This is a genomic window from Roseateles chitinivorans (assembly GCF_002761755.1).
Lineage (GTDB): Bacteria > Pseudomonadota > Gammaproteobacteria > Burkholderiales > Burkholderiaceae_C > Roseateles > Roseateles chitinivorans.
Window position 1 is genome coordinate 1 of the sequence record NZ_PEOG01000022.1, and the last position, 57,671, is coordinate 57,671.

Consider the following 57,671-nt stretch of genomic DNA (forward strand, 5'->3'; position numbering starts at 1 on the left):
GCGGGGTTGGCCCCCGGGTCGGGCGCCGGAGCCGGAGCCGGTGCGGGCGCCGGAGCAGGCGCGGGTGCCGGAGCAGGCGCAGGTGCCGGCGCGCCTGAGCCGGCCGTCGGGCTCGGCGTCGTGGTGGCGCCACTGTCGCCGCCTCCTCCTCCGCAGCCCGACGCGAGGGCCGCCGTGACGAGGGACAGGGCAACAAGTCGTTGTCTCTTCATTGATGTGTTCATGAGCTGAGAGAGAAAAGGTTCGAGGGAGCCCGACGCGATGTTTGATATAACGCTATATCTCACGCATGTTAGTTCGCCCAGCGCATTAACTATCGCCGGAAGGTAACAAATCGAACCCTCCGCGCTTCGTGATAACTCGGCGCGCCAGCCCGCCTATGCTCGCGCCCCCAACCGCTCGAGGAATGCGCATGTCCAGCACCACCCCTCCCTTCAACGACAGCGATGTGCCGGTGAATGCCATGCGCCGGCGGCTGTCGGCGGGACTGTTCGGGCTGCCGATGCTGCCGCTCTTGCCCGCCTGCGGCGGCGTCAACGGCGAGGCCGCCGACCCGAGCAAGGCCGTCGGTGAAGCGTCGGGGGTCGAGGGGTCGGCCGGCACGCAGACGGGACGCATCCCGGCCTCCCAGAGCGGCGTCTTCCGCCACCCGGGTTTGCTGGTGACCGAGGACGACTTCACCCGCATCCGCGCGCACATCAAGGCGGGCCAGGAGCCGTGGACGGGCTGGTGGAACAAGCTGTGCGCCGAGCGCTTCGCCAGCCTGGACGCCCGCCCGTTTCCGTTGCCTGCGGTCTACCGGGCCGACGGCAGCAAGAACAACCTGTACGTCGACATCTGGCGCGCCTGGACGCTCACCTTGCGCTGGAAGCTGTCCGACCCGCAGGACAACCGCTATGCCGACAAGGCCGTGGAGTTCCTGGACGCCTGGGCCAACACCCTGAAGGAGGTCGGGACGGTCCCGCCCGGATCGACCGCCCATGACGACCACACCTTCATCCTGATGGCCGGCATGCAGGGCCACCAGCTGGCGCAGATCGGCGAGATCCTGCGCACCTACCCGGGCTGGGCGCCGGAAAGCCTGAAGCGCTTCCAGGACATGCTGCTCAAGGTCTTCGGCTCGATCTCGTCCTGGTTCCTCAGCGACGGGCGCATCGGCTCCCATGCGAACTGGGACATGGCCTCCATGGTCGGCGCCATGGCCATCGGCATCTTCTGCGACCAGCCCGACCTGTACCGGCTGGCCTGCGACTGCTACGCCGGCAACAACCGCGGCAAGCTCAGGACTTTCGGCAACGGCTCGATCGTGCATGGCGTGTACTTCATGCATCCGGGCCACTTCGGGCAGTGGGAGGAGAGCGGCCGCGACCAGGGCCATTCGACGCTGGGCATGTCGCTGGGAGGCGACGTGCTGGAGATGGCCTGGAATCAGGGCGACGATCTCTACGGGCTGTACAACAACCGCTTCCTGGCGGCGGCGGAGTACGTGGCGCGCTCGAACCTGCTCGACGAGAACGGCAAGACCTACCCGATGCCGTTCGCCCGCGAACACAATCCGACGCAGCCTCACACGTCGCTGTGGACCGAGGTGAACCAGTCGTTCCAGCACGGCCGCAACGCCTGGGAGCCCATCTACAACCATTACGTGAACCGCATGGGGCTGGCGGCGCCGAACGTGGCACGCATGGTGAAGCTGTGCGAGCCGAAGTACGGCGGCAGCAGCGACGACATCTGGTGGCCGACGCTGATCCATCGCCGTCCGGACTACGCCGCCCCGATGAAGCCGGCCTCGGGCCTCACGGCCCATGTGCGCGGCGACCGCGTGGTGCTGTCGTGGTGGGGCAGCGTCGGCGCCACCTCCTACGCCGTCAAGCGGAGCAGCCGGGCCGGCGGGCCTTTCACGCCGCTGGGCACGGTATCGGCCAGCGAGGTGCTGACCTACAGCGATGCGCCGCCCAGGGGCGTCTGGTTCTACCAGGTCACGGCCCAGGGCAACGGCGCGACCGGCAGTTCCACGGCGGTGCGGGTCGCGGCGCCCGGCGAGGACCGCTGCTCGCTGCCGCTGAACGGCAGGAACGACACGGCGACTTTCGGCACCCTGCTCGGCCCGGACGGGACCTGGGGCGTCGTCGAGGGCAAGCTGTTGGACGGCGCGGCCTGGGGCGACGGCCGCGTGAACGACAAGGCGATCGTGTTCGACGGCAACAAGGCGGGCCTGCAGCTGCCCGCGGGGATCTTCAGCGGCCTGGAGGACTTCACCGTGTCGCTGTGGGCCTATGCGAATTCACTGCGCTGGGACACCTGCCTGTTCTTCGCCGGGAACGACGCCTTCTCCTACATGTGCATCGCGCCCCAGAGTGGCCGGGGCGGCTTGCGATTCGCCATCGCCGGCGCGACCCACAACGACTCGCAAGGCATGGAGGCCCCGAGCCCCCTGCCCACCCGGCGCTGGGTCCATGTGGCGGTCACGCTTCAGGCGGGCACCGGACGGCTCTATCTCGATGGCGTGGAGGTGGCGAAGGCCGACGACATCCTGCTGGCGCCGCGTCAGGTCGGCGATCAGGTCACCTTCCTCGGGCGCAACTGGGCGCACCCGTCGTTCAACGGCCGCATCCAGGGCTTCCGCGTCCACGCGGGCGCATTGAGCGCAGCGGAGATCGCGGCACTGGCGAAGTGACGTGCGCTTCGCCTTGAAAGGCTCCAGGGAACGACTGCCCAAGGAAGCGCAGGACTTGCGCACTAGTGCGCATTGGCATTCGCGCCGATAACGAGTTCTTGACGTTCGACCGGCTCGAAGCAGAAACAATTCGGAACAAACATCAGCTGCCGGCGCGGGTCCGTCGCAGTCATGAAGCGTCCGAGGGAATTCCTGCCATGCTGTCTGCCGATCTGGCACAGGGTGACGCGGCCGAAGGCCGCCCGCCTGTCTCCGCTGCGTCCGTTCCGCGTGTGTCCATCGTGGTGCCGGCCTACAACGCTGCGGGCGTCATCGCTGCAACCATCCAGAGCGTCCTGGCCAGCACCTTCACCGACTTCGAACTGATCGTGCTCGACGACGGTTCCACCGACGGCACGGCGGAGGTCGTCCGGTCCTTCAACGACCCTCGCATCCGCCTGACGCGCCACGCCAATCGCGGCATGTCCGCCACCCGCAATGCGGGCTTGCGGATGAGCCGTTCCGAGTTTGTCGCCCTGCTGGACGCCGACGATGTGTGGCATCCGGAGAAGCTCGCCCTTCAGGTCGCGCTGCTGGAGCAGCATCCCGAGGTCGATCTCTGCTTCACCGAATTCCAGGCCTGGCATGGCGAGCCGGCAGAGGCGTTCTTCGCTCGTCGCGGCGATCTGCGGACGGAGGACCGCCTCACCGGCTGGATCTATCCGCTCATGGTGCTGACCAACTTCACGCTGCCGTCGTCGGTGCTGTACCGCCGGCGTCTCGCGGATCGATTGGGCCCCTTCCGCTGCGAGGACCACCAGACCGACGATTGGGAGTACTTCACCCGGGCGTCACGGCTCACGCGAGTCGCCAAGCTGTCGACGCCGCTCGTCCTCTATCGCCAGAGCGCCAGTTCCCTGTCGAAGCGCGTGCCGCGCCGTAACGCCACGGAAGACATGCGCTCGCAGTTGCTGGCACGCTTCGGCTGGCAGTGCCCGCACGGGGGCGCGGTGAATCGGGCGGAGCTCCGGCGTCGGCAGCACCTGGGAAGGCTCCGTCATGCTGACGTCCATGTGGCACGCGGCAGCCTGGGCCTGGGGCTTCTGGACTTCGCCCGGCTGATCGCTCGGGGACCGCGCCGGCATGCGGCAGCGATGACGCTTGCCAAGTCACTGCGGCGCCGCGCGCTGGGCCTCCTGCCCCGCTCCGCAAGCGCCATTGCCTGAAGCCTTGCCCGCGCAACACACGCTGCCCGTAGCGCGGCCCACGAAGGTGGCAGCCTGTTCAGTGGCTGTCATCGCGTCGCCGGCGTTGCCATAGCCAGTACGCCACTCCGGCCAGCGCCGCGACGGTCACCACCTTGCGGACCGCGCCGGCGGGGTTGTGTCGCAGCTCGGCCCGGCCGCCCATCTCCGCGTACACGCGCGGCACATGGCCCCGGGCCACATCGCCGGCCAGACCCTCCACCACATCGACGCGATCGGCGAGCAGCAGGATCAGCCAGCGCCGCAGATCGTTCTCGCTGTAGCGAAAGCCCGCCCGGCGCAGCATGCCGCTGATGCCGCGCGGCGGCACCGTCGTGCCGTACACGGGCGTGAGGCCGGCGCGCTCGGTGGAGTGCAGCACCTCCACGTCCGAGACCTGCTGCGGTGGCCGTTCCCAATGAATGCCGTCCAGCCGTGGCGGCGTGCGTTCCATCGGCACGGCGGGACGGTCGTGCTTGTCGAGGTCTGCGCCCCAACCTGGGATGTGCGCGTACTGCGTGCGATCAACGGCCGGGCGGTGAACATGGCCCGACGCCCGGTCGCGCTCCGGCCCATCCTGCGCTTGTCCATGGGAGTCGTAGGCGTCGTGCGTCATGCGGGGCTCCTTGCCGACCAGGCCGGCGCGTCGGCGCCCGGCGGGATCAGCACCGCCTTGATGCAACCGTCGAGCTTGCTGGAGAAGAGGTGGTACGCGTCCGCCACGTCCTCGAGCGGCATGCGGTGCGTGATGATGTCGCGCGGTCGCAGGTGGCCCGCTCGGATGTGCTCGATGAGTCGCGGCAGATGGCGCTTGACGCTGGCCTGGTTCATCCGGAGCGTCAGGCCCTTGTTGAGGGCATTGCCGATGGGAAAGGCGTTGAACGTCGGCCCGTACACGCCGACGATCGACAGCCGCCCGCCCTTGCGCACCGAATTCACCGCCCAATGCAGCACCGTGGCGGCACCCGCCTGCAGCTTGAGCCGCACGCCGGTCAGGCGTTGCAGGAAGCTGCCATCGGCCTCCGCGCCAACGCAGTCGACGCACACGTCGGCGCCCAGGCCGTCGGTCATGCGCTTGATGTGCTCGGCCATGTCGTTGACTTCGAGGAAATTGATCGTCTCGCACTGCGCGAAGCGGCTCGCGAACTCGAGCCGATAGGGCACGTGGTCTACGACGAGCACCCGCCCTGCGCCCATCAGCCAGGCGCTCTTCGCCGCGAACAGGCCGATGGGGCCGGCGCCGAAGATGACCACCGTGTCGCCCTCCCGGATGTCGCCCATCTCCGCTGCCTGGTAGCCGGTGGGCAGCGCATCGGTGAGCAGCACCGCGTCCTCGAGATGCAGGTCGTCGGGAATCCTGGTCGGCCCCACATCGGCCATCGGTACCCGCACGAATTCCGCCTGGCCGCCGTCGTAGCCGCCGGTCGTGTGCGAGTAGCCGTAGATGCCGCCGACCGCCGTTGCCTCGGGATTGGTCGCGTGGCAATTGCTGAACAGCTCGCGCTGGCAGAAGAAGCAAGTGCCGCAAAAGATGTTGAACGGCACCAGCACCCGATCGCCGACCTGGAGCGAGCGCACCTCGCTGCCGACATCGACGACTTCACCGATGAACTCGTGGCCGAAGGTGGAGCCGACACGGGTGTCGGGCACCAGCCCGTGGTACAGGTGCAAGTCGGAGCCGCAGATGCAGCTGCGCAGCACCCGGACGATCGCATCGTGCGGATGCTCGATCGCCGGCGTCGGCTTGTCGACCGTCCGGATGCGGTAGGGACCGCGGTATTCCATCGCCAGCATGAGCGTCTCCTAAGAAGGGTTGTGGCCGCGGCCGAGAACCCTGTGCGGCAACGCCCATTCCAGAGCAGCGAAAAGGGAAAAGGGGCTTGCCTCGAGGCACCGGAACAGGCTTTGCCCTCACACCACACGTCTTGACGGAGGTTCCATGCGCACGAAGTTCGCCATCGTTCTGCTCGCGGTCGTGGTCTTGGTCTGCGTCCTGAGCCTCCCGCCCTGGTAGGGCGTTTCAAGGAAGTCTGTATATGCTTGGCAGATCCCGCCTCACCGTCTCGTGGAGTCGATCAAGTGCTCCATCGAGCCCATCAACCCCACCCGGCTCGCCGCGATTGAGCAAGGCTGCCTGGGTCGCGGCCGCGCTGATCGCGGTGCTGCCGTGCGCGCCGGCCCTGGCGCAGGAATCGGGAAAGTCCTCGGACGCGGCGCGCGACGTCGGCCGCGCGGCGCCCGGCGAAGACAACTCGTACTTCAACGTCCATGCGCGGATCCGCATCCCCGCGCGACTTCTGAAGCAGTTGCGCGACGGTCGTTGCGCGGTCTGGTATCCGCAGCGCGGAGCCGACGGGTACACGGCGGGGCTGCCTTGCCGGCCCCGGCCGGCCGTTCTGCCTGGCGGGATCCTCCTCGCGCCCTCCAAGGATCCGGTGATCCTGGAGGCGGCGGTCTTCCACGCGACGACGCCTGCCCTGGTCGTGGCGCGGGGGGCCTTCGATGCCCGCACCGGCTTGCTGCTGCGCTCCATTGATCCGGATCGGCCGATGGACATCGATGCGCAGCCCTCCGGCGCAGGCGCATCCGGGAACCGGCGGTGAATGGGACGGGGCGCGCGGCGTCCTGCTCGACGGGGCTGATCGAAGGCCCGCCTTTCTGCCGCGTGCCTGGATCAAGAAACCGCCGCACGCCCCTGCAACTCTGCGGGACGTCCTCACTGCATCACCTGCGACCATTGCCTGTCATGCGCTGAAGCCGACCACGTCGTCGCAATGTCGATGCGGCGCAGCTATTGACTATCCGATGCTGCGTCCTTGGCGAAGTCGACAAAAGCGCGCATGGCCGCCGAGAGGAATCGCTGACGTGGGTAGTAGAGGTAGGGGGGGCCAATACCAGGCGACCAGGCTTGAAGCACCCGCACCAGGTCTCCGGCAGCCAACTCACGCTCGACGTACTTCTCGTGCACGTAGGCCAGGCCACCGCCGGCGACGGCTGCGTTTACTGCGATCTGCGCATCATTGACGATGAGCCGCGCATTGGGCAGGTCAGGCGTGCTGTTGCGGCGCTGGAACGCCCATTCCTGCAAGCCTCCGCCAGGAAATCGACGGCGGATGCAGTCGTGCCCCACAAGGTCCCGCGGCGTCTGAGGGATGGGTCGGCGCGCGAAATAGGCAGGCGACCCGACCACCGCGTAGCGCTGCGGCGGGCCTATACGCACAGCGATCATGTCCTGCCGCAGATCTTTGGCAATGCGTACGCCCGCGTCGTAGCCCTGTCGCACGATGTCGGCCATGGCTGCGTCCGCGGTGATCTCCAGCGACACGCCGGGATGCAGCGCAGTGAAGCGAGCAGCCAAGTCGGCGAGCAGAAACTGAGCAATGGGTGCCGGGGCGTTGATCTTCAGCGTGCCGAGCGGCGACTCGCGGTGCTGGTTCAGGCGCTCGAGCGCCCGCTGAATCGTCGCCAGGCTGGGTTCCAGCTGCGCCAGCAACTCGTTGCCAGCCGCCGTGGGCTTCACGCTGCGGGTCGTTCGCGTCAGTAGCGTCACGCCCAGTTCCTCCTCGAGTCGACGAATCGTCTTGCTCACGAGGGACACCGATATCTGCCGCTCGGTCGCCGCGGCCCGGAAGCTTTGATGGCGTGCAACCGCTGCAAACACATCAAGGTCAGGCAAAACTGATCGATCCATTGTTGAACCTGGGTTAACAGCCCATGCTCGATTATGTATCTAGCGAACTGTGGCTCGAACTTCTAGCATGACCTCTGTTCAGAAGTTCAGGAGCCGTCCCATGCTGTCGTACCCATTGTTTTCTCGCTTGCGGAGCGCGCTTGAACGGCATGATGGGCTGGCCTATCTGCTTCTGCGGGTGGCGTTCGGATTGATGCTGATCACCCACGGCTTGCCGAAGATCCTTGGCACCAGCCACGGCAGCATGGCGAACCCGATGGCGGGCTCCGTCAACCTGATTGCAAATGTCCTGCATCTGCCCGCAGCGCCTCTGATCGGCTGGTTCATCGCGTTGCTGGAGGGCCTGGGTGGCCTGATGCTCGCCATGGGGCTGCTGACGCGCCCGCTGGCCGCAATGGTCACCGTTCAGATGCTGGTGATCTGCTGGCTGCTGGGGCCGACCTTTCCTTGGATCGACCGGGGATTCGAGTACCCCTTGATCCTGGCTTTCGTGTCCTTCTACCTGCTCACGCACGGCGCCGGACCGATGTCGCTCGATGCTCGCATCCGGCGGAAGTCCTGAGTCGTTGCGGTCTTGTTCTTTAATGCAGGAAGCGGCCAAGGAAGGATTTGCTGAGCGTTGCTGAGTTATGCAGCGCTCATCCACATCTTCGCCACCCACCCCAGGCGCGCAGCCGTCCGCATTGAGGTAGGTACGCGATGCGATGCGATGCGATGTTTGCCGGTGCCTACGTTTATCGTCGGGTTCAGACTTAGGCGACGAGACTTCCGGCTTGGCTGAGACTCGACAACTGTCGACAGCCACCCTTGAAAGCGCGGAGCCGGTCCATATAATCTCCCTGCTAGCACTCGCGTAGGTCGAGTGCTAACAAGCCCCCCGACCCCCATCGCGGGGCTTACTTCTTGTGGGGGCTGGCCAGTGCGAAAGCCGCACGGCGGGCCCTTGAAGCAAGTCCGCACAGTCAAGGAGATCTGATGAAACTGCGTCCTCTGCACGATCGCGTGATCGTTAAGCGCCTGGAAAACGAAACCAAGACGGCCTCCGGCATCGTCATCCCCGACAACGCCGCCGAGAAGCCCGACCAGGGCGAGGTGCTGGCCGTCGGTCCGGGCAAGCGCAACGACAAGGGTGAATTCATCGCCCTGAACGTCGCCGTCGGCGACCGCGTGCTGTTCGGCAAGTACAGCGGCCAGACCGTCAAGGTCGACGGCGAAGAGCTGCTGGTCATGCGCGAAGAGGATCTGTTTGCGGTGATCGCCAAGTAATCGGCGCCCCTCACAGACCCCATTCATCCAGATAGAGATTCGGAGAGATACACATGGCAGCAAAAGACGTGGTCTTCGGCGGAGAAGCCCGTGCCCGCATGGTCGAAGGCGTGAACATCCTGGCCAACGCGGTCAAGGTCACGCTGGGCCCCAAGGGCCGCAACGTGGTGCTGGAGCGCTCCTTCGGCGCCCCCACCGTCACCAAGGACGGTGTCTCGGTCGCCAAGGAGATCGAGCTCAAGGACAAGCTGCAGAACATGGGCGCCCAGATGGTCAAGGAAGTCGCTTCCAAGACCTCGGACAACGCCGGTGACGGCACCACCACCGCCACCGTGCTGGCCCAGGCCATCGTGCGCGAAGGCATGAAGTACGTGGCCGCCGGCATGAACCCGATGGACCTGAAGCGCGGCATCGACAAGGCCGTCGCCGCCCTGGTCGAGCAGCTGAAGAAGGCCTCCAAGGCCACCACCACTTCCAAGGAAATCGCCCAGGTCGGCACGATCTCGGCCAACTCGGACGACTCGATCGGCAAGATCATCGCCGACGCGATGGACAAGGTCGGCAAGGAAGGCGTGATCACCGTCGAGGACGGCAAGTCGCTGGCCAATGAGCTGGACGTCGTCGAAGGCATGCAGTTCGACCGCGGCTACCTGTCGCCCTACTTCATCAACAACCCGGAGAAGCAGTCGGCGATCCTGGACAACCCGTTTGTCCTGCTCTACGACAAGAAGATCTCCAACATCCGCGACCTGCTGCCGACGCTGGAAGCCGTCGCCAAGGCCGGCCGCCCGCTGCTGATCATTGCCGAAGAAGTCGACGGCGAAGCGCTGGCGACCCTGGTGGTCAACACCATCCGCGGCATCCTGAAGGTCGTCGCCGTCAAGGCCCCGGGCTTCGGCGACCGCCGCAAGGCCATGCTGGAAGACATCGCCATCCTGACCGGCGGCAAGGTCATCGCCGAGGAAGTCGGCCTGTCGCTGGAGAAGGTCACGCTGGCTGACCTGGGCCAGGCCAAGCGCGTCGAAGTGGGCAAGGAAAACACCACCATCATCGACGGCAACGGCGCCGGCGGCGACATCGAGGCGCGCGTCAAGCAGATCCGCGTCCAGATCGAGGAAGCCACCAGCGACTACGACCGCGAGAAGCTGCAGGAACGCGTGGCCAAGCTGGCCGGCGGCGTGGCCGTCATCAAGGTCGGTGCCGCCACCGAAGTCGAGATGAAGGAGAAGAAGGCCCGTGTCGAAGACGCGCTGCACGCCACCCGTGCCGCCGTCGAGGAAGGCATCGTGGCCGGTGGCGGTGTCGCGCTGCTGCGTGCCCGTCAGGCCGCTGGCGAGATCAAGGGCGACAACCCCGACCAGGACGCCGGCATCAAGCTGATCCTGAAGGCCATCGAAGCGCCGCTGCGCGAGATCGTCTACAACGCCGGCGAAGAAAGCTCGGTCGTCGTCAACAACGTGCTGGCCGGTTCGGGCAACCACGGCTACAACGCCGCCAACGGCACCTATGGCGACATGATCGAGATGGGCATCCTGGACCCGACCAAGGTGACCCGCACCGCGCTGCAGAACGCCGCCTCCGTCGCCTCGCTGATGCTGACGACCGAGTGCATGGTCGCCGAAGCGCCGAAGGACGAGTCCGCTGCTCCCGCCATGCCCGGTGGCATGGGCGGCATGGGCATGGACATGTAATCGTCCGGCCGAGCCCGCGACGATCGACGCCCGCCGTCGATCGTCGACGCTCAGCAAGAGGGGTCGCTTCGGCGACCCCTTTTTTCATGGCGCGAGCGCAGGCACGATGGGAACGATCGCCCCGCGGGTTCGATCTGTTTCCGTTGGATACGCTTCGGGCGGCGCGCTTGCTGGTCACCGCGATCGCCATGCGCCCAGAATCCCCTGGCCCGCCGATCGCCGCCGCGCGCTGACACCGGGGCTTTCCCCAGGTCGCACGGCCCCACGGGCCCGGGGGATGTCACATGAATCAGGGGCGACCATAATGCGCTGACAACTTGTCACAAATGATGGCCCAAGCGTCTTCGCCTTCCCTTCAAAGCCTGGTCGACGAGACCCTCGCCCATGTGCCCGCGCTGTCGTACGCGGTCTACAACGGCTTGCAGGACGAGCTCAAGAGTCGGCTGGAGCATCACCAGCTGCTGGCCGGATGGTCCAAGCGGCGCGCGCACTTCCAGTCCGACCTCGAGGGCTCGTTGAGCCGCCTGCTGGGCCTCGCGCGCGAGGGCGGCGACCCGCTGCAACGCGAGCGGCAACTGCCGGGCCGCGGGGAGTTGTCGTTGAGCCTGGTCGATGAAGGCCAGGCGCTGAAGGACGTCGCGATCGCGCATGTGATCACGGCCATCGAGGACCAGTCGCGCGCCGAGCTCCACCAGCTCGGCAACTTCTTCGCCGCGCTGCGCGGCATCGCCCGGCCGCTCAAGAACGACAACCCGCTGCGGGCCGCGCTGTTCGCGCAGGCCCTGTCCCGCGCGATCGAAGGCGTGGACCTGGATGCCGAGGGCCGCTACGCGCTGATGCGCCTGGCCGCTCAGCCGCTGGCGCTGAAGCTGCAGCCGATCTATGCGTCGCTGTGCCAGGGCCTGCGGCAGGCGCACCTGAGCGGCCTGCTCACCAGCCACGGGGCGGCGCTGAAGGAATCGGACCTGCGACTGCGCCAGTTCAAGAGCATCACCGAGACGCAGACGCAGAACGCGACGCTGGACCAGGTCGCGCTGAAGCTGGACCTGATGAACACCCGCGCCGCCGAGCTGGCGCCGGCGATGGCGAACCCGGGCCCCGGTGGCGCCGTGCCGGCCACCCCGCCGCCCAGGCTCGGCCCGGGCATCGGCACCGGCGCGCCCGGCACCGACCTGCTCTCGCGCCTGTACGACCAGATCCTGGCCGACGACAGCCTGCAACCACCGCTGAAGGTGCTGATGGGCCGGCTACAGGTCGCGATCGTGCGCTTGTCCCGCGCGGACGCGACGCTGCTGCGGCGCCAGGACCATCCCACCTGGCAGCTGCTGAACCGCATCGCCGCGCACGGCGCCGGCTTCCAGCGGCCGGACGATGTCGGCCTGAAGGCCTTCCTGCAGTTCCTGGAGCGCGTGATCCAGCCGCTGCTGGACAGCGCCCATCCGTCGGCGCTGCAGTTCCAGCAGGCGCTGACCGAGGTCGACAGCCACATCCGCGCCCAGGCCGAGGCCCGCGGCCAGCGCAGCGCCGTCGCGCTGGAGCGGCTGGATCGCGAGCAGCGCCGGCAGGAGTGGCAGCGGATGCTGCGCGACCAGCTGGAGCACCAGCTCGACGATGCGCAGGCCGGCAAGCTGATGCGGCGCTTCCTGCTCGGGCCCTGGGTCGAGGTGATCGCGCACGCGATGGTCCAGCACGGCCGGGACGCGGTCGAGGCGCAGACCTCGATCGAGCTGGTCGACGCGCTGCTGCACAGCGTCTCGCCGCAGCCGGACGAGCCGGCCCGGCAGCGGCTGCGCAGCCAGCTGCCGGACCTGGTCCGGGCGCTGGAACGCGGCATGGACTCGATCGCGCTGCCGCCGATGCAACGCCAGGCCTTCCTCGACGAATTGATGCGCCAGCACGGTCGCGTCCTGCGCGGTCTGCCGGCGGTCGAAGAGGCCGCACCGGCCGCGCCGGCGCCCCGCCGCCCGGCCCGGACGCCGGAGGAACTGCTGCAGCAGCTGCTGGACGAGCGCGAATCCCAATTGCCCTCGCGCTGGGCCTACGAGCGGGTCGACCGCGGCCAGCTGCCGACGGTGCCGGTGGCGCTCTACAGCGAGGAGCGCTCGCCGCATGCGCGAGCCGCGCTGCAGGACTGGATCGCCGGCGTGCACATCGGCGGCTGGTACCACCTGTTCCATCAGAGCGAATGGGTCACCGCGCAGATCGCCTGGATCAGCGACAGCCGCCAGATGTTCCTGTTCGTCGGCCAGGCGCCGGAGGAGCGCCACTCGGTGACGCGCGGTGCGCTCGAGCAGTTGGTGGCCGCCGGCCTGATCACGCAGCTGGAGGATGCGCCGCTGCTGCAGCGGGCGATCGGCACGCTGATGCTCGACCTGGACCGCGCCCCCGCCCAAGGCGACGATCGCTGACGGACACACGCGATGCCGGCCGCTGGCGCCGGTTCGAGTCACAATGCGCGCGCCTCGCGTCCTTGCCGCGAGGCATTCCGTCAGCCGCCCGCCGTCGATGTCCGCCGTGTTCCGCGATTCCCGAGCCGTTTTCCGCCTCGCCGGTGTCCCCGGCCTGTCCGCCCTGATGCTGGCCGCCACGCTGGTCGCGCCGGCCGTGCTGGCGCAGACCGTGCCCCCCAATCCGCCTCCGGGGCCGGTGCCGACACCCGCCGCCGACCAGGCGCAGCGTCCGAAGCTGGCCCTGGTGCTGTCGGGCGGCGGCGCGCGCGGGCTGGCGCATGTCGGCGTGCTGAAGGTGCTCGAGCGCGAGCGCATCCCCGTCGACATCGTCACCGGCACCTCGATGGGCGCCATCATCGGCGGGCTCTACGCCAGCGGCATGTCCGCCGAGGACCTGGATCGCGAGCTGTCGAAGATCGCCTGGGACCGGCTCTTCGCCAGCCGCGTCGACCGCCAGGACCTGTCGCAGCGCCGCAAGGAGGAGGACTTCGAGTTCTCCGCGACCATCGAATTCGGCCTGCGCGACGGCGAGGTCCGGGTGCCCACCGGCACCCTGTCCAGCCGCGGCCTGGAGGCGCTGCTGCGCCGGCTGACGCTGCCGGTGCGCAATGTGCGTCAGTTTGACCGCCTGCCGACGCCCTTCCGCGCCGTCGCCACCGACATGGAGAACGGTCAGGAGCGCATCCTGGCCGAGGGCGACCTGGCGCTGGCGCTGCGCTCCAGCATGAGCGTGCCCGGCGTGTTCGCGCCGGTCGAGTGGGAAGACCGCATCCTCGGCGACGGCGGCCTGGTCAACAACCTGCCGGTGGACGTGGCGCGCGAGATGGGCGCGACGCGGCTGATCGCGGTCAACGTGGGCACGCCGGTGGGCGGGCGCGAGACCTTGAACTCGCTGATCGGCCTGACGGCGCAGATGATCAACATCCTGACCGAGCAGAACGTGCAGCGCTCGATCGCCGGCATGTCGGCTGGCGAGGACCTGTTGATCACGCCGCAGCTCGGCAAGCTGACCTCGGGCGACTTCGACAAGGTGCGCGACTTCATCCGCGCCGGCGAGGAGGCGGCCGAGGCGCTGCTGCCGCGGCTGCGCGCCTATGCCGTCGACGACAAGACCTACGCCGACTGGCAGTTCGCGCGCATCGGGCTGAAGCCGCCGGCCGTCGTGCTCGCGGCGGTCAGGCTGGAGGGCTCGGACAACACCAATCCGGAGCGCTTCCGCAGCCAGCTCGAATCGAAGCCCGGCCAGGTCTTCAACAACGAGACGGCCGAGCGCGACATGCGCTTCCTGTCCTCCAGTGGCGACTACGACCGCGTCGACTATCACGTCGAGCAACGCGCCGACGGCGAGACGCTGGTCTTCAACATGGAAGACAAGCCCTGGGGCCCCAACTACTTCCGCGTCGGCATGGACCTGTCCACCGACTCGGGCGGCGACAGCTTCTTCAACCTGAGGCTGAGCCACAACCGCCACTGGCTGACCAGCAAGGGCACCGAGTGGCGCAACCAGATCACGATCGGCGAGACGCCGCGCCTCTACACCGAGCTCTACCACCCGCTCGGACTCAAGCTCGGCATCTCCGACGACTGGTTCGTCAGCGCCTGGGCCGAGGCCAACCAGCGCAAGCAGATCGTCTATGACGACAACGACCCCGACAACGCCAGCCTCGGCCAGGCACGGCTGGTGCGGCGCGACGGCACGCTGGGCCTGGATGTCGGCCAGCCCTGGGGCCGCTGGGGCGAAGTGCGGCTGGGCGTGATCAGCCAGGTCCGTCATGCCAAGCCCGACCTGATCACCGTCGCGACGCCCGCGATGGGCAAGCTGCGCTGGACCAGCTACGAGCGCGGCTTGCGCCTGCGCACCGTCGTCGACCAGCTGGACTACGCCAACTTCCCGCAGCACGGCTACCGTTTCACCGTCGAAGCCCAGGGGGGCCGCCAGGACAACCGCAACCTCAGCAGCGGTCGTTTCCTGCGCCTGAACATGGACGGCAACATGGTGCGCAGCTTCGGCGGCCACACGGTCAGCCTGTACGCGCGCGCGGTCGCGTCGCAGCAGCCCGACGACACCGGCCTGGGCGGCTACACGCTGGGCGGCTTCCATCAGTTGTCGGGCTACAACCCGAACCAGCTCAGCGGCAACTCGCTGCTGTTCACGCGGGCGACCTACTACCGCCGGCTGAACGACCAGCCCTTCCTGTCGCGCGGCTTCTTCGTCGGCGGCACGCTCGAGGCGGGCAACACCTGGCTGTCGCGCCGCGACATCAACATCAAGGACATGCGCTACGCGACCAGCGTGTTCCTCGGCTCGGACACGGGACTGGGCCCGTTGTACGTGGGCATCGGCTACGCGCCGCGGGGCGGCACCGCGCTCTACGTGTTCATCGGCCGGCCCTGAGCGCTCCGGCGCGGCCGGAACGACCGGCCATGCGCCACGGACGGCAGCGCCGGGTCAGGCGCCGCGGTCGGGATCAGGCGTCGGTGTCGGCCCCTCCGCGTCCTCGGCCGACGCGTCATCGCCGTCGAGGTCGTCATCGCCGTCGACATCGCCTGGCGCCGATCGCGCCACCGGTTCACGGTGGGCCCAGTCGTAGAGCACCTCGGCCACGTCTTCCAGGCCCTGCTTGTTGAGCGCCGAGAACAGCGTGATGCCGATGTCCGAGTCCTCGGTCGCCAGCACGCCGATGTCCTTCTCGACCTGCGCGAGCACCGCGGCGCCTTCCTTGCGGTTGAGCTTGTCGGCCTTGGTCAGCACGATCAGCAGGCTGACCTCGCCCGCGGTGACGCGGTCGGAGACGAACTCGAGCAACTGCTTGTCGAGATCGGTCAGCCCGAGTCGCGAATCGACCATCAGCACCACGCCCGACAGCGATTCACGCTCGCTGAGGTAATCGGCCATGACGCGCTGCCAGCGCAGCTTGGCATCGCGGGCGACCGCCGCGTAGCCGTAGCCCGGCAGGTCGGCGAACAGCGCATCGGGCGCGTCGCGCGGGCCCACCGCGAACAGGTTGATGTGCTGGGTGCGGCCCGGCGTCTTGGACGCGAAGGCCAGGCGCTTCTGCTGCGCCAGCGTGTTGACCGCCGTCGACTTGCCGGCATTGGAGCGGCCGACGAAGGCGATCTCGGGCAGCTGGCGCGGGGTCAGGTCGTGCGCAAGCGCCTCGCCCTCGCTCGCCAGGGCGGAGCCGGCATCGCCCTCGGGCGCGCCGACATCGGCGTCGTCCAGGAACTCGTCGAACTCATCGAACGCGTCGTCATCGGCCTCGGCGCGCGCCTGGGCCTGCGCTTGAGCGGGCAACACGCCGTTGACCGGCAGGTGCTTGAGCTGGCTGGCGGTCGTCAGGAAGCGCGCGGTGTGCGTCCATGCCAGCGCGCGCTTGCCCGGCGTCAGCGGCTCCGTGCTGACCGGCTTGAGCGGCAGGGGCAGGCCTTGCGCCTTGAGCTTCTCGTTGGCCTTCGCGCGCGCCTTCGCGGCGGCGCGCTGGCCGGTCTTGCCCGGACCGGGCTTCTTCTTCGGGGCTGCTGCGCGTCCCGTACCACGGCCTGCGGGTTTCCCTGGGGCCGCGGGAGCGGGTTTCTTGTTGGAATCGGTCATCGCGCTGCGGGGCTCAAAAGAGGTGCCATTGTAAGATCCCACGGTTGCGCTCACCCAACCCTCAACAATTCATGAAGACTGCCGCTTTCTTGTTGTCGAGTATGGTTTTGATGTCCGGCGCCGCCAACGCCGCCGAACCGCAAGCAGCCACCAAGCCCGATCTGACCAAGGGCCAGGCCATCAGCTCTCAAGTCTGCGCCGCCTGCCACACGGCGGACGGCTCCCGCGGCAGTCCCGCCAATCCCATCATCGCCGGCCAGCACGCCGACTACCTGGCCAAGCAGCTGCACGAGTTCAAGTCGGGCAAGCGCAAGAACCCGGTGATGTCGGGCATGGCCGCGCCACTGTCGGACGCCGACATCCGCAACGTCTCCGCCTTCTACGCCAGCAAGGGCGCCAAGCCCGGCTTCGCGAAGAACAAGGAACTGATCACCCTGGGCGAGAAGATCTACCGCGGCGGCATCGCCGACAAGCAGGTCCCCGCCTGCGCCGGCTGTCACAGCCCCAATGGCGCCGGCATCCCGGCGCAGTACCCGCGCCTGGGCGGCCAGCACAGCGACTACACCGAGGCCCAGCTGACCGCGTTCCGCGCCGGCGGCCGGCCCAACAGCCCGCAGATGCTGGCCATCGCCGCCAAGATGAGCGACCGCGAGATCAAGGCGGTCTCCGACTACATCGCCGGCCTGCGCTGAGCGGCCGTCCGCGCAACGCCCCTTTCGGGGAAGGTGCCGACGAACGAGGCCGGTGATCCGATCACCGGCCTTCGTTTTTGCCGGCCCTCGCCCGATTCGTCGTGCGGGGCAACGAGAATGCCGGCCATGACCGAGAAGTCCCCCGATCGTCCCCCCCGGCCCACCGCCCAGGCGGCGGCCCGTGTCGCGCTCGACGACGCGATGGAGCTGCTGGCGTCGATGCGTTTCGCGATCGCACTGCTGACCGTGCTGTGCATCGCCTCCGTGATCGGCACCGTGGTGCAGCAGCGCCAGCCGATGACGAACTACGTCAACCAGTTCGGGCCGTTCTGGTCGGAGCTGTTCGGCAAGCTCGACCTCTACACCGTCTACAGCGCCTGGTGGTTCCTGCTGATGCTGGCCTTCCTGGTGGTGTCGACCAGCCTGTGCATCGCGCGTCACACGCCCAAGATCCTGCGCGACCTGAGGACCTTCAAGGAGTCGATGCGCGAGCAGTCGATCCAGGCCTTCAAGCTCAAGGCGCTGGGCTATCTGCACATGAATCCGGAAGCGGCGCTGGGCCAGGTGAACGCCTGGCTGGCCGCCGAGGGCTGGAAGGCCCGCGCGCAGGTGCGCACCGGCGGCGTCATGATCGGCGCGCGCAAGGGCTCGGCGCACAAGATCGGCTACCTCGCGGCGCACTCGGCCATCGTGCTGATCTGCCTGGGCGGCCTGTTCGACGGCGACCTGGTCGTGCGCGCGATCATGAAGGTCCAGGGCAAGGAGATCTACCAGGGCAGCGACCTCACGCGGATCACCGACATCAACCGGCTCTCGCCCGCCAATCCCAGCTTCCGCGGCAACCTCTACGTGCCCGAGGGCAGCCGCTCCTCCACCGCGCTGCTGTCCATGCCCAGCGGCGTGGTGGTGCAGGACCTGCCCTTCGACGTCGAGCTGAAGAAGTTCATCGTCGAGTACTACGCGACCGGCATGCCCAAGCTGTTCGCGAGCGACATCGTCATCCACGACCGCCGCGACGGCTCGTCGACCGCGGCCACCGTCAAGGTCAACGAGCCGGTCACCTACCGCGGCGTCACGCTCTACCAGAGCAGCTTCGAGGATGGTGGCTCGGCCATGAAGATCAAGCTGCGCTCGCTGCAGTCGGCGCACGACACGCCGCTGGACGCCAAGGTCAACGGCACCACGACGCTGACGGTGGATGGCGAGTCCTATGGCCTGGAGTTCACCGGGCTGCGCGTCATCAACGTCGAGAACTTCGCCGACGACGGCAAGGACAAGGCCGGCACCGACGTGCGCAAGGTCGACCTGGTGGGCCGGCTCGAGCAGCACCTGGGCTCCGGCGCGAATGTCAGCGATCGCAAGACGCTGCGCAATGTCGGGCCCTCCTTCAGCTACAAGCTGCGCGACGCCAGCGGCCAGGCGCGCGAGTACAACAACTACATGCTGCCGCTGGAGCTGGAAGGCCACCGGGTCTACCTGCTCGGCGTGCGCGACACGCTGGCGGACAACTTCCGCTACCTGCGCGTGCCGGTGGACAGCAAGGACAGCATGGAAAGCTGGCTGGCGCTGCGCCGCGTGCTGGCCGACCCGGCGCAGCGGCTGCTCGCCGCGAGGCAATACGCACTGGGCGCCAGCCCGCCCGACAAGCCGGCGATGCAGGCGCAGCTCGAGGCCACGGCGCTGCGCACGCTGACCCTGTTCGCCGGTGCCGAGGGTCTCAAGGCCGACGCGCCCGCGCAGGGCGCGGCGCTGGGCGGCCTGCCGGCGCTGTCGCAGTTCATCGAGCGCGAGGTGCCCGAGCCCGAGCGCGCCCGCGTGTCCGAGGTGCTGCTGCGCATCCTCAACGGCAGCCTGTTCGAGTTGCACAAGCAGGCCGAGGAGCAGCTCGGCCGCCCCCGGCCGGAGCCCGGCGACGCGACGCAGGCCTTCATGACGCAGGCGGTGCTGTCGCTGTCGGACGCGATGTTCTATCCCGCGCCGGTCGTGATGCAGCTGGACGATTTCCAGCAGGTCCAGGCCAGCGTGTTCCAGGTGACCCGCGCCCCTGGACAGACCCTGGTCTATCTGGGCGCCGTGTTGCTGATCGTCGGTGTGTTTGCGATGCTCTACGTCAAGGATCGGCGGCTGTGGCTGTGGCTCGAGGCCGCGCCGGGACGCAACGAGCAGACCCGGGTCCGCATGGCCCTGTCCAGCAACCGCGATTCGCCCGACCTGCCCGTCGAATTCCAAGCGCTCAAGCAGCGGCTGCTGCATGAGGAGGCCTGACATGAACAGCACCTACTCCCCCGCCGAGTCGTCGGCCCTGCCCTCGCAGCTGCCGGGCGCCACCGAGGCAGCGCCGCAGCGCTCGCTGGTGATCGGCCAGCGCGGCTACTTCCAGGGTCGCAATGCGTTCGACTGGATCTTCGCGGCGCTGGTGCTGATCGGCGCGGGCTTCGCATTCAGCCGCTATCACGCGTCGATGGATGTCTACGAAAAGGGCATCCTGGCCGGCGCCGCCCCCGCGCTGATCGCGCTGGGCTGGTTCTGGCGGCCGCTGCGGCCGCTGTGCCTGATCGTCGGCGCGGCCAGCCTGTTCGCGATCCAGCTCTACCTGCGCCAGACCGACGACTTCGGCGCCGACCTGGCCGCGGCGGACAAGGTCTTCTTCCTGAAGTACATGCTGTCCAGCCAGAGCGCGATCCTGTGGATGAGCGTGCTGGTCTGGATGAGCACCCTTTTCTACTGGCTCGGCTTCTTCCAGAAGGCCGGGGGCCACAGCGCGGCCGAGGCGATCGGCACGCGATTGGCCTGGGGCGCCGTCGGCATGGCACTGATCGGCACGATGGTGCGCTGGTTCGAGAGCCACCAGATCGCGCCCGACATCGGCCACATCCCGGTGAGCAACCTCTACGAGGTGTTCGTGCTCTTCACCTGGCTGACGACGCTGATGTACCTGTACTACGAGCAGCGCTTCGCGACGCGCGCGCTGGGCGCCTACGTGATGCTGGTGGTCAGCGCGGCGGTCGGTTTCCTGCTCTGGTACACGGTGGCGCGCGAGGCCCACGAGATCCAGCCGTTGGTGCCGGCGCTGCAGAGCTGGTGGATGAAGATCCATGTGCCGGCCAACTTCATCGGCTACGGCAGCTTCGCGATGGCGGCGATGGTGGCACTGGCCACGCTGCTGAAGACCGCCACGCCGCGTGCGCTGGTGATCGGCCTGATCGGGGTGCCGGTGGGGCTGGTGGCGGTGCTGCTGGCCTTCCGCTTCGGCGCCAACGTGTCGCCGGAGCTGGCCGCCGGCCTGAACGGCTGGGCCGGCAAGATGGCCGGCGTGGCGGTGTTCCTGGCGGCGAGCGTCGCGCTGCGCGGCCCGTTGACGGCGCGGCTGCCGGCACTGGCGACGCTGGACGACCTGGCCTACAAGGCGATCGCGCTGGGCTTCGCCTTCTTCACCATCGCGACCATCCTGGGCGCCTTCTGGGCGGCCGAGGCCTGGGGCGGCTACTGGAGCTGGGACCCGAAGGAGACCTGGGCGCTGATCGTCTGGCTGAACTACGCCGCCTGGCTGCACATGCGGCTGATGAAGGGCCTGCGCGGCGTGGTCAGCGCCTGGTGGGCGCTGATCGGCCTGCTGGTCACGACCTTCGCCTTCCTGGGGGTCAACATGTTCCTGTCCGGCCTGCACTCCTACGGGACGCTGTAAGGCGGGAGGGCCACGATCGAGGGCGGCGTCGGGCGAGCACCCACGCCGCCCCCCTTCTTTCGAGGTAGACCGCGGCCCGCGCCCGGTCGGCACCGGCCCTGAACGAGGGGGCTTAAGCACGATCTCATGAAATCCGGCGGTCGGCGGCGTAAGGTGCGAACCTTCCCCTCCCGAAGGTCCGCCATGTACTTCCATAAGCCTCGCCACGGCCAGCGCATCCCCGCTTCCGAGATCACCTCCCGCCAGGTCTACGACGCCCGCCGCGACTGGCTGAAGACGGCGGGGGCGCTCGGCCTGACCGGCCTCGGTCTGTCCGCTGCGGTCCAGGCCCAGACCGCGGGCCCGGGCAAGCTGGCGAAGCTGCCCGGCGTGAAGAGCACGGTGGCCGGCGCCACCGTCATGGAGAAGCTGACCGCCTACAAGGATGTCACCTCCTACAACAACTTCTATGAGTTCGGCACCGACAAGTCGGACCCGGCCGAGAACGCCCACACCCTGAAACCGCGGCCCTGGTCCGTGGTCATCGAGGGCGAGTGCGCCAAGCCGGGCCGCTTCGGCCTGGAGGATCTGCTCAAGGTCGCCCCGATGGAGGAGCGCGTCTACCGGCTGCGCTGCGTCGAGGGCTGGTCGATGGTGATTCCGTGGGTGGGTTACTCGCTCTCGGAGCTGCTGAAGAAGGCCGAACCGACCGGCAAGGCCAAGTACGTCGAGTTCACGACGCTGGCCGACAAGGCGCAGATGCCGGGGGTGCGCTCGGGCGTGCTGGACTGGCCCTACGTCGAGGGCCTGCGCATCGACGAGGCGATGCATCCGCTGACGCTGATGGCCTTCGGCCTGTACGGCGAGGTGCTGCCGAACCAGAACGGCGCGCCGCTGCGGCTGGTGGTGCCTTGGAAGTACGGCTTCAAGTCGGCCAAGTCCATCGTCAAGATCCGCTTCGTCGAGAAGCAGCCGGTGAGCAGCTGGACCAAGGCGGCGCAGCAGGAATACGGCTTCTATTCCAACGTCAATCCGACGGTCGACCATCCCCGCTGGAGCCAGGCCACCGAACGCCGCATCGGCGAGGACGGCCTCTTCGCCAAGCGCCGCCCGACGCTGATGTTCAACGGCTATGAGGCGCAGGTCGGGCAGTTGTACGCCGGCATGGACCTGAAGAAGAACTACTGAGGGCCCCCGCCCCGCCACCGACGCTCCGCAGACGCCGATGACATCCGCCCCGACCTCCACCGCTGCCGCATCTCCGACGACAGCGCCGCGCCGCCCGCCGGCGAAGCGCCATCCGCTGCTGCATCCGGCGGCCAAGGTGGTGCTCTTCCTGGTGTGCCTGCTGCCGCTGGCCTGGTATGTCTTCGGTGCCTTCGCCGACCGGCTGGGCGCGAACCCGGCCGAGACGCTGATCCGGGGGCTGGGCGACTGGGCGCTGCGCCTGCTGTGGATCACGCTGGCGGTGACGCCGCTGCGCACCTGGACGAACCAGCCGGCGCTGGCGCGCTTCCGCCGCATGCTGGGCCTGTTCGCCTTCTTTTACGCCAGCCTGCACCTGCTGGCCTACGGCTGGCTCGACAAGGGCCTGGACCTGGCCGACATCCTCCGCGACATCGGCAAGCGGCCTTTCATCCTGATGGGCTTCACCGCCTGGATGCTGCTGGTGCCGCTGGCGGCGACTTCATTCAACCGCGCGATCAAGGCGCTGGGTGCGCCGCGCTGGCAGGCGCTGCACAAGCTGGTCTACGCGATCGCGGTCGTCGGGCTGATGCACTTCATCTGGATGCGCGCCGGCAAGAACAACTTCGCCGAGCCGCTGGTCTACGGCTCGATCCTGGCGGTGCTGCTGGGTTGGCGGGCCTGGCGGCGCCTGCGACGCTGACATCCCCGGTCGCTGAAGGCTTGGCGCTACCGGCAGCCGACTGCCCGCAGCGACAAGCGTCGATCAGCAGCGCGTACGACGAAGAGGCGCTCCTGGGCCCGTACCCGCTCGCCCCCGGGAAGCAGCAGCTCGAAGTCGCGCGACGCGACGGCCGGGCCGATGTCGTGCCCGACGATGCCCATGGCTCGCCGCCGCGCCTTGCGATCGCCGCGCGTCGATACTCGCGCCCTCGAGGCTGCTTTACCGACCATGACAGACGAATCCGAGACTGACGACCTCCGTGAGATCCCTGCTTCCGCGCCGTCGCTGCCGCCGTCGCTCGCCGCGACCCTCGCGGGCCGCGAGTGGCACCGCAACCTGGTCGGCGAGGCCGGCGCGATCGTGCATCGGGTGCAGCGCGACGGCGCGCCCGATCTCTACCTGAAGCACGGCGATGGCGCAGCCGCCGCGGCCATCGTCGATGAGTTCTCCCGGCTGCGGTGGCTGACCGGGCGTTGGCCCGTGCCGGCGATCGCGCATTTCGAGGCGACGGGCGGGACCGCCTGGCTGCTGACGCAGGCCGTGCCCGGCCGAACCGCCTACGAATGGCTCGAACAAGCGCCGGATCGCGCCCCGGCGATCGTGGCGTCGATCGGGCGCTGCCTGCGCCGCCTGCATGCGTTGCCGGTGGAGACCTGCCCGTTCAACGCGAACCACCGCCTGCAGCTCGACCTGGCCCGCCAGCGGCTCGAGGCCGGGCTCATCGACGCCGACGACTTCGACGACGCGCGTCAGGGCTGGACGCCCGAGCAGGTGTGGGCCGCGCTCGGCGACCTGCTGCCGCTGCCGGAAGACCCCGTCGTCAGCCACGGCGACTTCTCGCTCGACAACCTCCTGATGAGCGCCGACGGCGAGGTGGTCGGCGTGATCGACCTCGGCCGCGTCGGCGTCGCCGACCGCTATCGCGATCTCGCGATCCTGGCCAACTGCCTCGACGAGTTCGGTCCGTCGCTGAGCGGGATCTTCTTCGAGGCCTACGGCATCGCCACGCCGGACGCGCGCAAGCTCGAGTTCCACCTGCTGCTCGACGAGTGCTTTTGAGGCCAGGGCGCGCGGTCGCCGCCCCTGCATCCGGCTGAGCCGACCTATACCAACGCAGGATGTCGGCCGCCACGGCGCCCTCCTACCCTTGCGCCCGGGGCCGACGCTCAGCGCGCGGCCCGCAGGACCGAGTAGAAAGGACGCCCGCCGTGTTCCATGCCGCCTTCGCCCGCATCCAGGTGCGGGTCGCCCATTCCGACCCCGTTGTCGCCGCCGGCCTCGCCAGCCTGCTGTCGCGCGAGGGGGACATCGACATCCTCGACGACCGCATCGAGCTGCCGGGGGCCACGCGCGCGGGCCGTCGGACCGATGTCGTCATCGCCGACTACGCCCGCGCCATGGCGCTGGCGGCCCTGCGGGCCAGCGAAGCACCGGGCCGCTCGGCCGTCCCCGGCGCCACGCCCGCGCCGCGCGTGATGGTCCTCACCGCCCACGACCGCGAACAGGACGTGCGCAGCGCGCTGGAGGCCGGCGTGGACGGGTATGTCGAACTGGGCTGCGCGTCGCAGGAGCTGGTGGCCGGTGTGCGGCACCTGGCGCGCGGCTCGCGCTACCTGAGCGCGCTCGCCGCCCGGCGGGTCGCCGACAGCATGAGCCGGTGCCGCCTCACCGGCCGCGAACGCCAGGTGCTGCGCCTGGTCGCCGACGGCAAGAGCAACAAGGCGATCGCGCTGGCGCTCGACATCTCCGCCGGCACGGTGAAGACCCACATGAAGGGCATCCTGGGCAAGCTCGCCGCTGCCACCCGCACGCAGGCCGCCACGATCGCGAGGGAGCGCGGCCTGCTCACGGCCGACAGCGCGGTGCTCTGAGCGTCACCGCCGTCGAGCATCCGGTCGAAAGGCCGGAACGGACGCCCGAGGCGCAGGGCGGCCCGCCGCCCCGTCCGTCCGCCCATCCGCCTATCCGCCCATCCGTCCGCCCGTGACACGCGTCACCGGGCGGCGCCCTGTCGCGACCTGAGAAGGCCCCGCATGGCGGTTTCGGGCGCTCATCCGGGATAATCCCCGGTTTGCTCGGGACGGTGGCCCTCCGCTCTCCCGGGCCAGGGCCGGGCTGACCGGCCGTCCATGCGCCGGCGGCCCCGCCGGCCGACGCCACGCCTCCCATGTCCCAGACCTCGCCCGACCGACTGCCCGCCAGCCTGCCCGCGCTTGTCGACGCCGCCATCGTCGGCGGCGGCCCGGCGGGTTGCAGCGCCGCCAGCTGGCTCACGCAGCTCGGACTCAGCGTCGCGCTGATCGAGCGCGCGCCGCGCCTGTGCGACAGCCTCCGCCCGCTGGACTACCGCCAGGACTGGCTGCTCGGCGCTCCGGGTGAATCGCTCGCCGCGCTCGGCGAGCGCTACGCCCGCCACGCCGCCAACCAAGCCGGCGTGCACACGCTGATCGGGCAGACCATCCACCATCTGGACTGGCAGGCCGAACAGGGCTGGACGCTCTACCTCGACGGCGGTCCGGCCTTCGCCGAAGGCGCCGCCGACGCGACCGACGCCAGCGGACTGCGCCCGCTGCGCGCCCGCGCGCTGCTGCTGGCGACCGGTCTGACGCCGCGCCATCCGGCGCCGCTGTACCCCGCCCGCGACCGCCACGACCGGGTGCTCGACGCGATCGAGCTGACCGCCGTTCGCGACCGCCTGCCCGCGGGCAGGGTGCTGCTGCTGGGCGGCGGCGACAACGCGGTCGAGAACGCGCTGTACCTGGCCGGCCGCGGCCATGCGGTGACGCTCTGGTCGCGCTCCGAATGGCGGGCGCAAAGCCACCTGATCCAGCAGCTGGACAGCGCGCCCGGCCTGCGCCGCCGCCCCGCCCAGGCGCTGCCGACCGCGGTGACCGCCACCGCCGACGGTGTCGTCGTCACCTCGAAGGCCCACGGCGAGGAAGCTTTCGATCACGTCGCGGTGCTGCTCGGCTACGAGCCCGAGGCCTCCGCCTGGCTGCAGGTGGCCGATGCCCTCCAGCGCGCCGGCGTGACCGCGCCCTCCCAGCCGTTCCGCGACGAGCCGCGCTTCGGCGTGCTGGGCCTGTTCGTCGCCGGCGACGCCAGCGGCCGCCAGCACCCCTGCGTGCAGACGGCGCTGGGCGATGGCGTCGTCGCCGCCAAGCAGATCGAGGCCTTCCTGCGGCCGCTGCGCGAGTCGCAACCGCCGCCGGCGCTGCGTCGCAACAACCGCCAGGTCATCCACATCCACGGGCTGCGCTTCGGCGCCAACCTCGGCGTGCTCGACTTCGAGCGCGAGGGCCCGCAACCGATCCAGGTCGATGCCGAGGTCAACCTCGGCGCGCAGACCATCGTCTCGCGCGACGCCGACATCGGCCATGTGCTGGACTACCGCCGGGTGCGCGCGATCATCATCGACGAGTGCACCGCCGAACACACCGACCTGCTCGAGGCCCTGCTGGGCAAGCTCTCCGTCCGGCTGATGAAGCTGCCGGGCGTGGTGGGCGTGCGCATCAAGGTGACCAAGCTGGAAATCTTCCCCGACTGCCAGGTCGCGATCTCCGCCGAATGCGGCACCTGGTAGCCCTTCCCCCACGTGCTGACTCGCGCCCCCTCCATGGGGGCGGGCCCAGCGGCCCGGCCCAGCCGGTTCCGCGGGCCCCGCTTGACGAATACATCGAGGACCCGACCATGACCGACTCCACCGCCGACATCGACGGCATCGACCTGGCCGCCGCGGACGCCGCGGCCAAGAAGCATGCGCATGAGATGAACAAGCTCAGCAAGCGCCTGCATCGCCAGGTCGGCCAGGCGATCGCCGACTTCAACATGATCGAGGACGGCGACAAGATCATGGTCTGCGTGTCCGGCGGCAAGGACAGCTACTCGCTGCTGGACATCCTGATCAACCTGCGCGACCGCGCGCCGATCAAGTTCGACATCGTCGCCGTCAACCTCGACCAGAAGCAGCCCGGCTTCCCCGAGGACGTGCTGCCGGCCTACCTGAAGTCGCGCGGCGTGGACTTCCACATCGAGGAGCAGGACACCTACTCCATCGTCAAGCGCCTGGTGCCCGAGGGCAAGACGACCTGCTCGCTGTGCTCGCGCCTGCGGCGCGGCATCCTGTACCGCGTCGCTGGCGAGCTGGGTGCCACCAAGATCGCCCTGGGCCATCACCGCGACGACATCGTCACCACGCTGATGCTGAACATGTTCTTCGGCAGCCGCATGAAGGGCATGCCGCCCAAGCTGGTCAGCGACGACGGCAGGAATGTCGTGATCCGCCCGCTCGCCTACGTCAAGGAAAGCGACCTCGAGCGCTGGGCCGAGCACCGGGCCTTCCCGATCATTCCATGCAACCTCTGCGGCAGCCAGCCCAACCTGCAGCGGGCCACCGTCAAGGCGATGCTGCAGGACTGGGACCGCCGCTTCCCGGGCCGGGTCGACAACATGTTCACCGCGATGGGCAACATCGTCACGTCGCACATGATGGACCGCAACCTCTTCCCGTTCGAGACCATCCAGGCCACCGGCGCGCCGGTCGCCGACGGCGACATCGCCTTCGACGAGGACGAGCAGTGCGGCACGCCAGCGCCGGCGACCGGCGTCGTCAACTTCGTGCGCCCGGGCCAGGTGCCGGCGCCCGTCGATGACGCGGGCGAGGCGTACTCGGCGAGCGAGGACTGACCGGCGCTCGGGTGGCCGCAGCGCCGTCCGCGAGCCGCGAGCAGTGCCGGAGGACCTCCCCTCCTCGCGTCGAAGCCCGGGCATGCCCGGGCTTCGCGCTTTCATACGAGGAGATACCGAGCGCTTACCGCGCCGTCACGCGACGCGCACGCGCGGGTCAACCGGCTCGGGTCACAATCGTTGCACCGTCACGCCGCGCACCGGCGTCACCGGGCGCGGCGACTGCCCGGCTGACGGCTGTCAGCGGCACTTGACCTGGAGGTCTCCATGTTCACCTTGAATCGTCGACTGGCCCTCGCGAGCCTCGGCGCGGCAGCCGTGCTGTCGCTCACCGCGTGTGCCTCGCTCAACTCCGTCTCGGCCGATGCCCAGAGCTTCGGCTCCTGGCCCGCCGCCCGACAGGCGGGCACCTTCGCCTTCGAGCGGCTGCCCTCGCAGCAACGCGATGCCGCCGGTCAGGCGGCGCTCGAGGACGCTGCCCGCGGCGCGCTGATCAAGGCCGGCTTCACCGAGGCGAGCGATCCGAAGGCGGCCGACGTCCTGGTGTCGCTCGGCGCCCGCGTCACCCGCACCGCTACCGCGCCCTGGGACGACCCGCTGTGGTGGCGCTGGAACGGCAGCTACTGGGGCTGGCGCTACGGCCCGGCCTGGCGGCCGTACTACAGCCGCTGGGGCTACGCCTACCCGATGGACCCGATGATGGAGCGCCGCTACGACCGCGAGGTCGCCATGCTGCTGCGCGACCGCAAGTCCAACGAGCCGCTGTACGAGGCCCGCGCCTCCAGCGACGGCTTCACCGAAGGCGGCAAGGAACTGTTCGGCGCGCTGTTCGAGGCCTCGATGGCCGACTTCCCGGCCACCCGCCCCGAGCCGCACCGCGTGAGCGTGCAGCTGACGCCATCCAAGTGATGGCGCTGCGGCGCAGCGGCGCCGGGCCCCGATAATCGCGGTCTCTCCAACAGGGAACCGCGATTTTTCTTATGTCGCTGAACATCGTCGTCATGGCCGCGGGCAAGGGCACCCGCATGAAGTCCAGCCTGCCCAAGGTGCTCCACAAGCTGGCCGGCCGCGCGTTGCTGCGACACGTGCTGGCCAACACGGCGTCGCTGCAGGCGGATGCGCGCATCGTCATCACCGGCCACGGTGCCGACCAGGTCGAGGCGGCCATCGGTGGCGAGGGCGTGCGCTTCGTGCGCCAGGAGCCGCAACTCGGCACCGGCCATGCGATCCAGCAGACCGTCCCGGCGCTGACCGCCGGCGGCAGCACGCTGATCCTCAGCGGCGACACCCCGCTCATCAGCACCGCCACGACGCGCGCGCTGGTCGAGGCCTGCGGCGGCGAGCGGCTGGTGCTGCTGACCATCGAGTACGCCGATCCGACGGGCTACGGCCGCATCGTCCGGGATGGCGACCAAGTCAAGGCCATCGTCGAGCACAAGGACGCCAGCGACGAGCAGCGCCGCATCCGCGAGTGCTACACCGGCATCATGGCCGCCCCGACCGAAGCGCTGAAACGCTGGGTCGGCCAGCTCGACAACAAGAATGCGCAGGGCGAGTACTACCTGACCGACATCGTCGCGATGGCGGTGGCCGAGGGCGTGCCGGTGGTCGGCGTGAAGACCGCCGACGAGACCGAGGTGCTGGGCGTCAACAGCCCGTCCCAGTTGGCGCACCTGGAGCGCCGTTTCCAGCTCGTGCAGGCCGAGGCGCTGATGACCGCCGGGGTGCGTCTGGCCGATCCCTCGCGCTTCGACCTGCGGGGCACGCTGACCTGCGGCAAGGATGTCGAGATCGACGTCAATTGCGTCTTCGAAGGCGAGGTCACGTTGGGCGACGGTGTGCGCATCGGCGCGAACTGCGTAATCCGCAACGCGACGATCGGCGCCGGCGCGCGCATCCACGAGTTCACCCACATCGATGGCGAGGCGGCTGGCGCCAGCGTCGGCGAGGGCGCGCTGATCGGTCCCTTCGCGCGGCTGCGCCCGGGCGCGAGGCTGGGTGCCGAGGTCCACATCGGCAACTTCGTCGAGGTCAAGAACTCCACGCTGGCCAAGGGGGCGAAGGCCAATCACCTGGCCTACCTCGGCGACGCCACGGTCGGCGAGCGGGTCAACTACGGCGCGGGCAGCATCACCGCCAACTACGACGGCGCCAACAAGCACCGCACGACCATTGGCGCGGACGTGCATGTCGGCTCCAACTGCGTGCTGGTCGCCCCGGTCACCTTGGGCGATGGCGCCACCATTGGCGGCGGTTCGACCATCACCAAGGATGTCGATCCCGGCGCCCTGGCTGTGGCGCGCGGCCGACAAACCGTGATTTCCGGCTGGTCCCGCCCCAAGAAGGTGAAGTGATTCACCCAAATCAGCTAGGAACTGCGTAAGCTCTGCCATTCGTGTCACGAAGTGTGACAAGTTCACGGAATTGAATTTCTCGGCGTTTGCCGGGCTGGCGCTCCCCCCAAGCTGCGGGAGGCGCGTTTGCCAGGGCATCCCTAGGATCTCTTCCGTTGACCGGCTGACCCGCTGTTCCCAGCTGAATCCCTATGGCGAACTCAAAGACTGCTATCCCGCTGCCGCTCCAGGATGACGAGGTGCTCGCCGTCCCGCCGGTGTCTGCCGCGCTCGATGCGTTGGCGGATCGTTCCGGGGACCCGGCGGCGGAGGCGGCTCGGGCCGAGGCGCTGGAGCAGCTGGCGATGTCGCATGCGATGTGCGACCAGGCGGCGGATGCCTGCTTCTACCTGTGCCGGAGCCTTGGGCTGGCTCGGCAGCAGCAGACGCCGGATGCGGCGCCGGATCTGGAACTGCTGTTCCAGTTGCTGGGCGCCTTGGCGGATTTGCCGAGCGAGGTTTCGGCGATGCCGATGCCCGAAGGTGAGGCCGATGGTCTGGGCGTGGCCGAGCTCTGTCACCAGTTGAGCGCTGCTCGTGAGCTGACGACGGCGGCCTGGCACGAGGCGGCCGAGTCCGACGGCTCGCTGGCTGCCTGCCCCGCAGCCCCCGCCCACGCCCTTCACTGATTCCGCTCCGCCCCAACGCTGCCACGGTACTGCCGCGACCGCGCGTCGCTTCCGCAACCGCAGCGCCCCTCTACAAGCGACGGCAGCGCCCTTCCGCGAGCAACGGCGGCGCCCTTCAACGAGCGACGGCAGCGCCCTTCAACGAGCGACGGCAGCGCCCTTCCACGAGCGACGGCAGCGCTAAAAGGCTGCCAATCTAGGCGCAAAGCACAGCCATAGCAGCGCTATGGCGAGCATTTGCAACGACGAGTGGCAGCCTTTTAGCGCTGCCGTTCGTGGCAGGAGATGAGGCGGCTGACGCGGGATACCGACAATCCGAGCTCGCGGGCGAGCGCCGTCATGGACTGTCCGCCTTCGGTGTGAGCGCGATAAAGCGCTTCCTCGCGGCTGCCGCTGGCCTTGAGCCAGTCGCCCCAGCGCCTCCTTGGCCGTGACGCCCGCGGCGGATGCTCGCTCTGCCGCACGGTGCGCTGCACGAAGGCCGCGTCCCCGAGAAAGATCTGGTGCCGCAGCTGCCCCCAGATATCCAGGTCCGGCTCCGACTCCACGATCGCCTGATACCGCTGCGCCGCCTTCCGCCGATCGGCCGCGTTCTGCGGCACGCGTCCCAGCACGTTGGTCCACAGCCCGTCGACCTCCAGCCACTCCGGCGCCGCCACCAGCCCCGCATGCGCCTGCAAGCTGCTCCAGCCCCACGCCACCGGCGACGACGCCAGCCCGGCGCGCCGCCCGATCAGCTCCACATAGCGACAGGCATCCAGCAGCAGATGCTCCCGATCCACCAGCACCGCCTTGAACCGCCCCTGGAAGACGTGCCCGATCTGCCCATGCCGGCGGTTGTGCGCCTGGGTATAGACGCCATTGAGATGGCGCATCAAGCGCGACAGATTGGCCTGCCGCGTGAACAGCAGCAGCTCGTAATGCTCGCGCCCCAGCCCGTAGGCCAGCACCTGGGCGTCGAAGCGCTGGGCGGCCTGTTCGATCAGGCCCAGCATCGCCAGCCGGTCCTCGTCATCGGCGAACACGGACGCATCGCCACGCGTCGCCACGTGATACACGGCGCCGGGAAACTCGATGCGAAGCGGCCTGGCCATGCCCAATAACTAGGCGATGACCGCACAAAAGACAAGCGCCCGGGCCGCCGTTCCGGCCACGGGCGCAAGACTTGACCCTTGATCACGGGGCCCGCATCCCCGGTCGATAGCCGCAGCGCTATCGGGGGTCAGGACTCAACAGCAAAGCAGCAAAGCCTGGAACCAGATCCCTGCCTATGCATGCATCCGCGCCACGCGAAGGCTGTGCTCAGGACTTGCCCAGCGACTCCAGCACCCGCATCACCGCGTCCTCGCCCATGTTGCGGGCATCGGCGAGCTCGCCGCCCTTGGTCGTGCCCAGCACCTGGCCGTCGGCGCCCAGCACCGCGACGGTCGGGATGCCCTTCTTCAGCGTCACGCCCATCTGGTTGGCGACGTCCACGTTCTTGTCGAAGCGGCCGACATTCACCTTGACGGTGACGAAGCGCTTGTCGACCGCGCCGCCCAGGTGGCCCTGCCCGAAGCCCTTGTTCAGCGCCAGGCAGTCCTTGCACCAGTTGGCGCCGTAGACCACCAGCACCTGCTTGCCTTCCTTGGCGGCGCGGGCGACCGCGGTGTTGATGTCGGCGCGGGCGTCGGCCTGCTCGTCATACGGGCCCGGCGCACCGGCGGCGGCGTCGGCGGCATGGACCGAGGTGGCGGACACCGCGACGAGCGCGGCGGCGAAGAGCTGGGTGGCGGTGCGGCGTTTCATGGCGCCGGAGTTTGCCACCGCCGGCAAGACGTGACGAGGAGGAGGGTCGGCTTCAGGTACAAAGACGGGCTTCGCACAAATCATCACCTTCAGGGAACGGGACACCTCCGCCATGGCCTCCAGCCTGCTCGCTCTGCTCGACGACATCACCACGATCCTGGACGACGTGGCCCTGCTTTCCAAGATGGCCGCCAAGAAGACGTCCGGCGTCCTCGGCGACGACCTGGCGCTCAATGCCCAGCAGGTCACCGGCGTCAGCGCCGACCGGGAACTGCCGGTGGTCTGGGGCGTCTTCAAGGGCTCCCTGATCAACAAGGCGATCCTGGTGCCGGCGGCGCTGGCCATCAGCGCCTGGGCGCCGTGGCTGGTCACGCCGCTGCTGATGATCGGCGGCGCCTACCTCTGCTTCGAAGGCGTCGAGAAGCTCGCCCACAAGTGGCTGCACACCGCCGACGACGACGCCCACGAGGCCGCGCTGGCCGAGGCCTCCAGGAATCCGGCGATCGACCTGGTCGCGCTCGAGAAGGACAAGGTCAAGGGCGCGATCCGGACCGACTTCATCCTCTCCGCCGAGATCATCGCGATCACCCTGGGCACGGTGGCCGACGCCAGCTTCATGACGCGGGTGCTGGTGCTGTCGGGCATCGCGCTGCTGATGACGATCGGCGTGTACGGCCTGGTCGCGGGCATCGTCAAGCTCGACGACGCCGGCCTGTGGCTCAGCCGCAAGGCAGCCGCCTGGCAGCAGGCGCTGGGTCGCGGGCTGCTTTGGCTGGCGCCGTGGCTGATGAAGGCGCTGTCGGTGGCCGGCACCGCCGCGATGTTCCTGGTCGGCGGCGGCATCCTGACGCACGGCGCGCCCTTCCTGCATCACGCCATCCAGCATGTGGTGGAGGCGCTCGGCGCGAGCGGCTTCGCCCGCACGATCGTCGAGCTGCTCGGCGACGCGATCGCCGGCATCCTGGCGGGCATCGTCGTCGTGGCCGTGGTCACCGGTATCCAGCGGCTGCGGCATCGCCGAGAATGACGCCCCATGAAGACGCATCACATCGAAGTCCAGAAGTTCAAGGCCGCCTCGAACTCGAGCACCAGCGGCCTGGTGACCTTCAAGGTGGACGCCCTCGTCAAGGAGCGCGAACCGGTCGAGGGCATCGAGCCCAGCACGCTGCTCGTCATGACCGAGGCCAACGCCCGCGTGCTGATGGCGCTGCTCAAGACCCAGCTGACCGACATGGACGGCCGCAAGCCCAAGAGCCGTCACGGCCGCCACGGCTGAGCGCCCGCCCCGCCCTTTCCGACACCGCCCGACTTCCCAGGATCCGACATGGACTTCCCGCAGTACCAGCCCGACAAGGCCACCTACCACCCGCTGACCGATGACGAGCTGTCGGACCTCGACGACTTCCTGTCCGAGATCGACAACGACGCGGCGATGAACATCGAGGCGCTCGACGGCTACCTGAGCGCGCAGCTGCTGAGCCCGCTGTCGCTGAGCGACAAGCCCGGCGCCGAATGGATGAGCCCGGTGTGGGGCGGCGGCGACCCGTTCGCCAGCGGCAAGCAGCGCAAGAAGATCGCGTTGCTGCTGCTGCGCCATGTGCACAGCCTGGCGGTGCAGTGGTCCTCGAAGCAGGACGAGTGGGAACCGATCTTCAGCGTGGCCGAGGAAGGCGAGCAGCAGCTGGTCGACGCCGAGGACTGGTGCACCGGCTTCATGATCGGCGTGGACCAGGACGGCGAGGCCTGGGCGCCGCTGTTCGAGCACGTCAAGACCGCGGCCGCGCTGGCGCCGATCGCGCTGCTGGGCGGTGACGAGAGCCAGCTCAGCGCCGAGGACCAGGAAAAGCTCACCGACCTGCACTGGCGCGACGCGCTCAGCCGCGAGGTGCCCGAAGGCGTCCTGACCCTGTGGACGCTGCGCCAGCAGGCCACCTGAGCGCGCCCGCCGTCTCTCGCCGTCCCTGCTCCCGCCGGCGGGCATCGCGCCTGCCTTCCCTTTTCCGTCATGCCGAGTTTCTTCCGATGAAGCGCCACTTTCCGTTCGCGGTGCTGGCCACCGCCGCCTTGCTGACGGTCGCCGGTTGCGGCACCAATGTCGTCAACCCGGTCTCCGGCCGCACCGAGCGCAGCGCGATGAGCCTGCAGCAGGAGGTGGCCGCCGGCCGCGAGGCCCATCAGGACGTGCTCAAGGAGTACGCGGTCGTCGAGGACGCACGGCTGCAGGCCTACGTCACCGCACTGGGCAACAAGCTCGCCGCGCAGTCGCACCGGGCCGAGCTCGAATGGCATTTCACCGTGCTCGACAGCCCGGAGGTCAATGCCTTCGCGCTGCCGGGCGGCTATGTCTACGTCACCCGCGGCATCCTCGCCTACATGGAGAGCGAAGCCGACCTGGCCGGCGTGATGGGCCATGAGATCGGCCACGTGACCGCGCGCCACGGCGCGCAGCGGGCAACGCGCCAGCAGAACGCCGGCATCGGCGTGCTCGCCGCGACGGTGCTGGGCGCGGTGCTGGAGTCGCGCGGCGTCGGCGGCGCGACGGACATCGCCGGACAGCTCTCGCAGAACGCGGCGGCGGGCTACATCGCCTCCTACAGCCGCGAGCAGGAACTGCAGGCGGACCAACTGGGCGCCGAATACCTGGCGCGCAACCGCTACGACCCGAAGCACATGGTCGACGTGATCCAGGTGCTGAAGGACCAGGAGCAGTTCGCAGCCGACCAGGCGCGGGCGCAGGGGCGCCAGCCGCAGACCGGCAACAACTGGCTGGCCTCGCATCCGAGCAACGAGCAGCGCCTGCAGCGCATCCGCGACGAGGCCTCGCAGCTGACCGCCGGTCAGGCGGTGGACGAGAACCGCGCGGCCTTCCTGCAAGCGATCGATGGCATGGTCTTCGGCGACAGTCCGGCGCAGGGGCTGGTGAGAGGTCAGCAGTTCCTGCACCCGACGCTGGACATCGCGCTGACCGCGCCAGCCGGATGGTCGCTGCAGAACGGCAGCGAATCGCTGACGGTCATGAGCCCGCAACGCGATGCGGCGCTGATCCTGCAGCCGGTGCCCGAGAAGGCGGGGAGCGCGCATGACGAGATCCTGCGGCGCTGGGGTGCCGAGCAAGGCCGCACCGACGCGAAGACGATCAACGGCCTGAAGGCCACGCACTTCAGCGGCGTGCGTCGCAACGCACAGGGACAGCGCAGCAATGCCGAGATCACGCTGATCACCAGCGCCAAGGGCGCGGTGTACGCGCTGGTCTACGCCGCCAAGGACGGCCAGACCCTGCAGGCGCGACGCGCCGCGCTGACGCAGGCGGAGGAGAGCTTCCGCGCGCTGACCGCGGACGACCGCAAGCTGGCCAAGCCGTGGAAGGTCGCGTTGCGTCCGTTCCCGGCCGGCGGCTTCGCCGAGATGGCGAAGACCTCGGTGCTGACCGAAGCCCAGCTGAAGCTGCTCAATGGCCGCTATGGCGGCGAGGCGCTGCCCAAGCCGGGCGAGCGCGTGAAGACGGTGGTCGCGGCACCCTGACGCCGCCAGCAGCGGCAGCGGCAGCGGCAGCGGCAGCGCGGCTGCGTCGGCCGCGCCCGTAGCTCAGGCCACTTCCGGGAGGTGCGGCGCCCTGCCCGCCCCACGACATCGGCCGCTCAGGGCACGGGCGTCACCGCCACGCCCCTGCGCCGCAGATCCTGGAGCAACCCGTCGCAGCGGCGGGTGATGCCTTCATAGGAGAAGAGATGCGCGGCCCCCTGCGCCTCGAAATGCGTCTTCCCGTCGTCGAGTTGGAGCAGGCGCGGCAGCCAGCGCTCATTTCTTGGACAGACGAACATGTCCATGAAGGGATTCGGATCGACCTGCCTGTCCATGAAAACCTGGCGCGCGGAGTTTTCGACCTGCCCCGCCGCATCGGCCACCGAGGTCTGCGCCGGCGGAAGGGTATTGCTAACGCCCCTCGATTGGAGAAGCTCGAAATGAACCGATGCAAATTCGTCAAGGCGGCGTTGATTCAATATGAATATCCCGTGAGCAAAACGCCGTAGAAACTTAACAGTGTCAATTCAACGTCGGTAAAACGTTGGAGATCGGGAAAGAAAAAGGCCCGCGGACTTTTCAGCCGCGGGCCTTCGGAGGGATGAGCGCCTTACTTGCGCTGCGCTGCGCCGAGGTGCTGCAGCCAGAACGCCTCGTACTTGCGATGCCAGCCGACGGCCTTCACCGCGCCGCCGAGCGCATGTTCGCCGTCCGGGTCCAGGAACAGCTCGACCAGCCCCTCCTTGCCCGACTCGAGCAGCGCGCGGTACACGTTGACGGTGTCCTGGTACAGCACGTTCGGGTCCTGCATCCCGTGCACCAGCAGCAGCGGCTTCCTGAGCTGCTTGGCCAGCGGCAGCAGCGAGAACTTGCGCAGCACCGGCTTGGCGCGGTCGACCTTGCCGATGGTGCGGCCGCTGTACCAGCTGTTGTAGTTCTCCCATTGCGTCGGCCCCGCGCCGGCGATGCCGGCCGCGAACAGGTCGGGCTTCGTGTACATCGTGTACTGGGTCTGGAAGCCGCCGAAGCTCCAGCCGTTCAGGCCGATGCGCTGGGCATCCACGCCCAGGGTGGCCGTCATGGTGGCGACCAGGTCCTCCAGGTCCTCGGTCTGCGGCGCACCCGGCTTTTCCCAGTTGGCATCGGCGAACTTCTCGCCGTAGTTGGAATGGCCGCGCGGGTCCACCGTCACCGTGACATAGCCATGCTTGGCCGCCATGTACATCGCGAAGAGGTAGCCGGTCGGCTGGAAGCTGTCGGTCTCCACCGAATGGCGGTCATTGAGCGGCCCGCCGTAGGTGTAGACGATGGCAGCGCGCTTGTCGCTCGGCGCCCAGCCCAGCGGCTTGAACACATAGGCCGGGATCAGGTCGCCGTGGCGGTTCTTGAAGCTGAAGCGCTCGGGCCGCAGGACGTCGACCTTCGTCCAGGCCGGATCGTGGCTCTGCGTGAGCAGCCTGCCCGGCTCCGCGACGGCCGCCGGCTGGCCCTTGAGCAGCTTGAGCTCGGGCCGCTCGGCCCAGTTGCCGGCCACCGCGGCGGCCCACTGCCCGTTGCGGGCGACGGCCGCGTTGCGGTGGTAGTCCGGCGAACGGCCCAGTGCGGTCATGCGGCCCTCCTTGAGCTCGACCCGCCAGACATTCATCGCCGCGTAGTCGTCCTTGTTGGACACGACGAACATCGTCTTCGCGTCCGGCGTAAAACCAAGCACCTGGAAGGCTTCGAACTCCCCCTTCACCAGTGGCGTCACCGAACGGTCGGCGCCTGCGGCAAGGCTCATCGCATAGGGCTGGCGCCAGCCGTTGTCCGCCAGGATCAGCACCAGTTGCTTCCCATCCGGCGTGAAGGTCGGCGTCATCACATTGACCAGCTCGTGATGGATGGGCGCGCGGCGCTCGAGCACCATCTCCGGCTTCGCCTCTCCGGGCTTGCCGAGGTAGACGCGGAACTGGTCCTTCTCGCGCTCGAAGGTGGTGAACGCGTAATGGCTGCCATCGCGCGCCCACACCACCGGCGAGATCTCGAACCAGGCATCACCGCCCGGATGCGTGAACACCGGTTGCGGCTGGCGCTCCGGCGGAGCGCCGGTGGCCGGGACCTTGCGGATGTAGATCGCCATCGAGGGCAGCCCGCGCTTGTCGTCGGACACCTCGCGATCGACCTTCTTCGCCGTCGCCCAGCGATCCCCGTAGTTCATGATCTCGACCTGCCGTCCCGGCTTGGGCAGCGGCTTGCCGTCGGGACCGACCAGCGGCGCATGGGCCACCAGCGCCATCCAGCGACCGTCTTCGCTGATGGCCGTCTGGGCGATGCGGAACTTGCGGTCCTCGTCGTCCGGGTTGAACAGCTCCCGATTGATCACCTCGATGCCGGCCGTCGCCAGGCGCACCCGCAGCACGCGGGTCTCGTCCTGCACGATCAGCGACTGGTCGTCCGGCGCGTAGGCCACCGGCTTGAGTCCGCGACCGGTCGCGAGCAGCGGCTCGGCGCGCTCGCTGCCGGCCTTCCAGCGCAGCAGTTGCCCGCGGTAAGCGAGCACCAGTTCGTCCGCCTTGGACGCCCACACGAATTGCGACACGCCGGGATACAGGTCCTCGGGCTTGAGCTTCTCGCGCTCGCGCTTCTTCTTCAGCTCGTCCCGCAGTTCCCACAGCGCCATGTCCTTGGGGTCCTTGGCCGGCTTCTTCGCCTCGGCCGCGGAGGCACCCGAGGCCGGCGCCGCGGCGGCGGCCGGCGCTTCGCCCCAGGCCGCCTTCTCGGCGGCCTTGCGGGCCTCGTCGCGCGCCTTGCGCTCGGCCAGCTCGACCTTCAGCGCCTCGATCTCCCGGCGCTCCCACTGTTCCAGGTCGACGGCCTCGCCACGCAGGTAGGCGGCCTGGGCCTCTTCCCGAGCCTGCCGTTCGGCCTGTTCATCGCGCTTCTGCTTCAGCTTGCGGGCAAAACGATCCAGGTTCTCCGGCGTTTCCACCATCGCCATCAGGGCCGGCGAGGTCAGTCGCAGGGTGCGGCCGGTCTGGGTGTCATGCACGTACAGGTCGCTGCCCGGCTCCCCGAACGGGTTCCAGAGATAGGCCACGTAGCGGCCGCCGGCGCTGAACTTCACCTCCTTGGCGGCCTCGCCACGATAGGGCTCGGCGCGGAAAAGCTGTTCCAGCGTCAACGGCCGATTGGCCACGGCCACCGGCGCGGCGGCCGTTTGCGCCAGCGAGCGCTCGCTCGCGCCCAGTCCCGTCGCGAGGGTCGCCAGCGCCAGGGAAGTCAGGATCCATCGTTTCAAATCGTTGCTCCACGCCCCGCAGGGTCAGCAGGGACGCGGGATTCTAGGGAGGGGCACAACAACTGCTTACCGCTGCGCTGTGCACCGGATCCGTCAAGCGCGCGTTAACCGTCCATACTTTCCCTAGGTAGGTCGGAGGTTTCATGAAGCACGTGATCCAACGCATCCTCGGCGCCGCGGCGCTGATCGCCAGCGCGCTGGCTGCGCCGACCGCCTTCGCAGGCGATGTGGGCGTGTCCATCAGCGTCGGACAGCCCGGTTTCTATGGCCGCATCGATGTCGGTAACGTCCGTCCGGACGTCATCTACGCGCAGCCGATGGTGATCGAGCGGGTCTACGCCCCTGCTCCGCCCCTCTACCTGCGCGTTCCGCCTGCCCACTACCACGCCTGGTCGCGCCACTGCGGCTACTACCGCGCCTGCGGCCGGCCGGTGTATTTCGTCCGTGAGGACTGGTACACGCGGACCTATGCCCCGGTCTACTACGGCCGCCCGCACGTGCATCCGATGCCGGTCTATGCTCCCCCGCCGCCGCCGCGTTGGGAGCCGGTGCGCCGGGACCATTGGGACGGCCGCTGGGATGGTCGCCGCGACTGGCACGACCACCGCGACGATCGCCGCGGTTGGGACGATCGGCGCTGGGAAGAGCGCCGCGATGACCACCGAGGCGGCGGTCGCGGCGGCTGGGACCGCGACGGCGACCGCGGTGATCGTGGCCATGGGCATGGACGCGGCCATCATCGCGACTGAGTTTCTCCCCTCGCGTATAGTCGGCCGCTTGCACGCCAGCAAGGCGTGATTCACCGCGCCGACGTATGTTCGCCAAAGTCATCGCCGCCCTCGGACTGCTGATCTGCGTGTTCCTCGCGATCGACATGGCCTTGCCGCGGCGCTACCAGATGGCCTGGCGCGCGTGGATCAAGCGCCCGGGCCTGCTGCTCGGCAGCGGCATCGGCCTGAAGGGCCGCTTCAACTCGCGCGATCGCCGCCGCGCGGCCCACGACGCCGCCCTCGATGCGATCGCCCGCGCGAAGCACCGCTCGGGCACCTGGGACGGCAACGTCTACCACGGCGACGACTTCGAGCAGCGCCAGCGACGCAAGCCCCACTGAGCAGGCCAGCGCGTGATCGACCGGGAGATGCCGAGAGGCTGTCGCGATCCCCTGCTCCTGAAGGTCAACGCCCTGGCGGCGAGCGTCGCGTTCTACACCGGCATCCGACCGAACGAACCAGCATCTGATCGAGATCAGGGCGTATCCGTTGGCATAGCTATCGGGGGAGCTTCTTCGCTCTCTCGTGGATGCGCTGAACAAGGGCGAGGTATTCGGGAGAGCCGGGATCCAAGGGGTCTCGTCGTCCGGGGACTGCCTCGGCGCACCGTTCCGTGAAAGGTGCGGTGACACGGGCCGAGGCATTGCAGAACCCTTCATGGCCTCGCAGCGACGACGGGGGCAACCGGGAGAAATCAAACTTTACGAGGCGATCCTCGTTGCTCGCCGTGCGCTCGTTCTCGAACGCCATTGCCGCTCGCCATGCCTGCCCCATCCGCCAGCCCGAATGACTGCCGCGAAAGACAGGGGCAATTTTTGACCGCGCGGCCGCATGCGGCACAAGTTGCCGGAAGAACCTTGACCGTTGGAGAAAAGGGCTGGAAACCGCGTTGCAAGGCAGCCACCAGCCCCTCTCAGGGAGCAACGAAACAGACGCCCCACCCAACTCCGATGCGCCGATCGGAATGAATCTGCGCTGGAAAAGATAAGGCGACAGGATCACTCCTGTCGCCTTATCTTTTCCAAACCTACCAATCCAATTTGCTAGCTCGAGCGATCACTCTCTTCAAAATTTCCTCTTCAAGCGCGGCATCACGATTACCGCCTTCTACACCACCACCGATAGTCGGTGATTGAGAATTTGTTTCACTTTTTCGGCGAAAAAGAAAAACGTTCGATCGCATGCCAGTTGGGAGATCGCGATCAAACGGAAGTTGCAACTGCCCGGGCTCTTCATTGTTGTTAGACATAACAAGCTCCCCAGCAACATCTGACCTATCCGATTAGGGTGGCGATTCTAGCGCCACCACCATTTGGTGTCAATATTTCACCGAAGGCAATTTCGATAATTTTTCCGCAAAATGTTTCACTGCGGCGTCTTCGAACGCGTGATAGTTATCCAAATACTCGGGCAGCACCTTGGCGGGATTCTCTGTTGCGATCGGTACGAACCGGCCCGTATCTTTGTTCTTTCTTCCATCCGCCCTGAAGACCGTTGCAAATAACCTAGGGGAGACACCTTCGAAGTGAAGAAATTTCACTTTTGATTCTTGATGTCTACGATCCTCATCATTCATCTCTTCAGAGTAGTCTGCGGGACTCTCGAACGAAATCGCATCACGATGCAGTTGTTGAGCCATGCTCTTATCATAGGGCTCGATATAGATGACTTCTTCAATTCCGGAAGCCACGATGTGTCGTGCACAGCTATGACAGGGGAAGGTAGTCGTAAAAAGCCTCGCCCCCCTGATCCCCTCACCTCCGGATCTAGCTAAGGAAACAATGGCATCCATTTCCGCATGAACAGAGCGAGAAAATTCTATAAGACTTCCCAGTCGAGTTTTCTTATATATCGCCTCCAAACTCTGCTTAAGTATTTTTCCTGAGTTACCGACGCCGTTCTCCCTGAAAATCACATCGAGGACATATCCGATATCCTCTTGGAGTTTACGCTTGTAGTAATCATTGAAGCATTCGCGGTCCCCAATATGGACGCAGCGGTGGTCCTGATGGGAACGTGCTCCTCCATAAAGCCCCCCTTTAGGCGCCGGCACGTCATTACAGCCTGTGGCAATTACATCGCCGTTCGTATTGGCAATTGCGGCTCCCACTTGGCGAGACAAGCAAGCCGAGCGAAGACCAGCGGCATAAGCCGCATACATCCCTGTTTCTAGAACGTCCGGCGTTTTGCTTTTGTCACCATGGATCAGACTAACGAATCGATCTATCGCATTCCTTTGATCTACAAGTGCATCGTTTCTAACGAAGAAGTCCGCGAGGTGCAGCGTTTTATCTAGCTGCTGACCCCACAAGCCCTCCTCGCTTCGGTCGATCTCAATTAGCTTTTCGGTTTCTGTTTCGTCGACCCCGTCATCTTCAAGCAAGCGCTTGCGCTGCGCATAAGGTTTGGTAACGCCGACCAAATAGAAGAGGTTGCGATAAAGAGCCCTCAAGAGGTCTACCTCTTCCGGGCGCTTCACTTGATCGATTAGGTAGGCAACTCGCTGAGAGTAACTCTCAACCGGCGCATTAACAGCTTCGTCTCTGCTCCGCTCTCTGTCCAAGACAATTTGACTTACAGCGAATTCGGCAAGAATGTGTTTATTCTCACTCAATTCCCGGATTCTCTTCCCGGCCTCTTGAAGCTTACGATATCTATAAAATGGGTCTGACCATTCCTGATCCTTAACTGTCGCTTGAATTCTTCCGGCCGCTAGGGATTCCTCTAGGAATTGACTGACCTTGATTACTTCAACCCGATAATTCAGCTTCAGCAGGCTTCTGCGAGCCGCATTAACCACGGACTTAATGCCGCACCCAATGGGTCCGGCGAAGGCCAAAACCAATTCATTCGATTGTCTTCCTTCAAACCGCTGCATCAACGTCTCCGCAGGAGCGGGAGTTGAAGAAACCGGTTGTTCTTCCATCAGCACGTTGCGTGCGACCATGACTTCCTCCCTGACCACAAATGTTTTACGACATTTTGCGTCGAAGAGAATTGCAGGTGCATCAGCGTTCCCACCAATTTGGGGTGGGCCATCGCATCACCTCTCCTTACCGTCTCGCCAGCACCGGCGCCAGGGCCTTCCCGGTGTGCGTGCCCAGGGCCACCAGCGTCTCCGGCCGTCCTTGCGCAACCACGACACCGCCCGCCGAACCGCCTTCCGGCCCCAGGTCCAGCACCCAGTCCGCCTCGGCGATCACGTCGAGGTCATGCTCGATCACCACCACGCTGTGCCCGCCGCTCACGAGGCGGTGCAGCACGCGGATCAGCTTTTCGACGTCGGCCATGTGCAGCCCCACCGTCGGCTCGTCCAGCACGTACAGCGTGTGCGGCGCCTTCTGGCCGCGGCGCGTGACGTCGTCGCGCACCTTCACCAGCTCGGACACCAGCTTGATCCGCTGCGCCTCGCCGCCCGACAGCGTCGGGCTGGGCTGGCCCAGCGTCAGGTAGCCCAGGCCGACGTCCTGCAGCAGCTTCAGCGGATGGGCAATCGACGTCATTGCGGCAAAGAACTCCACCGCCTCGTCCACCTCCATCTGCAGCACCTCGCCGATGCTCTTGCCGCGCCAGGTCACGGCCAGCGTCTCGGGATTGAAGCGCTGCCCATGGCATTGGTCGCAGAGCACCTTCACGTCCGGCAGGAAGCTCATCGCGATGGTGCGCATGCCCTGTCCTTCGCAGGCCGGGCAGCGGCCCTCGCCGGTGTTGAAGCTGAAGCGGCCCGGACCATAGCCGCGGGCCTTCGCTTCCAGGGTTTCGGCGAACAGCTTGCGGATCGCGTCCCAGAAGCCGATGTAGGTCGCCGGGCAACTGCGCGGCGTCTTGCCGATCGGCGTCTGGTCGACCTCCAGCACCCGGTCCACGCGCTGATGGCCCTCGATCGCGTCGCAGCCGATCCACGTCGACGGCGCCCGGCGCAGCGGCACCGCCGCGGCCATGTTGGCCAGCAGCACGTCGCGCGCGAGCGTGGACTTGCCGGAACCCGACACGCCCGTGATCGCCACCAGGCGGTGCAGCGGCACGTCCACCGTGACGCCGCGCAGGTTGTGCAGCGTCGCATTGAGCACCGTCAGCTTCGGCGCCTCGGGGTCCATGTCCCGGCGCGGTTGCAGCGGATGCACCAGCGGCTTCGACAGGAAGCGGCCCGTCAGCGACTCCGGGTTCTGCGCAATCTGCTCGGCCGTGCCCTCGGCGATCACGCGGCCGCCGCGCTTGCCCGCGCTCGGACCGATGTCGATGATGTGATCGGCACGCCGGATGGTGTCCTCGTCGTGCTCGACGACCACCAGCGTGTTGCCCTTGTCGCCGAGCGTCGACAGCGCCTTCAGCAGGATCTGGTTGTCGCGCGGATGCAGGCCGATGGTCGGTTCGTCCAGCACGTAGCAGACGCCCTGCAGATTGCTGCCGAGCTGCGCCGCCAGGCGGATGCGCTGCGCCTCGCCGCCGGACAGCGTGGGTGCCGCGCGGTCCAGCGTCAGGTAGCCCAGCCCCACTTCTTCGAGGAACTCGAGCCGCCCGCGGATCTCCGCGATCACGTCACGCGCGATCTCGGCATCGCGGCCGGTCAGCGCCAGGCCTGCGATCCATGCGCGCGCCTCCGTCACGCTCCATGAGGCCACCGTGCCGATGGTCTCGTGCTCGAAGCTGACCGCGCGCGCCACCGGATTCAGCCGCGAGCCGTGGCAGTCCGGGCACGGCGCGTCGCTCAGGTCCTCGATCTCGGCTTCCTCGGCGGGGAAGCTCTGCTCGCGGCCGCGGTTGTCCTTGTCCTGCTGGCTGTCGTCCAGCGCCTTGCGCTGCTCGCGCGTCAGGGCCAGGCCGGTACCGACGCAGGTGGTGCACCAGCCGTGCTTGGAGTTGTAGCTGAACAGCCGCGGATCCAGTTCCGGATAGCTCGTGCCGCATTGCGGGCAGGCGCGCTTGGTCGAGAACACGCGCAGCTCGCCGATGCCGCGCGTCGGTTTGGCGTTGCGCAGCGCGTCGTGCAGCCCGTCGAGCGGCGACAGCACATGCACCACGCCCTTGCCGTGGTCCAGCGCCTTGGCGAGCAGCTCGCGCAGCTCGGCCTCGGTCTCCGGCGCGACGGTCATGTCGCCGACCGGCAGTTCGATCGTGTGTTCCTTGAAGCGGTCCAGCCGCGGCCAGGGACTGGTCGGCAGGAACTCGCCGTCGACGCGCAGATGCGTATGCCCGCGCTGCTTCGCCCACTTCGCGAGGTCGGTATATACGCCCTTGCGGTTGACCACCAGCGGCGCGAGCAGCCCGATGTGGCGGCCCTTGTAGTCGCGCAGCAGCTGTGCGGCGATGGCCTCGACGCTCTGCGGCTTCACCGGCGTGCCGTCGTTGGCGCAGTGCTGCACCCCGAGCTTCACGTACAGCAGCCGCAGGAAGTGCCAGACCTCCGTCGTCGTCGCGACGGTGCTCTTGCGCCCGCCGCGCGACAGGCGCTGCTCGATCGCGACCGTCGGCGGAATGCCCCAGACCGCGTCGACCTCCGGCCGGCCCGCCGGCTGCACGATCGAGCGCGCATAGGCGTTGAGCGACTCGAGGTAGCGGCGCTGGCCCTCGTTGAACAGGATGTCGAAGGCCAGCGTGCTCTTGCCGGAGCCCGACACGCCGGTCACCACATTGAACTTGCCACGCGGGATGCTGACGTCGACCGACTTCAGGTTGTGCTCGCGGGCGTTGACGATGCGGATCGCCTCGTCGGCCTGACGGCGCCGGCGCAGCAGCGACTGCAGCGGCTGGCCCTCCGAGACCTTGACCGGCGCGCGGTCCATCTCGGCCGCGTACTCGCGCAGCGCCTGCGCGGTGTGCGAGGTCGGGTGGTCCTTCAGCGTCTCCGGCGTGCCGACCGCGACGACGGTGCCACCGTCCTCGCCGCCCTCGGGCCCCAGGTCGATGACCCAGTCCGACGCGCGGATCACGTCGAGGTTGTGCTCGATCAGGATCAGCGAGTGCCCCGCCGACAGCAGCTTGCGCATCGCGCGCATCAGCTTGGCGATGTCGTCGAAATGCAGGCCGGTGGTCGGCTCGTCGAAGAGGAACAAGGTGCCCTTGGTCGCCGTGGCCTGACGCGGCTTCGAGGCCGCCTCCGCGAGGTATCCCGCCAGCTTCAGCCGCTGGGCCTCGCCGCCCGACAGCGTCGGCACCGGCTGGCCCAGCGTCAGGTAGTCGAGGCCGACATCCGACAGCGGCTGCAGCTTGTTCAGCACCTCGCGGTCATCCTTGAAGACGCCGAGCGCCTCGGCCACCGTCAGGTCCAGCACGTCGGAGACGCTGAGCTGCCGCCCGGCGCGCTCCAGCTTGACCTCGAGCAGCTCGGCGCGGAAGCGCTTGCCGTCGCAGTCGGGGCAGCGCAGGTAGACGTCGGACAGGAACTGCATCTCGACGTGCTCGAAGCCCGAGCCGCCACAGGTCGGGCAACGGCCGTCGCCGGCGTTGAAGCTGAACATGCCGGCGCCGTAGCTGCGCTCCTTGGCGAGCGGTGCCTCGGCGAAGCGCTTGCGGATCTCGTCGAACACGCCGACGTAGCTGGCGGGGTTCGAGCGGGCCGTCTTGCCGATCGGGGACTGGTCGACGAAGACGGCGTCGGCCAGCCAGTCGGCGCCGAGCAGCCGGTCATGCGCGCCGGGCGCCTCGGTGGCCTGGCCGAACCAGCGCGCCAGCGCCGGATAGAGCACGTCCTGCATCAGCGTGCTCTTGCCGGAGCCCGACACGCCGGTGACCGCCACCATGCGTTGCAGCGGGAACTCGACGCTGACGTTCTTGAGGTTGTGCTCGCGCGCGCCCTCGAGGATCAGCCGCGGCGTGTTCTCCTCGACGACGCGCTTCAGGCCCATGCCCACGTGCTTGCGCGCGCCGAGGTAAGCGCCGGTCAGCGTGTCGGCGGCGCGGATCTGCTCCGGCGTGCCGTCGAAGACGATCTGGCCGCCCTGCTGGCCGGGACCCGGGCCCATGTCGATGAGCCGGTCGGCCGCCAGCATCACGGCCGGGTCGTGCTCGACGACCACCAGCGTGTTGCCCGCGTCGCGCAGCCGCTGCATCGCCTCGACGATGCGGTTCATGTCGCGCGGATGCAGGCCGATGCTGGGCTCGTCCAGCACGAACAGCGTGTTGACCAGCGAGGTCCCGAGGGCGGTCGTCAGGTTGATGCGCTGCACCTCGCCGCCGGACAGCGTGCGGCTCTGCCGGTCCAGCGTCAGGTAGCCGATGCCGACGTCGACGAGGTACTTCAGCCGGTTGCGGATTTCGTCGAGCAGCAGCTTGAGCGCCTCGTCCAGCATCGAGCCGGGGAGTTGCAGCTCATCCATGAAGCGCCGCAGCCGGTGGATCGGCAACTGCATCAGGTCATGGACGGACAGGCCGGGCAGCGCCTCGAGCTGCGCGCGATCCCATCGAACGCCCTCGGGCATGAAGCGCTGGTCCGCCGGCAGCGCCGCGTCCGCGAGCGCCTTCGAGCCGATGCGCCACAACAGCGCCTCGGTCTTCAATCGTGCGCCCCGGCAGGCGGGGCATTCGGTGTAGCTGCGGTACTTCGACAGCAGCACCCGGATGTGCATCTTGTAGGCCTTGCTCTCCAGATAGTCGAAGAACCGGCGCACGCCGTACCACTGCTTGTTCCAGTTGCCGTTCCAGTTGGGGCTGCCCTCGATGACCCAGTCGCGCTGGGAGGGCGTCATCTGGCTCCAGGCGGTGTCGCGCGGGATGCCGGCATCGCCCGCGTACTTCAGCAGGTCGTCCTGGCACTCCTTCCAGGCCGGCGTCTGCATCGGCTTGATGGCGCCGCCGCGCAGCGTCTTGCGTTCGTCCGGGATCACCAGCCCGAGGTCCACGCCGATCACGCGCCCGAAACCGCGGCAGGTCTCGCAGGCGCCCATGGCCGAGTTGAACGAGAACAGCGCCGGCTGCGGGTCGGCGTAGCGGATATCGCTCTCCGGGCAATGCAGTCCGGTGGAGTAGCGCCACAACACCGGGGCGGTGCCCTCGTCCGCGCCCATCACGTAGACCGTCATCCGGCCGCTGCCGCGCTTGAGCGCCAGTTCGATCGCCTCCATCGCGCGGGACTGTTCGGCGCCCTGGATGCGGAACCGGTCCGCCACCACGTCCAGCACCTTGCGGCCGTTGACCACGCGCTCCGACTGCACCCGGGTGAAGCCAGAGGCCGACAGCCATTGCTCCACCTCGCCGGCGCTGACGGTCTCGGGCAATTCGACCGGGAAGGTCAGCACCAGGCGCGGATCGTCCGCGGTGGTCCGTGCCATCAGTTCGGCGTAGATGGTCTGCGGCGTGTCATGGCGCACCGGCAGCGCGGTCTCGCGGTCGAACAGGTCGGCGCCGCGCGCGAAGAGCAGCTTCAGGTGGTCGTTGAGCTCCGTCATCGTGCCGACGGTGGAGCGGCTGGTGCGGACCGGGTTGGTCTGGTCGATCGCGATGGCGGGCGGCACGCCTTCGACCTTGTCGACCGCCGGGCGGTCCATGCGGTCGAGGAACTGGCGCGCGTAGGCGGAGAAGGTCTCGACGTAGCGGCGCTGGCCTTCCGCATACAGCGTGTCGAACACCAGGCTGGACTTGCCCGAGCCGCTGGGCCCGGTCACCACGGTCAGTTCTCCGGTCCGGAGATCCAGGTCGAGGTTCTTGAGGTTGTGCTGGCGGGCGCCGCGGATGCGGATATCGGCGTCGGACATGAGGTGTGGGCTCGGGAGCCTCGAAAAAGGCAGTGGGCGATGATTCTAGGGAGGGCGACTGCCATGAATTGGCAGCAGCCGGCGGGCCCGGCCCGGGGTGACCGGCGCGATGCAGTGGTAAGCAATTGAAAGCAGAAGACCGTTCAGGAAGCCTTCGCATACCTCCTGTCAAGGCCTCCGAACGATGACTTCCGCACACTTGCTAGTCTTCGGGGGGTGCGGCAACAATGGACCCCGTCGCCGCCAAACAACACCGGCCCCGGTTCGACCTGAACGGCGGGCGACGTTTTTCAGGGATTACCTCGCCTCCCGATCGGATCGAGGACGACAAGCGACATGGACAGAAACGACGGCCATCCCATTTCCGAGACCACGCTGGTCTTGATGACGTCGGACGCGTCCGCGAAGCCGCCCCAACCCTCCTCGATGACCGATCCGGCGGTCTCCGGCCAGCGTCCGGCGCCGGGCGAGCCCTTCGTGCTGCTGGTCGAGGACAACCCGATCAACCAGGTCGTCGCGTTGGAGTTCCTGGCGCTGATGGGCTTGAAGACGCAGCTCGCGCGCAATGGCCAGGAAGCACTGGACCTGTGCGAGCACGCGGCGCCCAGCCTGGTGCTGATGGACATCCAGATGCCGGGCATGGACGGCCTGGAATGCGCGCGCCGGCTGCGGGACCAGCAGGCGCAGGGCAAGCTGCCGCGCTTTCCGATCTTGGCGCTGACGGCGCACGCGCTGGACAGCGACGTGGCGGACAGCCTCAAGGCCGGCATGGACGAGCACCTGACCAAGCCGCTGGACTTCCTGACGCTGCGCCGGCGGCTGGCGCGCTGGCTGGACCTGCCGCAGCTCAACGACTGAGCCTGACGGCCGTCTTCGGCGGCCTCCTCGGCGGGCTGATCGAGCGATCAGCACCAGGAGGCGCGCCGACCTTCAGCGCCCCGCGAGGAAGCGCTCCACGATCGCGAAGTGCTCGGGCACGTTCAGCGCCGGCGCATGGCCGCAACCCGCCACCGTCACCACTTCCGCCCGCGGTCCGCGCACCCGCATCGCCTCGGCCGTCTCCGGCAGCAGCAGGTCCGAAGCCTCCCCGCGCAGACACAGCACCGGCAGGCTGAGCGAATCCCATTCGGTCCAGCGCTTGTAGTCGTCCGGATGGACGAAGAACTGGCGCACCATCGCCGGGTCGTAATGCGGCGTCACCCGGCCGTCCGGCAGGCGCCGGGTCGAGCTCTCGGTCAATCGGCGCCATTGGGCGTCGCTCATCCAGCCGTAGGGCTGATAGACCTGACGGAAGTAGCGCTCCAGTTCGCCCACGGTGTCGAAGGCCGCCGGATCGCCCGCATAGCCACGGATGCGCTGGATCGCGGGCTCGGCGAGCTCCGGCCCGATGTCGTTCAGCACCAGCCGCCGGATGCGGCCCCGCAGCGAGGTCGCCGCCGCCAGCAGCCCGATCGCGCCTCCCATCGAGGTGCCGACCCAGTGGCAGCTCGCCAGCCTCAGCTGGTCCATCAGCGCCACCGCCAGCTTCACGTAGAAGGCCAGGTGGTACTCGTTGTCCGGATCCGGGCTCCACTGCGACAGCCCCCGCCCGATCGTGTCCGGGCAGATGACGCGATAGCGCCCTGACTGCGCCAGGTGGGCCGCCAGGTCGTCCATGTCGCGCCCGGTGCGCGCCAGGCCGTGCCAGGCGATCACCGGCTCCGCGCCCGGATCGCCCCAGTCCATGTAGTGGAGCTCCCGGCCCTCGCAGCGCAGGTAGTTCGACGTCGAATTCAAGTGCTCCTCCTCGCCTGCCGCAGGCGCCCGACCAGGCCGTTCGGGAAGTGGTACACGGCCAGCACGAACAGCACGCCGAGCCACAACAGCCAGCGCTCCGGCGCGATCAGCTGCGACAGCACCGGCACGCCCTCCACCGCCGACGCGCCGACGCGCATCAGGTCCTGCAGGTAGCTCTGCGCCAGCACGAACAGCGCGCTGCCGATCACCGCGCCGTAGATCGTCCCCATGCCGCCGATCACGACGATCAGCAGGATGTCCAGCATGATCTCGAAGGACAGCGAAGTGTCCGGCCCGTTGTAGCGCAGCCAGATCGCCAGCAGCGCGCCCGCGAGCGTCGCGAACACCGCCGCCAGCACGGTCGACAGCGTCCGGTAGGTCACCAGCCGATAGCCGATGGCCTCGGCGCGGAAGTCGTTGTCGCGGATCGCCTGCAGCACCCGGCCGAACGGCGAATTGACGATGCGCAGCAGCGCCAGCACCAGCCCGAGCGTCACGACGAACAGCAGGTAGTAGCTCAGCAGCCGACCGTCGACGGACACGCCAAGGACCGGCTCCTCGAGGAACTCGGTCGACGGCGACAGCAGTTCGGGGAGCCGGAAGTTCAGGCCGTCCTCGCCGCCGGTGAAGTCCGACAGCTGCGACGCCAGTCCCTGGAACGCCGCGGCGACGGCCAGGGTGATCATCGCGAAGAAGATCGCCTTCACCCGCAGCGAGAACAGGCCGATGACGAGCGCCAGCAGCAGCGACAGTCCGAGCGCGCCGCCGATGCCGACCGCCAGCGCGGCGAAGCCTGGCGCCATGCGGGTGCTCGCGATGGCCACGCCGTAGGCGCCGATGCCGAAGAACATCGTGTGGGCGAAGCTGACGATGCCGGTGTAGCCCAGCAGCAGGTCGTAGCTGCCGACCAGCACGATGAACACGAGGATCTTGGCCGCCACGTTGAGCGCCTTGGTGCCGGGGAACAGGAAAGGGGTCAGCGCCAGCGCCAGCACCGTGAGCAGCAGCAGCGCCGCCAGCACGCGGCTGCGCGGCAGGTCATGGGACAGCAGGGATCGGATCAGGGACATGACGGCGCGCTCCGCTCAACGATGGCTGACCGGATAAAGGCCCTGAGGCCGCCACAGCAGCACGGCGACCATCAGCGCGATGTTGGAGAACAGCGCCGCCTTGGGCGCCAGGAAGCCGCAGTAGTTGGCCATCAGGCCCACCAGCAGCGCGCCGGCGAAGCAGCCCAGCGTCGAGCCCAGCCCGCCGATGATGATGACGATGAAGATCAGCGTGTTGACCTGCGCGCCGATCTGCGGAATCACGCTCTGCTGGTACAGGCCCCACAGCACGCCGCCCAGTCCCGCTAGGCCCGAACCCGCCACGAACACGGCGACGAACAGCCGCCGGATCCGGTAGCCCAGGCTCTCCACCATCTCGCGGTCCTGCACGCCGGCGCGGATCAGCAGGCCCAGCTTGGTCCGGTTCAGCAGCCAGAGCAGGCCGGCGAAGACCAGCAGGCCCACGACCACGGCCACCAGCCGGAACTTCTCGACCGCCACGTCGCCGACGACGAGCGCGCCGCGCAGCGATTCGGGCGGCTGCAGCGGGATCATCTGCGGCCCCCAGACGAGCTTGATCAGCTCCTCGCCGATGATCATCCCGCCCATCGTGATCAGGATCTGCTTCAGGTGCATGCCATAGACCGGCCGCACCAGCACCCGCTCGAACACCAGGCCCAGCGCCGCCGCGCTGACGATGCCCGCCAGCGCGGCCACCGCGACCGCGCCCAGGTTGGCGGCCAGCGAGGGGCTCGCGACGAAGCCGCCCATCGCGCCCATCACCGTCGTCGCCACGAAGGCGCCCAGCGCGATGAACACCCCGTGGCCGAAGTTCAGCACGTCCATCAGGCCGAAGACCAGCGTCAGTCCCGACGCGATGACGAAGACGATCAGGCCCATCGCCAGTCCGGCGATCGTCAGCGTCGCCCAGCTCGAGGCGGACCCGACCAGCGGCAGCGCGCCGAGCGCGAGCGCCGCGATCAGCAGCAGCGGGATCAGGTCGAAGCGGGCCTGCGGCACGGCGGCGGAGGAGGACGCAATGTTCATCGAGGACGGCGCCGTGAGCGGCGCGGACGGGTTCAGTCGGGAGGACGAGGTCATTGATGAGCCGCCAGCGAGAGCCCCAGCAGCCGCTGCTGCAACGCCTCGTCGCCGGCCAGGTCGGCCATGCGACCGGCGTGCACGACACGGCCGTCGTCCATCACCGCGACACCGTCGCCGAGCGCCTGCGCGACCATGAAGTTCTGCTCGACCAGCAGCACCGTCGTGCGCGCGCCGTCGCGGCCGCGCTTGATCTCCTGCAGTGCCTCGATCAGGTTGCGGATGATGGCCGGTGCCAGGCCCTTGGTCGGCTCGTCGATCAGCAGCAGCCGCCGCGGCTCGACCATCGCGCGCGCGATCGCCAGCATCTGCTTTTGTCCGCCGCTCAGCTTGCCGGCCGGGTAGAGCCAGAACTTGCGCAGCGCCGGAAACAGATCGAACAGCCAGTCCAGCCGCGCGGTATCGAGCTCGTCCAGCGAGCGCGCCCGGCGCGCCGCCAGCAGCAGGTTCTCGCGCACCGTCAGGTCGCCGAAGATGCCCATGTTCTCCGGCACATAGGCGATGTCCAGGCGCGCGATCTCCGGCGTCGGCAGCGCCTGGATCGGCCGCCCGTCCAGCAGCACCCGGCCGGCGCCCGCGCGCCACAGGCCCATCACCGTGCGCAGCGTCGTCGTCTTGCCGGCGCCATTGCGGCCCAGCAGCATCGTGACCTCGCCCTCGCGCGCCGCGAGGTCGACACCATGCAGGATGTGGTACGCGCCGATGTGGGTGTGCACGCCTTCCAGCCGCAGCAAGGCACGGTCCGCGGCGGGGCTCATGCGGCCTCCGGCATCGCCAGGCCCAGGTACGCGTTCTGCACCACCGGCGAGGCGATCACCGCCGCCGGCTCGCCATCGGCGACCAGTTGCCCGTTGTGCAGCACCACGATGCGATCGGCCAGTTCGCGCACCACGTCCATCTTGTGCTCCACCAGCAGCAGGGTGTGGGTGCCTTCCGCCTTCAGCGCGCGGATCAGGTCCAGGATCACCGGCACCTCGTCGACGCTCATGCCGGCGGTCGGTTCGTCGAACAGGTAGACCTTGGGCCGCAGCGCCATCAGCATCGCGACCTCCAGCTTGCGCTGGTCGCCATGCGGCAGGCTGGCCGCCGGCGCGTCGGCGCGATGCCCCAGCCGGACCCGCTCGACGATGGCCTGCGCCTCGTCGAGCAGCTCGCGGTGGTGCAGCCAGACCGACAGCATCCGCAGCCCCTCGCCACGGCGGGACTGCACCGCGAGCCGCACGTTCTCCCGCACGCTCAACGTCGGGAAGAGCTGCGTCAGCTGGAAGGCGCGCCCCAGACCGCGACGCGTGCGCAGCGGCGCGGCCATCCGCGTCAGGTCCTCGCCGTCGAGCAGCACGCGCCCGGCGCTGGCGCCGAGCTGGCCCGAGATCAGGTTGAAGTAGGTGGTCTTGCCGGCGCCGTTGGGCCCGACGATGGCGGTCAGCGCGCCGGGATGGAAGGCACAGCTGACGCGGTCCACCGCCGTGTGGCCGCCGAAGCGGATGGTGAGGTCGCGGGTCTCGAGCATGCGTGCGATTCGGAGGCGAGGTGCCGGCCCGCTTCAGGGGCAGGTGCCGATCACGTAGTAGTTGGGCGCGGTCTGCTTCAACGTCGTCGTGGCATAGATGTTCCACAGGCCCATGGCCTGGTTGGAGCCATTCGCATAGGTCAGGCCGTACAGCGCGTAGGCGCGGCCGGAGACGGTGTGGGTGTAGTTCGACGAGGTGAAGCAGACCGGCGCCGGCGTGCCCGGATCGCCGGGGTTGCCGGTGCCGCCGCCGGTGACGCGGTCCACCATGGCCTTGATGGCGGCGACCTGCGTCCCGGCCTTCTGCGCGAAATTGGAGCCGTACCAGCCCACCCAGTCCCAGCAGCCGTTGGGATTGGGCAGCAGGCCGCTCGCGGCCGTCGACCGCGCGGTGTTGTCCACCCGGGTCTGCGGGAACAGCACGACGATGCTGTTGGTGTCGGCCCAGCGCGAGAAGCCGGTGTTCCTCACGAACTTGTCGCCGATGGTGGCGTAGTTCTGCTGGCAGCCATGCAGCGCCACATGCAGCTTGCAGGACTGGCCTGCCGCGCAGTTCGCCGGGATGTAGGCCCAGCCGCTGCTCGCCAGGCCCGGATTGGTGCTGAAGGCGGTCTGGTCGAACTCGACGTAGTTGGCCGCGGCCGGGCTGTCGTTGCGCGCGTTGAGCGTGCCGTACAGCTGCGTCAGCACCGCCTTCGCGCCGTCATAGCCGCAGTTGGCGATGTAGGGCGAGGCGCTGGTCCCGCAGCTGGTGTTGCCGCTCGCGTCGAAGTCGGTGGGCAGCACATGGGCGGTGCCGCTGCGCTGCACGTACGACAGGTTGGCCGTGGCCACGCCGTTGTCGAGGTACTGCGTCCGCACCGCGTTCATCGGGTTGGGCCCGACGGTCGTGTCGCTGCTGCCGACGAACAGGTAGACCTTCTGCGCGGCGACGTTGCTCTTGGGGTCGATCGCAGTGCCGCTCCAGTTGTTGAGGTCGGCCTGCATCGTGCCGAGCGCCGACGAGGAGATGGTCGCGTTGTACATGCAGGCCGTGTAGTTGCTGTGGCCGGCGCACATGTACGGTCCCGCGGCAAAGACGCCGACGCCCTTGAAGGTCGAGGAATGCGCATAGCCGAGCTGGTTGGCCATGAAGCCGCCCGACGACAGCCCGGAGACGGTGATCTGCGTCTTGTCGATGTTGAGCACCGGCAGCGGCGCGGCCGCATGGGCGGCGCCGGCCAGGGCCCAGGCGATGACCGGGGTCAGGAAACGGATCGCGGAAGACTTCATGGGAAACCTCCTTGAGAGGCGCCGTGCAGGCCGCGGCGCCGCGTGTCGACATTGCAGGGCTCAGCGCCGCGTGGTTCAGCGCCGGGAGTTGCGGACCGGAATGCTCATCTCTTCGGGTTTGATCTCGCGCACCAGCTCAGGCACGCCCCAGGCGAAGGCGGGGTCGACCTTGATCCGGAAGTGGTACATCGACTGCATCGCCTGGTGGTCCTCCGGGCGGAAGGTCATGCGGCCCTTGGGCGTCTCGAAGCTCATGCCTTCCATGGCCTTGATGAGCTTGGAGGTCGCCGTGTCGCCGCCGGTCTTCTTGAGCGCCTCGACCACCGCGATCGCGGCGCTCATGCCACCGGCGGTGAAGAAGTCGGGCGGCGACTGGAAGCGCTTGTAGTGGTTGGCCACCAGCCACTCGTTGACCGGGTTCTTCGGGATGCCGAAGTAGTAGTAGGTCGCGCCCTCCATGCCGGGCAGCGCCTTGTAGGCGGCCATCGCCGGCAGGATGTTGCCGCCGGTGGCGATCTCGATGCCGTAGCGCTTGAGGTCGAGGTCGGCGATCTTGAACGGGTTGCCGGCGCCGGCCCAGATGATGAAGATCACCTTGCGGCCCGGCTGGTCCTTGAGCTTGTCGATCAGCCGCTGGGCGCCGGCGGTGAAGTCGGTGGTCGTCGTGGGCAGGTACTCCTCATGGACGACCTTGGCCTTCCTGATCGCGTCCTTGAAGGCCTTCACGCCGTCGCGGCCGAAGGCGTAGTCCTGCGCCAGCGTCGCGATGACGGTGCCCGGCTTGTCCAGCGCCACCGCATTGGAGATCGCGTCCTGCGAGCTGTTGCGGCCGGTCCGGAAGATGTACTTGTTCCACTTGTCGCCGGTGATCGAATCGGCGACGGCCGGCTCGACCAGCAGGATCTTCTTGTACTCCTCGGCCACCGGCAGCAGCGCCAGCGCCACGCCCGACGAGGACGGGCCCACGGCGAGGTCGGCCTTGTCGTCGCCATAGGCCGCGGCCAGCAGGCTCTTGCCGACGTCCGGCTTGCCCTGGTCGTCCTTCTCGATGACGACCAGCTTGCGGCCCGCGACCGTCATCGTGCCGCCGGTCGCGTAGTCCAGCCCCATCAGGAAGCCGGTCTGTGTCTGCTTGCCATAGGCCTCGAGCGGGCCGGTGCGGCTGTAGACATGGGCGATGCGGATTTCCTTGCCTTGCGCGAACGCGGGGATGCTCGCGCCGAAGGCGGCGCACAGCGCCAATGCCGCGCCTGCGGCGGCGCGGATGAAGCCAGGGGTCATGGGCCGGGTCTCCTGTGGGGCGGACCGGTCGTGCGCCGGTCTCGTCGCCCCTCCTTCGCAAGGCCCGTGCCGTGCGGGAGAACCCTTGGATTCGCCGCCGAAACGATCACGCCACCGTCCGGACTCCAGACAGTGGCGTGCGATGACGAACATCCGCATGTCCGGACTCCAGACGCTGTGTCCGGAGTCCAGACGGCCGCCGCCGCGCGGCCGCGCGTGTTCAGACGTTCAGGTGCGGAAGGTCGCGACCTGCGCGTTGAGCAGGCGGGCCTGCTGCTGCAGCGATTCGGCCGCGGCGGCGGTCTGCTCGACCAGCGCCGCGTTCTGCTGCGTCATGTCGTCGAGGTGGGCGACGGCCTGGTTGATCTGCGCCAGGCCATCGGACTGGCCGGCGCTGGACTGGCTGATCTCGGCGACGGTGCCGCTGACCTGCTGCACCGACTGCAGGATCTGCCCCATCGCCTCGCCGGCGCGGCCGACCTGTGCGCTGCCGGCGTCGACGCGGGAGACGGAATCGTTGATCAGCGCCTTGATCTCCTTGGCGGCGTTGGCGCTGCGCTGCGCGAGCGCGCGCACCTCGCTGGCGACGACCGCGAATCCGCGGCCCTGCTCGCCGGCGCGCGCGGCTTCGACCGCGGCGTTCAGCGCCAGGATGTTGGTCTGGAAGGCCACGCCATCGATGACCGAGATGATGTCGGAGATCTTGCGGCTCGCGCCGGCGATGCCGTCCATGGTCTGCACCACCTCGCCCATCACGTCGGCGCCGAGCTTGGCGCGGTCCGCCGCGCCGATGGCGAGCTGGTTGGTCTGGTGCGCGGCCTGCGCGGAATTCGTCACCTGCTGGGTCAGCTCCTGCATCGAGGCCGCCGTCTGCTGCAAGCTGGAGGCCGCCTGCTCGCTGCGCTGCGACAGGTCCTGGCTGCCCATCGCCACCTCCTGGGAGGCATGCTGGATCGAGTCGGTGGCATCACGGATCGCACGCACCAGGTCGCTGAGCCGGACCTGCATCGCCGCCACCTGCGTCAGCACCACCCCGATCTCGTCGCTGCCGGCCGCCTGGCTGCCGAGCACC

General features: G+C 68.2%; 46 protein-coding genes and 1 pseudogene (1 of these 47 running past the window's edge). 28 read left to right on the top strand and 19 right to left on the bottom strand.

The features are described 5' to 3' along the window. The first annotated feature begins 412 nt into the window (after positions 1–412). The gene (locus tag CS062_RS09895) at positions 413–2,677 is read left to right on the top strand and encodes a LamG-like jellyroll fold domain-containing protein (RefSeq protein WP_099861486.1); all 2,265 of its coding nucleotides are present in this window, start codon (positions 413–415) and stop codon (positions 2,675–2,677) included. Between the two features lie 197 nt (positions 2,678–2,874). Then, positions 2,875–3,882, top strand: a complete 1,008-nt coding sequence (locus CS062_RS09900; RefSeq protein WP_099861487.1) for a glycosyltransferase family 2 protein — start codon at positions 2,875–2,877, stop codon at positions 3,880–3,882. A gap of 58 nt (positions 3,883–3,940) precedes the next feature. Here the strand turns inward: CS062_RS09900 and CS062_RS09905 are convergent, their stop codons facing one another. Together CS062_RS09905 and CS062_RS09910 are read right to left on the bottom strand one after the other, a co-directional pair. Next, positions 3,941–4,516, bottom strand: coding sequence for a hypothetical protein (locus tag CS062_RS09905; protein WP_233218007.1), 576 nt, complete (start codon positions 4,514–4,516; stop codon positions 3,941–3,943). Continuing rightward, complete coding sequence (locus tag CS062_RS09910) at positions 4,513–5,694, bottom strand: zinc-dependent alcohol dehydrogenase (protein WP_099861488.1); 1,182 nt, start codon at positions 5,692–5,694, stop codon at positions 4,513–4,515. The genes CS062_RS09905 and CS062_RS09910 overlap by 4 nt, the downstream gene beginning before the upstream one ends. 326 nt (positions 5,695–6,020) lie before the next feature. On the opposite strand from CS062_RS09910, the gene CS062_RS09915 reads away from it, so the two are divergent. After that, on the top strand, positions 6,021–6,503 hold the full coding sequence (locus CS062_RS09915) for a hypothetical protein (RefSeq protein WP_099861489.1): 483 nt from the start codon (positions 6,021–6,023) through the stop codon (positions 6,501–6,503). Between the two features lie 188 nt (positions 6,504–6,691). On the opposite strand, the gene CS062_RS09920 is transcribed toward CS062_RS09915, so the two are convergent. Next, positions 6,692–7,591: a LysR family transcriptional regulator gene (locus CS062_RS09920; protein ID WP_099861490.1), complete on the bottom strand. Its 900-nt coding sequence runs from the start codon at positions 7,589–7,591 to the stop codon at positions 6,692–6,694. Between the two features lie 100 nt (positions 7,592–7,691). Between CS062_RS09920 and CS062_RS09925 the strand changes: the two genes are divergently transcribed. The 5 genes from CS062_RS09925 (at position 7,692) to CS062_RS09945 (ending at position 15,393) form a co-directional block, all read left to right on the top strand. Further along, positions 7,692–8,153 (top strand): DoxX family protein, encoded by a 462-nt coding sequence (locus tag CS062_RS09925; RefSeq protein WP_099861491.1) that lies wholly within the window; start codon positions 7,692–7,694, stop codon positions 8,151–8,153. 413 nt (positions 8,154–8,566) lie between these two features. Then, the gene (gene groES, locus CS062_RS09930) at positions 8,567–8,857 is read left to right on the top strand and encodes a co-chaperone GroES (protein ID WP_091720640.1); all 291 of its coding nucleotides are present in this window, start codon (positions 8,567–8,569) and stop codon (positions 8,855–8,857) included. A 53-nt stretch (positions 8,858–8,910) separates the two neighbouring features. Then, on the top strand, positions 8,911–10,548 hold the full coding sequence (groL, locus tag CS062_RS09935) for a chaperonin GroEL (protein WP_099861492.1): 1,638 nt from the start codon (positions 8,911–8,913) through the stop codon (positions 10,546–10,548). 329 nt (positions 10,549–10,877) lie between these two features. Continuing rightward, positions 10,878–12,956, top strand: coding sequence for a DUF1631 family protein (locus tag CS062_RS09940; protein WP_158238731.1), 2,079 nt, complete (start codon positions 10,878–10,880; stop codon positions 12,954–12,956). Between the two features lie 97 nt (positions 12,957–13,053). Further along, a complete protein-coding gene (locus CS062_RS09945) occupies positions 13,054–15,393 on the top strand; it encodes a patatin-like phospholipase family protein (protein ID WP_158238732.1) in 2,340 nt (779 codons plus the stop codon). A 54-nt stretch (positions 15,394–15,447) separates the two neighbouring features. On the opposite strand, the gene yihA is transcribed toward CS062_RS09945, so the two are convergent. Beyond that, positions 15,448–16,173, bottom strand: a complete 726-nt coding sequence (yihA, locus tag CS062_RS26835) for a ribosome biogenesis GTP-binding protein YihA/YsxC (RefSeq protein ID WP_233218011.1) — start codon at positions 16,171–16,173, stop codon at positions 15,448–15,450. Between the two features lie 518 nt (positions 16,174–16,691). Between yihA and CS062_RS09955 the strand changes: the two genes are divergently transcribed. The 13 genes and pseudogenes from CS062_RS09955 to CS062_RS10010 all read left to right on the top strand — a co-directional run bounded on the left by CS062_RS09955 (position 16,692) and on the right by CS062_RS10010 (position 30,563). After that, the gene (locus CS062_RS09955; protein ID WP_233218008.1) at positions 16,692–17,282 is read left to right on the top strand and encodes a c-type cytochrome; all 591 of its coding nucleotides are present in this window, start codon (positions 16,692–16,694) and stop codon (positions 17,280–17,282) included. A gap of 126 nt (positions 17,283–17,408) precedes the next feature. Continuing rightward, positions 17,409–19,547 (top strand): cytochrome c biogenesis protein ResB, encoded by a 2,139-nt coding sequence (locus CS062_RS09960; protein ID WP_233218009.1) that lies wholly within the window; start codon positions 17,409–17,411, stop codon positions 19,545–19,547. 1 nt (position 19,548) lies between these two features. Further along, positions 19,549–20,967: a c-type cytochrome biogenesis protein CcsB gene (gene ccsB, locus CS062_RS09965; RefSeq protein WP_099861497.1), complete on the top strand. Its 1,419-nt coding sequence runs from the start codon at positions 19,549–19,551 to the stop codon at positions 20,965–20,967. 183 nt (positions 20,968–21,150) lie between these two features. Then, positions 21,151–22,134: a protein-methionine-sulfoxide reductase catalytic subunit MsrP gene (gene msrP, locus CS062_RS09970; RefSeq protein ID WP_099861498.1), complete on the top strand. Its 984-nt coding sequence runs from the start codon at positions 21,151–21,153 to the stop codon at positions 22,132–22,134. A 37-nt stretch (positions 22,135–22,171) separates the two neighbouring features. Continuing rightward, a complete protein-coding gene (gene msrQ, locus CS062_RS09975) occupies positions 22,172–22,834 on the top strand; it encodes a protein-methionine-sulfoxide reductase heme-binding subunit MsrQ (protein WP_099861499.1) in 663 nt (220 codons plus the stop codon). Between the two features lie 249 nt (positions 22,835–23,083). After that, on the top strand, positions 23,084–23,914 hold the full coding sequence (locus tag CS062_RS09980) for an APH(3') family aminoglycoside O-phosphotransferase (protein ID WP_099861500.1): 831 nt from the start codon (positions 23,084–23,086) through the stop codon (positions 23,912–23,914). 149 nt (positions 23,915–24,063) lie between these two features. After that, positions 24,064–24,726, top strand: a complete 663-nt coding sequence (locus CS062_RS09985) for a response regulator transcription factor (RefSeq protein ID WP_099861501.1) — start codon at positions 24,064–24,066, stop codon at positions 24,724–24,726. A 296-nt stretch (positions 24,727–25,022) separates the two neighbouring features. Continuing rightward, positions 25,023–25,985: pseudogene (locus CS062_RS26840) on the top strand (NAD(P)/FAD-dependent oxidoreductase); the annotation flags it as partial. Positions 25,986–26,069: 84 nt separating this feature from the next. Then, positions 26,070–26,438: a dihydroneopterin aldolase gene (locus CS062_RS26845; RefSeq protein WP_233218012.1), complete on the top strand. Its 369-nt coding sequence runs from the start codon at positions 26,070–26,072 to the stop codon at positions 26,436–26,438. Positions 26,439–26,530: 92 nt separating this feature from the next. After that, positions 26,531–27,541, top strand: coding sequence for a tRNA 2-thiocytidine(32) synthetase TtcA (ttcA, locus tag CS062_RS09995; RefSeq protein WP_438270471.1), 1,011 nt, complete (start codon positions 26,531–26,533; stop codon positions 27,539–27,541). 267 nt (positions 27,542–27,808) lie between these two features. Beyond that, positions 27,809–28,450 carry a DUF4136 domain-containing protein gene (locus CS062_RS10000; protein WP_099861504.1) on the top strand — a complete coding sequence of 214 codons (642 nt, stop codon included), beginning with the start codon at positions 27,809–27,811 and terminating at the stop codon, positions 28,448–28,450. A gap of 71 nt (positions 28,451–28,521) precedes the next feature. After that, the gene (glmU, locus tag CS062_RS10005; RefSeq protein ID WP_099861505.1) at positions 28,522–29,895 is read left to right on the top strand and encodes a bifunctional UDP-N-acetylglucosamine diphosphorylase/glucosamine-1-phosphate N-acetyltransferase GlmU; all 1,374 of its coding nucleotides are present in this window, start codon (positions 28,522–28,524) and stop codon (positions 29,893–29,895) included. A gap of 191 nt (positions 29,896–30,086) precedes the next feature. Further along, positions 30,087–30,563, top strand: coding sequence for a hypothetical protein (locus CS062_RS10010; protein WP_099861506.1), 477 nt, complete (start codon positions 30,087–30,089; stop codon positions 30,561–30,563). Positions 30,564–30,823: 260 nt separating this feature from the next. On the opposite strand, the gene CS062_RS10015 is transcribed toward CS062_RS10010, so the two are convergent. Beyond that, positions 30,824–31,657, bottom strand: a complete 834-nt coding sequence (locus CS062_RS10015; RefSeq protein WP_099861507.1) for a transposase — start codon at positions 31,655–31,657, stop codon at positions 30,824–30,826. 208 nt (positions 31,658–31,865) lie between these two features. After that, entirely contained in the window at positions 31,866–32,351 is a 486-nt protein-coding gene (locus CS062_RS10020; RefSeq protein WP_099861542.1) for a thioredoxin family protein, read from the bottom strand. A gap of 112 nt (positions 32,352–32,463) precedes the next feature. On the opposite strand from CS062_RS10020, the gene CS062_RS10025 reads away from it, so the two are divergent. The 4 genes from CS062_RS10025 to CS062_RS10040 all read left to right on the top strand — a co-directional run bounded on the left by CS062_RS10025 (position 32,464) and on the right by CS062_RS10040 (position 35,873). After that, positions 32,464–33,378 (top strand): DUF808 domain-containing protein, encoded by a 915-nt coding sequence (locus CS062_RS10025; RefSeq protein ID WP_099861508.1) that lies wholly within the window; start codon positions 32,464–32,466, stop codon positions 33,376–33,378. Between the two features lie 6 nt (positions 33,379–33,384). Beyond that, entirely contained in the window at positions 33,385–33,627 is a 243-nt protein-coding gene (locus CS062_RS10030) for a hypothetical protein (RefSeq protein WP_091720554.1), read from the top strand. 48 nt (positions 33,628–33,675) lie between these two features. Then, positions 33,676–34,287 carry a UPF0149 family protein gene (locus CS062_RS10035; RefSeq protein ID WP_099861509.1) on the top strand — a complete coding sequence of 204 codons (612 nt, stop codon included), beginning with the start codon at positions 33,676–33,678 and terminating at the stop codon, positions 34,285–34,287. A gap of 86 nt (positions 34,288–34,373) precedes the next feature. Further along, positions 34,374–35,873, top strand: a complete 1,500-nt coding sequence (locus tag CS062_RS10040; protein WP_099861510.1) for a M48 family metalloprotease — start codon at positions 34,374–34,376, stop codon at positions 35,871–35,873. Positions 35,874–35,989: 116 nt separating this feature from the next. Here the strand turns inward: CS062_RS10040 and CS062_RS10045 are convergent, their stop codons facing one another. Together CS062_RS10045 and CS062_RS10050 are read right to left on the bottom strand one after the other, a co-directional pair. Next, complete coding sequence (locus CS062_RS10045; protein ID WP_143742303.1) at positions 35,990–36,352, bottom strand: TraB/GumN family protein; 363 nt, start codon at positions 36,350–36,352, stop codon at positions 35,990–35,992. Positions 36,353–36,483: 131 nt separating this feature from the next. After that, positions 36,484–39,150, bottom strand: a complete 2,667-nt coding sequence (locus CS062_RS10050; RefSeq protein WP_099861512.1) for a S9 family peptidase — start codon at positions 39,148–39,150, stop codon at positions 36,484–36,486. A gap of 143 nt (positions 39,151–39,293) precedes the next feature. Here CS062_RS10050 and CS062_RS10055 point away from each other — a divergent pair, with 143 nt between their 5' ends. Then, positions 39,294–39,899, top strand: coding sequence for a hypothetical protein (locus CS062_RS10055; RefSeq protein ID WP_199174216.1), 606 nt, complete (start codon positions 39,294–39,296; stop codon positions 39,897–39,899). Positions 39,900–39,964: 65 nt separating this feature from the next. Next, the gene (locus tag CS062_RS10060; protein ID WP_099861513.1) at positions 39,965–40,261 is read left to right on the top strand and encodes a hypothetical protein; all 297 of its coding nucleotides are present in this window, start codon (positions 39,965–39,967) and stop codon (positions 40,259–40,261) included. 686 nt (positions 40,262–40,947) lie between these two features. Here the strand turns inward: CS062_RS10060 and CS062_RS25775 are convergent. The 3 genes from CS062_RS25775 to uvrA all read right to left on the bottom strand — a co-directional run bounded on the left by CS062_RS25775 (position 40,948) and on the right by uvrA (position 48,610). Continuing rightward, positions 40,948–41,169, bottom strand: a complete 222-nt coding sequence (locus CS062_RS25775) for a hypothetical protein (protein ID WP_143742304.1) — start codon at positions 41,167–41,169, stop codon at positions 40,948–40,950. A gap of 69 nt (positions 41,170–41,238) precedes the next feature. After that, entirely contained in the window at positions 41,239–42,867 is a 1,629-nt protein-coding gene (locus CS062_RS10065) for an anti-phage dCTP deaminase (protein ID WP_099861514.1), read from the bottom strand. 106 nt (positions 42,868–42,973) lie between these two features. Beyond that, the gene (uvrA, locus tag CS062_RS10070) at positions 42,974–48,610 is read right to left on the bottom strand and encodes an excinuclease ABC subunit UvrA (protein WP_099861515.1); all 5,637 of its coding nucleotides are present in this window, start codon (positions 48,608–48,610) and stop codon (positions 42,974–42,976) included. Between the two features lie 336 nt (positions 48,611–48,946). Between uvrA and CS062_RS10075 the strand changes: the two genes are divergently transcribed. Further along, complete coding sequence (locus CS062_RS10075; RefSeq protein ID WP_099861516.1) at positions 48,947–49,468, top strand: response regulator; 522 nt, start codon at positions 48,947–48,949, stop codon at positions 49,466–49,468. A gap of 72 nt (positions 49,469–49,540) precedes the next feature. Here CS062_RS10075 and CS062_RS10080 read toward each other — a convergent pair whose 3' ends face one another. The 8 genes from CS062_RS10080 to CS062_RS10115 all read right to left on the bottom strand — a co-directional run. After that, the gene (locus CS062_RS10080; RefSeq protein ID WP_233218010.1) at positions 49,541–50,386 is read right to left on the bottom strand and encodes an alpha/beta fold hydrolase; all 846 of its coding nucleotides are present in this window, start codon (positions 50,384–50,386) and stop codon (positions 49,541–49,543) included. Next, positions 50,383–51,450 (bottom strand): branched-chain amino acid ABC transporter permease, encoded by a 1,068-nt coding sequence (locus tag CS062_RS10085; RefSeq protein WP_199174218.1) that lies wholly within the window; start codon positions 51,448–51,450, stop codon positions 50,383–50,385. The genes CS062_RS10080 and CS062_RS10085 overlap by 4 nt, the downstream gene beginning before the upstream one ends. Before the next feature lie 21 nt (positions 51,451–51,471). After that, a complete protein-coding gene (locus CS062_RS10090; protein ID WP_099861545.1) occupies positions 51,472–52,482 on the bottom strand; it encodes a branched-chain amino acid ABC transporter permease in 1,011 nt (336 codons plus the stop codon). 50 nt (positions 52,483–52,532) lie between these two features. Beyond that, positions 52,533–53,294 carry an ABC transporter ATP-binding protein gene (locus tag CS062_RS10095; RefSeq protein ID WP_099861518.1) on the bottom strand — a complete coding sequence of 254 codons (762 nt, stop codon included), beginning with the start codon at positions 53,292–53,294 and terminating at the stop codon, positions 52,533–52,535. Then, on the bottom strand, positions 53,291–54,046 hold the full coding sequence (locus CS062_RS10100) for an ABC transporter ATP-binding protein (RefSeq protein WP_099861519.1): 756 nt from the start codon (positions 54,044–54,046) through the stop codon (positions 53,291–53,293). The genes CS062_RS10095 and CS062_RS10100 overlap by 4 nt, the downstream gene beginning before the upstream one ends. A gap of 33 nt (positions 54,047–54,079) precedes the next feature. Further along, complete coding sequence (locus tag CS062_RS10105) at positions 54,080–55,318, bottom strand: extracellular catalytic domain type 2 short-chain-length polyhydroxyalkanoate depolymerase (protein WP_099861520.1); 1,239 nt, start codon at positions 55,316–55,318, stop codon at positions 54,080–54,082. Positions 55,319–55,393: 75 nt separating this feature from the next. After that, complete coding sequence (locus CS062_RS10110; protein WP_099861521.1) at positions 55,394–56,599, bottom strand: substrate-binding domain-containing protein; 1,206 nt, start codon at positions 56,597–56,599, stop codon at positions 55,394–55,396. A 228-nt stretch (positions 56,600–56,827) separates the two neighbouring features. After that, positions 56,828–57,671, bottom strand: partial view of a methyl-accepting chemotaxis protein gene (locus tag CS062_RS10115; RefSeq protein WP_099861522.1) — the 3' portion only. The gene runs 800 nt beyond the window's last position; only the last 844 of its 1,644 coding nucleotides appear in the window; its start codon lies off the right edge, out of view; it ends in the stop codon at positions 56,828–56,830.

Coding starts and splice junctions, on each gene's coding strand:
- CS062_RS10105 (WP_099861520.1), bottom strand. CDS start 55,318: ATGAAGTCTTCCGCGATCCGTTTCCTGACCCCGGTCATCGCCTGGGCC.
- CS062_RS10030 (WP_091720554.1), top strand. CDS start 33,385: ATGAAGACGCATCACATCGAAGTCCAGAAGTTCAAGGCCGCCTCGAAC.
- CS062_RS10055 (WP_199174216.1), top strand. CDS start 39,294: ATGAAGCACGTGATCCAACGCATCCTCGGCGCCGCGGCGCTGATCGCC.
- CS062_RS09905 (WP_233218007.1), bottom strand. CDS start 4,516: ATGACGCACGACGCCTACGACTCCCATGGACAAGCGCAGGATGGGCCG.
- CS062_RS25775 (WP_143742304.1), bottom strand. CDS start 41,169: ATGTCTAACAACAATGAAGAGCCCGGGCAGTTGCAACTTCCGTTTGAT.
- CS062_RS10100 (WP_099861519.1), bottom strand. CDS start 54,046: ATGCTCGAGACCCGCGACCTCACCATCCGCTTCGGCGGCCACACGGCG.
- CS062_RS10060 (WP_099861513.1), top strand. CDS start 39,965: ATGTTCGCCAAAGTCATCGCCGCCCTCGGACTGCTGATCTGCGTGTTC.
- CS062_RS10065 (WP_099861514.1), bottom strand. CDS start 42,867: ATGGTCGCACGCAACGTGCTGATGGAAGAACAACCGGTTTCTTCAACT.
- CS062_RS09980 (WP_099861500.1), top strand. CDS start 23,084: ATGACAGACGAATCCGAGACTGACGACCTCCGTGAGATCCCTGCTTCC.
- CS062_RS09955 (WP_233218008.1), top strand. CDS start 16,692: ATGGTTTTGATGTCCGGCGCCGCCAACGCCGCCGAACCGCAAGCAGCC.
- CS062_RS09960 (WP_233218009.1), top strand. CDS start 17,409: ATGACCGAGAAGTCCCCCGATCGTCCCCCCCGGCCCACCGCCCAGGCG.
- CS062_RS10010 (WP_099861506.1), top strand. CDS start 30,087: ATGGCGAACTCAAAGACTGCTATCCCGCTGCCGCTCCAGGATGACGAG.
- CS062_RS10000 (WP_099861504.1), top strand. CDS start 27,809: ATGTTCACCTTGAATCGTCGACTGGCCCTCGCGAGCCTCGGCGCGGCA.
- CS062_RS10035 (WP_099861509.1), top strand. CDS start 33,676: ATGGACTTCCCGCAGTACCAGCCCGACAAGGCCACCTACCACCCGCTG.
- groES (WP_091720640.1), top strand. CDS start 8,567: ATGAAACTGCGTCCTCTGCACGATCGCGTGATCGTTAAGCGCCTGGAA.
- glmU (WP_099861505.1), top strand. CDS start 28,522: ATGTCGCTGAACATCGTCGTCATGGCCGCGGGCAAGGGCACCCGCATG.
- groL (WP_099861492.1), top strand. CDS start 8,911: ATGGCAGCAAAAGACGTGGTCTTCGGCGGAGAAGCCCGTGCCCGCATG.
- CS062_RS10095 (WP_099861518.1), bottom strand. CDS start 53,294: ATGAGCCCCGCCGCGGACCGTGCCTTGCTGCGGCTGGAAGGCGTGCAC.
- CS062_RS10020 (WP_099861542.1), bottom strand. CDS start 32,351: ATGAAACGCCGCACCGCCACCCAGCTCTTCGCCGCCGCGCTCGTCGCG.
- CS062_RS10025 (WP_099861508.1), top strand. CDS start 32,464: ATGGCCTCCAGCCTGCTCGCTCTGCTCGACGACATCACCACGATCCTG.
- CS062_RS09925 (WP_099861491.1), top strand. CDS start 7,692: ATGCTGTCGTACCCATTGTTTTCTCGCTTGCGGAGCGCGCTTGAACGG.
- CS062_RS09920 (WP_099861490.1), bottom strand. CDS start 7,591: ATGGATCGATCAGTTTTGCCTGACCTTGATGTGTTTGCAGCGGTTGCA.
- CS062_RS10110 (WP_099861521.1), bottom strand. CDS start 56,599: ATGACCCCTGGCTTCATCCGCGCCGCCGCAGGCGCGGCATTGGCGCTG.
- CS062_RS09910 (WP_099861488.1), bottom strand. CDS start 5,694: ATGCTGGCGATGGAATACCGCGGTCCCTACCGCATCCGGACGGTCGAC.
- CS062_RS09900 (WP_099861487.1), top strand. CDS start 2,875: ATGCTGTCTGCCGATCTGGCACAGGGTGACGCGGCCGAAGGCCGCCCG.
- ccsB (WP_099861497.1), top strand. CDS start 19,549: ATGAACAGCACCTACTCCCCCGCCGAGTCGTCGGCCCTGCCCTCGCAG.
- CS062_RS09895 (WP_099861486.1), top strand. CDS start 413: ATGTCCAGCACCACCCCTCCCTTCAACGACAGCGATGTGCCGGTGAAT.
- CS062_RS09945 (WP_158238732.1), top strand. CDS start 13,054: ATGTCCGCCGTGTTCCGCGATTCCCGAGCCGTTTTCCGCCTCGCCGGT.
- msrQ (WP_099861499.1), top strand. CDS start 22,172: ATGACATCCGCCCCGACCTCCACCGCTGCCGCATCTCCGACGACAGCG.
- msrP (WP_099861498.1), top strand. CDS start 21,151: ATGTACTTCCATAAGCCTCGCCACGGCCAGCGCATCCCCGCTTCCGAG.
- CS062_RS10075 (WP_099861516.1), top strand. CDS start 48,947: ATGGACAGAAACGACGGCCATCCCATTTCCGAGACCACGCTGGTCTTG.
- CS062_RS09940 (WP_158238731.1), top strand. CDS start 10,878: ATGGCCCAAGCGTCTTCGCCTTCCCTTCAAAGCCTGGTCGACGAGACC.
- CS062_RS10090 (WP_099861545.1), bottom strand. CDS start 52,482: ATGAACATTGCGTCCTCCTCCGCCGCCGTGCCGCAGGCCCGCTTCGAC.
- uvrA (WP_099861515.1), bottom strand. CDS start 48,610: ATGTCCGACGCCGATATCCGCATCCGCGGCGCCCGCCAGCACAACCTC.
- CS062_RS10040 (WP_099861510.1), top strand. CDS start 34,374: ATGAAGCGCCACTTTCCGTTCGCGGTGCTGGCCACCGCCGCCTTGCTG.
- CS062_RS10015 (WP_099861507.1), bottom strand. CDS start 31,657: ATGGCCAGGCCGCTTCGCATCGAGTTTCCCGGCGCCGTGTATCACGTG.